Annotated in this window: 51 protein-coding genes and 1 tRNA gene (1 of these 52 running past the window's edge); 8 read left to right on the top strand and 44 right to left on the bottom strand. The window is 45.0% G+C overall.

The window, feature by feature from the left end; all coding sequences use genetic code 11:
• Positions 1–511, top strand: partial view of a M10 family metallopeptidase C-terminal domain-containing protein gene (locus ACQ4M5_RS01705; RefSeq protein ID WP_430673876.1) — the end only. It extends 1,067 nt beyond the left edge of the window; only the last 511 of its 1,578 coding nucleotides appear in the window; its start codon lies off the left edge, out of view; it ends in the stop codon at positions 509–511.
• Between the two features lie 191 nt (positions 512–702).
• Here the strand turns inward: ACQ4M5_RS01705 and ACQ4M5_RS01700 are convergent, their stop codons facing one another.
• The 6 genes from ACQ4M5_RS01700 to ACQ4M5_RS01675 form a co-directional block, all read right to left on the bottom strand.
• Positions 703–1,134 carry a hypothetical protein gene (locus ACQ4M5_RS01700; protein ID WP_430673875.1) on the bottom strand — a complete coding sequence of 144 codons (432 nt, stop codon included), beginning with the start codon at positions 1,132–1,134 and terminating at the stop codon, positions 703–705.
• A 511-nt stretch (positions 1,135–1,645) separates the two neighbouring features.
• A complete protein-coding gene (locus tag ACQ4M5_RS01695; RefSeq protein ID WP_430673874.1) occupies positions 1,646–3,301 on the bottom strand; it encodes a 2Fe-2S iron-sulfur cluster-binding protein in 1,656 nt (551 codons plus the stop codon).
• 523 nt (positions 3,302–3,824) lie between these two features.
• Positions 3,825–5,618, bottom strand: a complete 1,794-nt coding sequence (locus ACQ4M5_RS01690) for a hypothetical protein (RefSeq protein ID WP_430673873.1) — start codon at positions 5,616–5,618, stop codon at positions 3,825–3,827.
• Positions 5,599–7,557 carry a protein kinase domain-containing protein gene (locus ACQ4M5_RS01685; protein WP_430673872.1) on the bottom strand — a complete coding sequence of 653 codons (1,959 nt, stop codon included), beginning with the start codon at positions 7,555–7,557 and terminating at the stop codon, positions 5,599–5,601. The genes ACQ4M5_RS01690 and ACQ4M5_RS01685 overlap by 20 nt, the downstream gene beginning before the upstream one ends.
• 510 nt (positions 7,558–8,067) lie before the next feature.
• Positions 8,068–9,015 (bottom strand): CHRD domain-containing protein, encoded by a 948-nt coding sequence (locus ACQ4M5_RS01680; RefSeq protein WP_430673871.1) that lies wholly within the window; start codon positions 9,013–9,015, stop codon positions 8,068–8,070.
• A gap of 56 nt (positions 9,016–9,071) precedes the next feature.
• On the bottom strand, positions 9,072–10,091 hold the full coding sequence (locus ACQ4M5_RS01675; RefSeq protein ID WP_430673870.1) for a hypothetical protein: 1,020 nt from the start codon (positions 10,089–10,091) through the stop codon (positions 9,072–9,074).
• A 905-nt stretch (positions 10,092–10,996) separates the two neighbouring features.
• On the opposite strand from ACQ4M5_RS01675, the gene ACQ4M5_RS01670 reads away from it, so the two are divergent.
• Positions 10,997–13,042 carry a type IV secretory system conjugative DNA transfer family protein gene (locus ACQ4M5_RS01670; protein ID WP_430673869.1) on the top strand — a complete coding sequence of 682 codons (2,046 nt, stop codon included), beginning with the start codon at positions 10,997–10,999 and terminating at the stop codon, positions 13,040–13,042.
• Positions 13,043–13,049: 7 nt separating this feature from the next.
• Here the strand turns inward: ACQ4M5_RS01670 and ACQ4M5_RS01665 are convergent, their stop codons facing one another.
• The 25 genes from ACQ4M5_RS01665 to ACQ4M5_RS01545 all read right to left on the bottom strand — a co-directional run bounded on the left by ACQ4M5_RS01665 (position 13,050) and on the right by ACQ4M5_RS01545 (position 34,983).
• Positions 13,050–14,423, bottom strand: a complete 1,374-nt coding sequence (locus ACQ4M5_RS01665) for a hypothetical protein (RefSeq protein WP_430673868.1) — start codon at positions 14,421–14,423, stop codon at positions 13,050–13,052.
• A 79-nt stretch (positions 14,424–14,502) separates the two neighbouring features.
• Entirely contained in the window at positions 14,503–14,799 is a 297-nt protein-coding gene (locus ACQ4M5_RS01660; protein ID WP_430673867.1) for a hypothetical protein, read from the bottom strand.
• 169 nt (positions 14,800–14,968) lie between these two features.
• On the bottom strand, positions 14,969–15,685 hold the full coding sequence (locus tag ACQ4M5_RS01655) for a hypothetical protein (protein WP_430673866.1): 717 nt from the start codon (positions 15,683–15,685) through the stop codon (positions 14,969–14,971).
• A 160-nt stretch (positions 15,686–15,845) separates the two neighbouring features.
• Positions 15,846–16,217, bottom strand: a complete 372-nt coding sequence (locus tag ACQ4M5_RS01650) for a hypothetical protein (RefSeq protein ID WP_430673865.1) — start codon at positions 16,215–16,217, stop codon at positions 15,846–15,848.
• A gap of 231 nt (positions 16,218–16,448) precedes the next feature.
• Positions 16,449–16,769 carry a hypothetical protein gene (locus tag ACQ4M5_RS01645; protein WP_430673864.1) on the bottom strand — a complete coding sequence of 107 codons (321 nt, stop codon included), beginning with the start codon at positions 16,767–16,769 and terminating at the stop codon, positions 16,449–16,451.
• A 192-nt stretch (positions 16,770–16,961) separates the two neighbouring features.
• Entirely contained in the window at positions 16,962–18,674 is a 1,713-nt protein-coding gene (locus tag ACQ4M5_RS01640; RefSeq protein WP_430673863.1) for an ammonium transporter, read from the bottom strand.
• A gap of 86 nt (positions 18,675–18,760) precedes the next feature.
• Positions 18,761–18,961 (bottom strand): hypothetical protein, encoded by a 201-nt coding sequence (locus ACQ4M5_RS01635; RefSeq protein ID WP_430673862.1) that lies wholly within the window; start codon positions 18,959–18,961, stop codon positions 18,761–18,763.
• Positions 18,962–19,037: 76 nt separating this feature from the next.
• Complete coding sequence (locus ACQ4M5_RS01630) at positions 19,038–19,313, bottom strand: DUF4278 domain-containing protein (protein ID WP_430673861.1); 276 nt, start codon at positions 19,311–19,313, stop codon at positions 19,038–19,040.
• A gap of 750 nt (positions 19,314–20,063) precedes the next feature.
• Complete coding sequence (locus ACQ4M5_RS01625; protein WP_430673860.1) at positions 20,064–20,378, bottom strand: hypothetical protein; 315 nt, start codon at positions 20,376–20,378, stop codon at positions 20,064–20,066.
• A 380-nt stretch (positions 20,379–20,758) separates the two neighbouring features.
• Complete coding sequence (locus ACQ4M5_RS01620) at positions 20,759–23,041, bottom strand: glycosyltransferase family 4 protein (RefSeq protein WP_430673859.1); 2,283 nt, start codon at positions 23,039–23,041, stop codon at positions 20,759–20,761.
• Positions 23,042–23,047: 6 nt separating this feature from the next.
• Positions 23,048–23,914 (bottom strand): hypothetical protein, encoded by an 867-nt coding sequence (locus tag ACQ4M5_RS01615; RefSeq protein ID WP_430673858.1) that lies wholly within the window; start codon positions 23,912–23,914, stop codon positions 23,048–23,050.
• A gap of 58 nt (positions 23,915–23,972) precedes the next feature.
• Positions 23,973–24,167, bottom strand: a complete 195-nt coding sequence (locus ACQ4M5_RS01610) for a hypothetical protein (RefSeq protein ID WP_430673857.1) — start codon at positions 24,165–24,167, stop codon at positions 23,973–23,975.
• Positions 24,168–24,314: 147 nt separating this feature from the next.
• On the bottom strand, positions 24,315–25,238 hold the full coding sequence (locus tag ACQ4M5_RS01605) for a hypothetical protein (RefSeq protein WP_430673856.1): 924 nt from the start codon (positions 25,236–25,238) through the stop codon (positions 24,315–24,317).
• A gap of 270 nt (positions 25,239–25,508) precedes the next feature.
• Positions 25,509–25,859: a hypothetical protein gene (locus tag ACQ4M5_RS01600; RefSeq protein ID WP_430673855.1), complete on the bottom strand. Its 351-nt coding sequence runs from the start codon at positions 25,857–25,859 to the stop codon at positions 25,509–25,511.
• 85 nt (positions 25,860–25,944) lie between these two features.
• On the bottom strand, positions 25,945–26,796 hold the full coding sequence (locus ACQ4M5_RS01595) for a hypothetical protein (RefSeq protein WP_430673854.1): 852 nt from the start codon (positions 26,794–26,796) through the stop codon (positions 25,945–25,947).
• A 170-nt stretch (positions 26,797–26,966) separates the two neighbouring features.
• Positions 26,967–27,638, bottom strand: a complete 672-nt coding sequence (locus ACQ4M5_RS01590; RefSeq protein ID WP_430673853.1) for a ThiF family adenylyltransferase — start codon at positions 27,636–27,638, stop codon at positions 26,967–26,969.
• A complete protein-coding gene (locus ACQ4M5_RS01585; RefSeq protein ID WP_430673852.1) occupies positions 27,635–28,204 on the bottom strand; it encodes a hypothetical protein in 570 nt (189 codons plus the stop codon). Before ACQ4M5_RS01585 ends, ACQ4M5_RS01590 begins: the two co-directional genes overlap by 4 nt.
• Before the next feature lie 67 nt (positions 28,205–28,271).
• A complete protein-coding gene (locus ACQ4M5_RS01580) occupies positions 28,272–29,057 on the bottom strand; it encodes a VWA domain-containing protein (RefSeq protein WP_430673851.1) in 786 nt (261 codons plus the stop codon).
• Between the two features lie 64 nt (positions 29,058–29,121).
• The gene (locus ACQ4M5_RS01575) at positions 29,122–30,552 is read right to left on the bottom strand and encodes a hypothetical protein (RefSeq protein ID WP_430673850.1); all 1,431 of its coding nucleotides are present in this window, start codon (positions 30,550–30,552) and stop codon (positions 29,122–29,124) included.
• 99 nt (positions 30,553–30,651) lie between these two features.
• Positions 30,652–31,182, bottom strand: coding sequence for a hypothetical protein (locus ACQ4M5_RS01570; protein ID WP_430673849.1), 531 nt, complete (start codon positions 31,180–31,182; stop codon positions 30,652–30,654).
• Between the two features lie 662 nt (positions 31,183–31,844).
• Positions 31,845–31,919: transfer RNA gene (locus tag ACQ4M5_RS01565), tRNA-Arg, on the bottom strand.
• A 34-nt stretch (positions 31,920–31,953) separates the two neighbouring features.
• Positions 31,954–32,157, bottom strand: coding sequence for a hypothetical protein (locus ACQ4M5_RS01560; protein WP_430673848.1), 204 nt, complete (start codon positions 32,155–32,157; stop codon positions 31,954–31,956).
• A 168-nt stretch (positions 32,158–32,325) separates the two neighbouring features.
• A complete protein-coding gene (locus tag ACQ4M5_RS01555) occupies positions 32,326–32,856 on the bottom strand; it encodes a hypothetical protein (protein ID WP_430673847.1) in 531 nt (176 codons plus the stop codon).
• Between the two features lie 5 nt (positions 32,857–32,861).
• On the bottom strand, positions 32,862–33,941 hold the full coding sequence (locus ACQ4M5_RS01550) for a DnaJ C-terminal domain-containing protein (RefSeq protein WP_430673846.1): 1,080 nt from the start codon (positions 33,939–33,941) through the stop codon (positions 32,862–32,864).
• Positions 33,942–34,368: 427 nt separating this feature from the next.
• On the bottom strand, positions 34,369–34,983 hold the full coding sequence (locus tag ACQ4M5_RS01545; protein WP_430673845.1) for a DUF1517 domain-containing protein: 615 nt from the start codon (positions 34,981–34,983) through the stop codon (positions 34,369–34,371).
• Positions 34,984–35,056: 73 nt separating this feature from the next.
• Here ACQ4M5_RS01545 and ACQ4M5_RS01540 point away from each other — a divergent pair, with 73 nt between their 5' ends.
• The gene (locus tag ACQ4M5_RS01540; RefSeq protein ID WP_430673844.1) at positions 35,057–35,404 is read left to right on the top strand and encodes a hypothetical protein; all 348 of its coding nucleotides are present in this window, start codon (positions 35,057–35,059) and stop codon (positions 35,402–35,404) included.
• A gap of 4 nt (positions 35,405–35,408) precedes the next feature.
• Here ACQ4M5_RS01540 and ACQ4M5_RS01535 read toward each other — a convergent pair whose 3' ends face one another.
• The 4 genes from ACQ4M5_RS01535 to ACQ4M5_RS01520 all read right to left on the bottom strand — a co-directional run bounded on the left by ACQ4M5_RS01535 (position 35,409) and on the right by ACQ4M5_RS01520 (position 38,336).
• Positions 35,409–35,540 carry a hypothetical protein gene (locus tag ACQ4M5_RS01535; RefSeq protein WP_430673843.1) on the bottom strand — a complete coding sequence of 44 codons (132 nt, stop codon included), beginning with the start codon at positions 35,538–35,540 and terminating at the stop codon, positions 35,409–35,411.
• A 91-nt stretch (positions 35,541–35,631) separates the two neighbouring features.
• Entirely contained in the window at positions 35,632–36,777 is a 1,146-nt protein-coding gene (dnaN, locus tag ACQ4M5_RS01530) for a DNA polymerase III subunit beta (RefSeq protein ID WP_430673842.1), read from the bottom strand.
• Positions 36,778–36,836: 59 nt separating this feature from the next.
• On the bottom strand, positions 36,837–37,352 hold the full coding sequence (locus ACQ4M5_RS01525) for a hypothetical protein (RefSeq protein ID WP_430673841.1): 516 nt from the start codon (positions 37,350–37,352) through the stop codon (positions 36,837–36,839).
• Positions 37,353–38,336 carry a hypothetical protein gene (locus ACQ4M5_RS01520; RefSeq protein WP_430673840.1) on the bottom strand — a complete coding sequence of 328 codons (984 nt, stop codon included), beginning with the start codon at positions 38,334–38,336 and terminating at the stop codon, positions 37,353–37,355. It lies immediately after the preceding gene.
• 1,041 nt (positions 38,337–39,377) lie between these two features.
• Between ACQ4M5_RS01520 and ACQ4M5_RS01515 the strand changes: the two genes are divergently transcribed.
• Positions 39,378–39,611: a response regulator transcription factor gene (locus ACQ4M5_RS01515; protein ID WP_430673839.1), complete on the top strand. Its 234-nt coding sequence runs from the start codon at positions 39,378–39,380 to the stop codon at positions 39,609–39,611.
• A gap of 375 nt (positions 39,612–39,986) precedes the next feature.
• Here ACQ4M5_RS01515 and ACQ4M5_RS01510 read toward each other — a convergent pair whose 3' ends face one another.
• The 8 genes from ACQ4M5_RS01510 to ACQ4M5_RS01475 all read right to left on the bottom strand — a co-directional run bounded on the left by ACQ4M5_RS01510 (position 39,987) and on the right by ACQ4M5_RS01475 (position 50,681).
• Complete coding sequence (locus ACQ4M5_RS01510) at positions 39,987–40,373, bottom strand: hypothetical protein (protein ID WP_430673838.1); 387 nt, start codon at positions 40,371–40,373, stop codon at positions 39,987–39,989.
• Between the two features lie 4 nt (positions 40,374–40,377).
• Positions 40,378–40,917, bottom strand: coding sequence for a DnaJ domain-containing protein (locus ACQ4M5_RS01505; protein ID WP_430673837.1), 540 nt, complete (start codon positions 40,915–40,917; stop codon positions 40,378–40,380).
• Positions 40,907–43,219, bottom strand: coding sequence for a hypothetical protein (locus tag ACQ4M5_RS01500; RefSeq protein ID WP_430673836.1), 2,313 nt, complete (start codon positions 43,217–43,219; stop codon positions 40,907–40,909). The genes ACQ4M5_RS01505 and ACQ4M5_RS01500 overlap by 11 nt, the downstream gene beginning before the upstream one ends.
• 40 nt (positions 43,220–43,259) lie before the next feature.
• Positions 43,260–44,135, bottom strand: coding sequence for a hypothetical protein (locus ACQ4M5_RS01495; RefSeq protein ID WP_430673835.1), 876 nt, complete (start codon positions 44,133–44,135; stop codon positions 43,260–43,262).
• A 314-nt stretch (positions 44,136–44,449) separates the two neighbouring features.
• The gene (locus tag ACQ4M5_RS01490) at positions 44,450–44,899 is read right to left on the bottom strand and encodes a hypothetical protein (protein ID WP_430673834.1); all 450 of its coding nucleotides are present in this window, start codon (positions 44,897–44,899) and stop codon (positions 44,450–44,452) included.
• A gap of 233 nt (positions 44,900–45,132) precedes the next feature.
• Complete coding sequence (locus tag ACQ4M5_RS01485; protein WP_430673833.1) at positions 45,133–45,861, bottom strand: hypothetical protein; 729 nt, start codon at positions 45,859–45,861, stop codon at positions 45,133–45,135.
• A 27-nt stretch (positions 45,862–45,888) separates the two neighbouring features.
• Positions 45,889–47,940 (bottom strand): caspase family protein, encoded by a 2,052-nt coding sequence (locus ACQ4M5_RS01480; protein WP_430673832.1) that lies wholly within the window; start codon positions 47,938–47,940, stop codon positions 45,889–45,891.
• The gene (locus ACQ4M5_RS01475; RefSeq protein WP_430673831.1) at positions 47,937–50,681 is read right to left on the bottom strand and encodes a CHAT domain-containing tetratricopeptide repeat protein; all 2,745 of its coding nucleotides are present in this window, start codon (positions 50,679–50,681) and stop codon (positions 47,937–47,939) included. The genes ACQ4M5_RS01480 and ACQ4M5_RS01475 overlap by 4 nt, the downstream gene beginning before the upstream one ends.
• A 187-nt stretch (positions 50,682–50,868) precedes the next feature.
• On the opposite strand from ACQ4M5_RS01475, the gene ACQ4M5_RS01470 reads away from it, so the two are divergent.
• The 4 genes from ACQ4M5_RS01470 to ACQ4M5_RS01455 are packed head-to-tail and all read left to right on the top strand — an operon-like array spanning position 50,869 to position 56,572.
• Positions 50,869–52,179, top strand: a complete 1,311-nt coding sequence (locus ACQ4M5_RS01470; protein ID WP_430673830.1) for a hypothetical protein — start codon at positions 50,869–50,871, stop codon at positions 52,177–52,179.
• Positions 52,180–52,197: 18 nt separating this feature from the next.
• Positions 52,198–53,283 (top strand): DUF1822 family protein, encoded by a 1,086-nt coding sequence (locus ACQ4M5_RS01465; RefSeq protein ID WP_430673829.1) that lies wholly within the window; start codon positions 52,198–52,200, stop codon positions 53,281–53,283.
• Positions 53,284–53,287: 4 nt separating this feature from the next.
• On the top strand, positions 53,288–55,540 hold the full coding sequence (locus ACQ4M5_RS01460) for a CHASE2 domain-containing protein (protein WP_430673828.1): 2,253 nt from the start codon (positions 53,288–53,290) through the stop codon (positions 55,538–55,540).
• Positions 55,541–55,555: 15 nt separating this feature from the next.
• Positions 55,556–56,572, top strand: coding sequence for an NAD(P)-dependent alcohol dehydrogenase (locus tag ACQ4M5_RS01455; protein ID WP_430673826.1), 1,017 nt, complete (start codon positions 55,556–55,558; stop codon positions 56,570–56,572).
• A gap of 104 nt (positions 56,573–56,676) precedes the next feature.
• Here ACQ4M5_RS01455 and ACQ4M5_RS01450 read toward each other — a convergent pair whose 3' ends face one another.
• A complete protein-coding gene (locus ACQ4M5_RS01450) occupies positions 56,677–57,522 on the bottom strand; it encodes an META domain-containing protein (protein ID WP_430673825.1) in 846 nt (281 codons plus the stop codon).
• Positions 57,523–57,671 lie beyond the last annotated feature (149 nt).

The raw sequence follows: 57,671 nt of genomic DNA, 5'->3' as shown, positions 1-57,671 counted from the left end.
CTTATCCGGTCTTGGGTCTGATATTGCTTTACTGGGTGTTGGTGGTGCTGGCGATGACTTCTTGATTGGTGGCAATGCAGCCGACATTTTTCAAGGCGACGCAGGTAACGATACTGTGGTTGCGGGTGCAGGCGCGGACAAGTTTATGTTCGATACAGGTGCTGTGTTTGACACGACTCAATTAGGGGTTGATACCCTGGCAGATTTTCGTTCTGGAGAAGATAAAATTGTTCTTGATAAAGGCACCTTTGCTGCGCTCCAAAGCAATACTGGTGAAGGGTTCTCGGCTGGAAACGAATTTGGTGTTGTTGCCTCAGATGATGCAGCAGCCATTAGCGAATCGTTGATTGTTTATAGCCAAGGGTCAGGTAAACTGTTCTATAATTCCAATGGCGTTGAAGGCGGTTTGGGTCGGGGTGCTGAGTTTGCAACTTTGCAGGGTGCGCCTGCATTGACAGCCGCTGACTTTATGATTGAGCACGCGCAAACAACTCCTGCTGCTATGGCATAAGTCCAACTGCTAAAGTCATAGCCATTTAAAAATAATTGGAAACCTGATGGGGTAAATACTATTTACCCCATTTTCTGTACTATTGTGCTTTTATGAACTCATTTTTTCAAAGACTTTTGTTTGATCGTTTCCGATCAAGCGATGCAATGAGAGCGTGTTAGGCACTTTCGCTAGAATAAGAGTCTAACACGCTAGATTTGTTCGAGTACTCCATAAGACAAAGAGCTAAATCGAACAGGAAGCTTGAACCGTGCGGCTAGTTCCTCAAAGCCCAAATCGACTACCTGTAAATCTTCTTCGTTCATACTGTAGATTGAGTTTGGGTCATCGAGTGCATCGATGATTTGCTGCAGTTGATCCGGATCGCGAGGATCGAGCGGAATGCGCTGGCTCGCTTTTGTATCCACTCTAAAGCTCACCTGAGAACGCTCAAATTCAATCGGCGTTCCGTCTGGAGTTAGTGGAGTTAGCAATAAACAAAGTTTGCCGTTTCGATCGCACAGGCTTAAATCGAAAGCTTGATTACCAAACTGCTTTGCCGTTTCGTAGGAACTGAATCCTGGAATATAAACGGTAACGTCAAACTCGTTGATGTACCAAGTGATGAATGATTGATAGGTCATATTCGATTGCTCGCTCTAGACGTGTCTGGAGATTTCCAATGGCTTTTGTTGATCTGTCGCCGGATAGAGTACTACGCTTGCTTTACGCTCAAAACAACATCCCTTAAAGTCCGTGTCCCTGTTTCTAACAGAGTAGGCAACTTCATCGAAAGTTATTCAGCAGCTACCAAACTGCATTTTTTGGTAATCGTTAAAATCAATTTATTACTGTAATTTCAAGATTATCACTTCATCAGTTTGTTGATTTATCAGATTAGAATTAGATTATTCTGCAATTCAAGTGTACACATCAGAGATCGCTAAAGCAGTTGTGGGATTCATAAAAAAGTAACGTGCGAATCATCTCGCGCGTTACTTTTTCAATAAAAGAGTATGGAATTGACAAAATGCGATCGCTAATTCTGTCATCTGTCACTTAGTTTGTGATGAAATGAATTCTGCTGACGCGAAAGGCTTATTCGAAAAATGTTGAGTCTTGGCGTTAACACTAAGTCAGCAGCAAGTTCTAAGCCTAAGCTTCAACAACAACGCCGGTTTTTGGGTACGCAACACAGGCTAAAGCATATCCTTTGCTTTTTTCTTCATCTTTTAGAGCATCGGGTTTGCGGTCATAGTGAACTTCGCCTTGAATTCTAACTTTGCAAGCTCCACAGGCTCCTGCGCGGCAGGCATGACTGATATTGACTCCGACTTCTTCTGCTAAATCCAGCAGCGTTGCGTCTGGATCAAACTCTGCTGTTTTTTCTGACTTACTGAATTTGATTTCTTGAGGAGTCGGAGGCGTTGTTTGAGCTGGAGGGGTATGGGTCGTGGTGGGTGAGCTGGCTTTTTGTGCCGTTCCGTTTTGAGTGGGTTCTGGTTTTAGGGCAGCAGGGGAAGCTTCTACGAGTTTCGGACTGGCTTGTTTAGAAGGCGTTTCGACGGAGTCTGACGTAGAGATTTTCAGTTTTCGTTTGCCTTTGCTGCCAAAGCTTTCTTGCTTGTACTTTTCAAGTGGAAATCCCAATTCTTGGACAGCTTGCTTGATGCTGTCCATAAACTCATCGGGTCCGCAGCAAAAAATAAACCGTTCGTGTAGATCGGGCACTGTAAGCTGTAGCATTTCTTTGGTGATCCGACCGGTTAATCCTTGCCAGCTTTGTCCTCGTTTAGGGCGTGTGAGCGTTGTGATAACTTGTAATTGCTGCCCTGCACTGTCATTGCTGCTCATCTGACTGCTCATCAATTCAAGTTCTTCTCGAAAGATGATATGACGTGAGTCTTTGGCAGATTGAAGCAGCACAATATCGGTCTCAGTTGAAGTGTTGTACACCCATCGTGCCATTGACATTAACGGCGTGATGCCGCTTCCAGCGCCAATGAATAGCATTTTCGGCGGCAACGCAGGTAGACAAGTAAAGTTACCCATCGCACCACCGACAATTTTGATTGTGTCTCCTTCTTTAAGATGATCATTGAGCCAGTTAGAGACTAATCCCGGTGGTAGCGACGGGTCTTCTGCAGGTGCGGGGACGCGCTTAATAGTGATCGCCAGCGTATAAGGATTGTGCGGACTTGACGAAATCGAATACGGTCTTCGAATGGATTTGCCGTCGATTTCGACTTCTATGGTTGCAAACTGTCCGGGTAGGTAGTCAAAATACAAAAATGTAGTCGCTGCGAATAGAAACGTTTTAGTGTCTGGTGTTTCTTCAATGATTCTAAAGCAGCGTACTGTGATGTCGTTATCTGCCCAATACTGTTGCTTGTTAACATTTTCTCGGTCTTTTGGCTGTTGAAGCAAACTTCCTGCTGGAATGATTTCCTCGATTTTCAAGGCTGTATCACCCAGGTAAATGGTGTCTCCTTCTTGAACCAACTGCAGTTGATTGAAGGGCAACTCTTTCCCGTTAATGATTGATCCCCATCGGCTGCCAATATCGCTGAAGTAAAAGGCTCCATCAATTAGCTTGATTTTTGCGTGTTCTCGGCTCACTTTAGGATCGTCTAGCGCAAGATAACAATCGGTAGATCGACCAATTAGCCATTCCGTTTGGTTATTTTCCTGCTGTCCGATGATAACTTGTCCGGACTTTTCGTTAGTCACATTAAGAAAGCGAAGTTTGAGAATGCCGCTGGTAACGGGTTGAGTTACTCCAGGCTGAGTTCGAACTGGTGTACTAATCATCACGATTTTGATCCTTTGGATAGTAGTGTTAAGGCAGGAATCACCAGAGATCAACAAAAGTGCTATTAACCTGGAATTACCAGATTTGATCCAAGAGTGCGATTCTGTAATATGCAGAGTGTGTTTGAACCTTGTCGTTTTCTGGTTCCTCGCCGTCTGGATTTCTGCAGTAGTTTTCTGGTTTTTACCCACAACATTTTCTGTGGGATATTTCCTTGGTAGGCAATTGAGTTATTTGAAATTACCTTTACTAATCGCTGAGATTTTGAAGCTTCCTTGGAAGTACTGTCCTCTAGGATTTCATTTTCCCATTGATACTGAATTGAGAGGATTGGAACCACGTCGTTTGAATTGGCTGGTTTATAAGCGTTCAAAATGTCGATCGTGGTGACAATTTTTGAACTTCTAGCAAGATCCCTCGACGCTAGAAATTGCCTCATGCTATAAGCATGAGCAGTCTGGCTTCTAAATTAGCGCAGCAGATCCAACAACAAGCAAAACGTCAATCATCAGAAAATTAAACTCAATCTTTGCCCTTGTTAATCGGAATTTCAGAGGTTCGCCGGTTTTGAAGTGATCCAACTTGAGTGCGGTTGTTTCGGCTTTTCAAGATTGGAATTGTCATTGTGGCGGCATCCCGACTGACCGGACGCGCCAACGTCAAATCACTAGTTTGGATGGTGGCGGTTTTTGGAACTAGAAGTTCCGGTTGATTTTGAGCAATTTTCTGAAGTGTGGCGAAGTGGTCTTCGTCTTTCAGGTTGAGTTTTTCTCGAAGACCGGTACAAAACGTGGTGTCGCTTGGATCAAGAACACCTTGTTCTAGTAGATCTTGCACAATTCCGGCATAAGCATTAACGCGCGTCTCTTTTGAAAAGGCGGTGAGCGCATTGACCAGGGTGTAGACTTCTGTTGCAGACAAGTCATCGATTTCACGCCCTTTAAGCGCGCTTACCGGAGGATTTAGCTTCCGGAGTTGCTTTCGCAAACTTGCAGCAACCTTCTCTCGTTCATACTCATCGTGTTTTCTACTAACGGTGCGGTAAAACCAAATTGCACCAACTAAAACCACGAGTGCATTGAAGCCGAGTATCATTGGTTCGGGTAGGCGATTGAGCGATGGACGTGCTCCATAAGAGAAAAAGACCCAAAATGAAGCTAACGTGAAAATGGTGAACATCGTGTGCTGCGCTTGTTCTGCTGACACCGGTTTTCCGTTCATCGTAGATGCGATTCTGCGATAAAGTTTCTCTAGAATCAATCCCAACAGAAAGGTTGCTGCGGTAAAGATTCCGTAAGTCATGAAAACCGCAATAAACTTAGGAATCGGGATCGTAACTCCATGAATATAAAATCCTGGGTCAAACAGTCGGCTGGTCAACGTTTCTTCGTGTGTCCAAGCTCCGGTGAAGTAGTAATCCCAGTTGCCTGAATACAGAAAATAGTAGAAATAAAAGGAAATGACCATGCCGATGTATCCATACTGAACCAGTCGTCGACCTGGTTTTTTGAGTTCAGACCAATAAGTTTGCTCAGAGTCGATGTCTATACACGGCGCTTTGCACTGAACGCAGGCGCTGCGTTCATCGCCAGTTTCAGGATCAATCAGTCGACACATCGATTGAGTGATGGTAGGCTTAGAGAACGTGTGAGCTTCGCTGCCCAGTAGCGAACGTGGACCAGTATAGACCATTTGAACAGGTGCCATCGGGCAAAAGTATTGGCACCAGCTTTTTCCAGCATACAGATATCCAACAATAATTGCACAAGCGATCGTCCCAATCAAAAACCACCCTAACGCATAGCGGTCTCCGTTCACAAATAGAATTCGTGCGCCTAGTCCAAGGGTGAACAATCCCCACTGGAAATACAGATGATTGCGTCCGAGCCAGGAATCCTCTTTAATCTTGACCACCTCATAGCTAGATTCACCGGTTAAGGGGTCGCGAACCTTTTTTCGCCGCTGAATACCTAACGCTCTCGGGATTTGTGAGAAAAACGAGAGTGGGCAAATTCGCCGCCATAGTTCGTGCCCGAATGTCATTAGGATAAGAATCCCGGCAGGTACAATCATAGCCCACCACATTAACACGCTAAGACTAAACGGCTGCTCGGGAATGCAAAGATCTCGAATTTTGACGCAAAGATCAGGATTGGTATAAACATTTGGGTCTAAAGCAAACGGACTATTGCTTCCTGGCTGAGTAAAGCGAGGAGTGATCGGGTCGTAGAATAGCGAAACGATAAGCAGTAGCCATCCTAGAGCTAATCCCCATCGTACTCGATGCATGATTTTTTCAGAAATTTTGTACATCATGGGTTTTATTTTCTGCGGGATTTATCTTCCAGATTTTGATTTCTTGGTTAACAGCATTAGCAAGGTATTGAGCTTTATCGCTAACAGCTGTTTTTCCTTGTACAGTTGTGAGGGTTTCTATCAGTCGTCCTGATTGAGGATCCCATAATCGAACATTCCCGTTTTCGTGTAGCGTGAGCAGATGCTCTCCGCTCCATCGAACATTTGTTACACCAGCAGATTCACGAGGAAATATACTTACAATCTTGTTGGCATTGATATCCCAGGCAATGGCACGATCTCTGCCAAAACTGTAAAGAATTCTTCCATCCCTGCTAATTTGCATCGTGTCTACGAGTTCAGAATGTCCTGAAAACACGCGTTTTAGGCTTCCGGTATTTGCATCCCAGACCTTCATGCGATTATTTGTGGTCGCACCGATGATGAGCTGGTTTGGAGCAAAGAACATGCAGTTGATATTTGCCTCAGTTCCTGCACTGTTGAGCATCCGGTTTTCTAGGGTGCGAACCATTTTTCCAGAACCGACATCCCAAAGCTGCATCTGATGATTTTGAGTACTAGTTGCAATGGTGCGACTATCCGGGCTGAAAGCAACGGCTTCGATTGCAGCTTCTTTCAGAGTGAAAGAACGAGCAGCCTGTCCGGTTGCAAGGTTCCAAATCGTTACTTCTCGACTATTGCTTGTGCCAAACAGCCATTGTCCGTTTGGACTAACGGCAAGTTTCGTCAGTCGATCTGGAGCATCCTTGATTCGAGCTGTTGTTTTGCCGGTTTGAATGTTGATTACTGTTATAGTGTTAGCATCATCGACGGTAATCAGGTATCTATCGGAAGACATTAACATCTTTGTGATTGAATCGCGTGTAGCGATTGTCTTCACTAATTCAATCTGCATTTTCTGCTTAGCTTGCAATGTGTCGAGCTGGTTTACGACTGTTTCTTTTACGGCGTAGAATGGACTCTCTGGTTTACTTAAAGCAATTGCAGCGCCGACTATAACCGTCATTGATAACGCGGTTAGTGGCACCCACGGAAATCGACGATTTGAAGGGGATGTTTGCTGTCTTAAATCAGATGAGTCGACTAGAGATTCGGGTGTTTTGCCAACGGGAGCTGTTGTAGATTGAGACAGATTGAGTGCAGCTAGGGCTTCGCTTGCGGATTGATAGCGTTCCTTTACGTTTGAGCGAGTTAACCGAGTAAGAACCTCTCTAAGGTGATTCGGAGTTCCTTTTCCTTTGAGATAGAACTGCCAATCAATTTCGTTTGACATCGGGTCTTTGCGGAGCTGCTGCGGGTGGATTCCGGTCATTAATTGAATCGTGGTGATGCCAAGGGCGTAGAGATCGCTTGCAAACGCAGGCTCCCCCGCTCGCTGTTCTTGAGGAACATAGCCGGGTGTACCAAACGTCAAATCTTTAAACGGTGGCTCTTTCGGATGTACGGCAGCGCCAAAATCAATGACAGCAAATGCCTTGTCGCTTTCGCGCTGAATTAAGTTGCTGGGCTTGATGTCTTGGTGAATGATATTTTTCTGGTGGATGAAGTCCAGTGTAGATAAAACATCTCGTAATAGCGCGATCGCTTCTTTTGGTTTTAGCTGCTTTCCTTCTAGAACGTAGGACTCAAGATTTTTCCCTTCGATGAACTCTTCGATTAGACAGGGATGATCCTCATCTTTGATATGTGCTAAAAGCCCCGGAATTCTGTCGTGAGTGCGTCCTAGCATATATAGAAAGTTTGCTTCTTTCTCAAACAGGGTTCGGGCATCTTCAAGAGTTAATGTGTTATGTCCCTGAAAACACAGTTGTTTGAGGATGCATTGAGGATTACCTGGTAGATGTTTGTCAAGTACTAGGTACGTTTTGCTAAATCCACCAGATCCAAGTTGTTTTACAATTAGATAGCGCTCGATGAGCAGCTCTCCTTGTCCAATCATTTTTATAACCAAGCTTAAAGGGATAATCGGGCAGCCAACTTTTGTAACAGCATCAGCAAGGAGGGTGCTTGACTTTGTTTGACTAATGAAGTGTTTCTACGTCCTAAACGAGAGAAATTCTGCGTTTAGTGCAGCTGGCTTACAATTTGATAAAAGGTTCAAGCCACAGGTGCAGTCTTTAAACTGAGTCTTACTTAATAAACTAGAATGAATTCCAAATCTGTCACTCTGCCTTTAGTGACTTTTCTAGGCAGCGTTTTGCTCCTTCTACAGATGGATTTTGCGCGGTAGAAGCTAGAGAACAAGTGAAATGCAGACTGACGATGCTATCGATTTACCGATGTAGTGATAATATGAGAATCTGAAAACCTGCAGAAAAAACCCTGGCATCCCACCAGGAGTTTTGACTGTGCTTCATGGAAAAACTAGCGTCTGGGTTAACCCAGGGGATGCGCTAACAGTCTTCGGTTCACCCGAAGACTGCGTAACTCGATTGCTGAATCGGCGAATCTAAGCAAATTCAACGACGTTTTGGTTGAAGTTAATTCGGTTTTCGCCCGTGGGGAATCCAGCTTGACCATCACCATCGACATCCACATTGGTATGAACGTTCGTGTAAAGGTTTCCGGCAAGAAGAGCGGCTTGCTCTTCAGGGCTGAGCTGAAATTCACCGTTGATTGTGGCTGATTTCCCGTCTTCGCTCACTTCATTTTCAAAAAATCGAACGACGGTCGCATCTGCGAAGTCACCCCGTTCATCTCCGCTCGGCGAAAAGTGTAAGTGTGTGCCGCTGATTGTATTTCCTTCTCCGTCTTCAGGAACCTGCAAAAAGCCATTTACTAGAGCTTCTGGGTCGCTTCCATTGAGAATTTCAGCGTTGGAGTCAATCACGTCTTCACCTTGCGAGAATAAGGGTGCTCCATCTAGCCCGGTTGCTTCTCCTTCCACTTTAAAGTTACCCTCAGCATCCAGCGAAAGATCCAGGGTGGTTACGCTATCTGAGCTTGTGGCAAACGGAAATTCTTCACCACTCACTGCTGTATTGAATTCGAAGCTGTCTTCTCCAGGGAAAATAAAGTCATCTCCTTCACCGCCGATCAGCTGATCTGAACCAACCGTTCCGTTGTGCTGTGTGTAATCACTCGACATTTGAAACACTTTTTCTTCAGCTGGGGCGTGATCATGAGACGCATCCCCGCTTTCACCACTGTGTTGATGGGAATCACCTGCCTCTTCAGTAGAGTGGGTTTCTACGGTTCCATCGGCATGAGTATGGGTAAAACTTCCGTCTCCGTTGTCGATGCTTTCTAGGGCAGTAGACACGGTTTGTTCTTGAATTGAAGAACCCGTTGCTTCAGACCGGGAAGAATTCTCTTGACTCGATGACTCGATGATTGCTCCAGACGAGTCCTGTTGATGGTCTTGAGACGAGTTATTGTTGTGATCGAATTCTGCCATGTGTTGTGTTACTCCTTATGAAATGGCTTAATTGTGGGATAAAAAGGAACTGGGCTTTACGCAGTGAGTGAGGCAAGTTGTTCATCGCTAACAGTGACGAAGTTATCAGAAGACAACTCTCCAGCATCTGTAAACGTGAGCGACGCAAGGATGTTGTTGGTGCTTTTATCAATGACCAGCGCATTGTTATCTGAGTCCAACGGCTGATCAAGTCCACCGTTGTCTGGGTTGCTGCCTTGACCAAATGAAACATCTTCGACATTGATTCCATCTAAGCCGAACTGATCGGCAGCGGGATCGAAGTCAAAGATCCGGTTGGTCGTGTCTTTGCCGAGAACAACGAGATCTTCACCGCTGCCGGTTGTGATCGTGTTAAACGCACCGTCGCTATTGGCTAAAAAGATGTCTGACCCGCCAGCCCCGATCACAACATTATTGCCGCCGCCCCCATCTAAAACATCTCCGTTTTCACCCAGACGTTGTTCGAGTTCTACACCCTCAACTTGGTCTGGATCCAGTTCTTGACTGTTTACAAGCGTTGCTGGATCGATCTGAATTGATGCAGGGTCTGGGTTAGCCTGCTCTTGTGCACCATTATCTGACGCTTCCTCTGTACTGTTGTCTGACTGCTCTTCGGTAGCATCTTTTGCTAAATCAGAGAGTTCATTGTTGTCAGGCGAAGAGGAGCTTTCAGAGGAATTGGAATCTTCTGAATTGTTAGAACTTTCGATTGCGAAGTCATCTGCTTTACCGTCGTCTTCTGACTTTATTTCTGATTCATCTGACGGGTTTAACCCAGAGGAATCCGAACGGTTGCTGTGTTGTTCAGCATTCAGGTTGTTTTCGACTTTAGCCTGGAATGATTCCTCTGTAAAACTTGAATGATTTTCATCAGTAGAAGTTTGTTCAACGGATTCTAGGCTGGCATCGAGCGCCTTTGTCAAGTCATCTTCTCGAATTGAAGAGCCGCTTGCGCCGTAAAAACCTGATTCTTCTTTGAAGCCGCTAATTGAAGAATCAGCTGTTCCTTCAGTATGTTGCTGATTCTCCATTCCGGCTTCAGGGTCGAACGCCATGATATCTTCTCCTTGTAGAGATGAGTGGAATGTGCTGTTAGAAATAACTGTCAAAGGTATGTAACCCAGTAAATTTATGGGTGTGGAGAAACATCATTGACAGATAACTGGAAACCTGAATGAGAAATGAGGGTCTGAGACTGTTCGCAACTGTCCGGTAAGTTTTCTCAGTAGTAATTCCTACCTCAGAGGCAGGCGCGTTCAGAAAACTCATTTCCCAGTAACTTCAGGTTAAAGAAGCGGGCAGTTTTCTAGCCTCTAACAAAAGGGGTAAATCAAGCTTCGATTCTGATTTGTTGGCACTTCTATTGATAGACTCGGGTTTGATTTGATCTAAGGTTGATGTTCATTCGGCGATGCATAAAAAAAAGCCTTTTCAGGCTTAAAGGTTAGATCTTCAGGATAGGTACGCTTGTACTTAAGAGATTGGAACCAGCTACAAGTCTTGTCACAATTAATTCTGAAGGGTTAAAGTTTGCGTTGCTTCAGTTCATGGCGACGCTGGTGCCCATTATTATCATTGTCTTTGCTCTCCATTTTGATGCTCGTGGCATGGCGTGATTGAACCGCGATCGCATTTATTTTCGCTAAAGACGATTGAATTTGCTTAACAGTTAGCCGCTTTTGAATTTGATTGTCTACAATAGCGGGTAATGCTGTCGCGAAACTTGCCAGTTGTACTGGATGTTGCTCGATCTGCAGGTGTAATCAGATTACTGGATACTTGCAATTGAGCGGTGGCTACTCCCAGCTATCGTTCTGCTCCACAGTTGCAGGTAGAACGGGGAATGATTAGAGTCGCTCAAATTCGAACGGCTGTAGAAGCGTTTGTCTAATACTGCTGACCGAAAAGAACTTTTTGGTCAGATGAGGCAAGCCAGTTGCTATTTCATCAAATTATCCTCATGAAGCAGAACACTTCTATTGTTTCTGTTCCTTCTTCGCCTGTGTTGGCAGAAATCACAGTTGGAAAGGACATTCTTGATTCTCTTAAGGAATACAACACGCCTACGGGCTATGCCATGGTTGCGGTGTTGTTGTTCCTGCTGGTGCTCTCGAATTTGTTGGGCACGGGTAAAGGTAAAACAACGACGGGACGGTTAGCGAAGCGGGCTGAAAAAATGTCTGCGGTGTCCGAAGCAATGCAGCAAGTCAAACTGCTGAAGGACTTGCAGGATTATAACCGACGTGAAGATCAACTCAAAACCACAGCCGAAGCGACTGGAACTGAAATGCCGGAGTTGCCATCTCGTCCTCGCCACAATCAAGTTACCGTGTGGTGTGGTACACCAAAATACTGGTGGTCTGGACGCTGGCGGTGGTTTGGTACAATGCTGCAGACGATGACCGGTTCGATGCCAACCACGTTTATCCCTAGTGCCCAACGAAGCATTTTGGCATTGGGCATTCCGAACTCTGGAAAAACCTACAGTGCGATCGATCGAATTGCTGAAAGCATGATGGTACAAGGAATTCCGATGCTGGTGTACGACAAGAAGGGCGACCAGATGCGACAGATGGCACCGATGGCAGCCCGCTATGGATACAAAGTGCATATCTTCGCGCCTGGTGAACCTTTTAGCGGAGTTATTAACCTGCTTGATTTCCTAAGAAGCGAAACCGATTCGGTAATGGCAGGAGAAATTGCGGCAGTTATCAATCAAGTGAATTCATCGGGCGGCAAAGGCGATCAGTTCTTTAAAGATTCCGGCGATCAGTTGGCAAAAGCCTTATTGCAGTTAGTTAAATCAGCAGAACCCAAGGCTGAAGACCTAAAGCAAAACCCTAATTTACCTAATTTCGCAGACATGGCGACTGTCTATGCCATTATGCAGCTACCGGGGTTAGTAAAGCGGCTCGACTATGCCAAAGAGCGTGGAGCGATTTCACCTTGGGTTGTGTCTTCATTTGCCCAATTCATTAGTACCAAGGATGCTGAGAAGACGATTGCTGGCATTATGGCAACGACGACGTTATTGTTTTCCTCGTTTATCAATGCTTCTTTGCTACAGTCATTTATGGGTCGATCTACAATTCCCAAGCGGATCGAGGGCAAGCAAATTATCATTTTTAAACTTGATGATGAACGGCGTTCTGTGATTGGCCCTTTGCTTGCAGCGACGATCACGATGTATGTTGTTGCTAACTTCGCGACACCTCGGCGCGATCCACTGGGAGTCCTGCTCGATGAATTACCGTCTCTGGGAAAGATTCCAAAATTGGTGACTTGGCTAAACGAGTTACGCTCGAATGGTTCTATTTTCGTGATGGGGGTACAGTCGCTAGAGCAGCTTTATGACATTTACGGTGAGAATAACGGAGCGGCGATCGCAGCAGCGGCCGCAACGCACTTTTTATTCAATACGAACAACAACAAAACGGCAAAGTCTTATTCAGAGCGATTCGGTGAGAAAGAAATTTTGGTTCGCAACAAGTCGTTCAGTCGTTCAATGGGAGGTCCGCATCCTAGTCATTCTCACAGCTGGAATGAGTCACTGCAAAAGGTTCCTTTGTTTACGGTTGATGAACTGCTGCGCTTAGATGTCGGACAATGCATCTTGACGAATCCTGGCTATAAATCTGGAGGTGAGGGAGGGGTTCCATTTAAGCTGCGGATTCCAATTCCAAAACGAGATGACACTTTTGCAAAGGAGTGTACCAGGCTTTGGGACAAAGAAGTCAAAGCTGCTCTGCAGAAAAAGGTTCAGACGATCGATGAACTTGAACTTGCTCAACAAATTCAGATGCGAATGCGGTGGGCAGATAAGCTTTTGCCGTTGCCACCCGATGAAAAAGGCAGCTCGTCGGGTGGTCGTTCTGGAGGGGGTGGTCCGGTTTCAGCGCCGAACGTTTTGGATAACTTTTTGGCTGAGGATGGAGCAACAGAGCCTGCTGAAAAGCGTCCTGCTCCTACCGTTCGTCGGTTGCATCGTTCTGCTTCTATCAAGTAGCTGTCTGCTACTGCTCAAACCCACCCCGCTGACTTTGTGGAACCGGGTGGGGTTTGCTTTTTTGTTCTGGTAGGCGGACAAGTGAGTGCTTCTCGTAGGGAGTTGGCTCAATCTCCGGATATTTTTTTGCTTCACACTGATAGACCAGTCGATTGTCTTGACTAACCGAAAGGCATCCCTCGCTAAACTTGACCTGATACGTTCGTCCATTCATCTGAAACTGTCCTTTTGCTTCGGGTCTAGATTCATGCTTCAATGCGCCGTCGAGCGCGACATGACATTGCCGAAGCAGTTTTTTCTCCCAGGTTGGGCGACTGTGAAAATCCTGTTGAGCAGGCTTTGCCAGATTTTCGGGAATAGAATTGGCTGCAAAAGTTTCGGATATAAACTCTTTAACGTGACCGGATGGCACTTCCCAAAAGTGCATTTTGATTTGGTGCCTTCCTTTCTCTCGAATTTTTTGAATTGCTTGATCGAGAGCGCTTTTGTCAGCATAAGGATGAGTACAAAATTTTTGGGGAGTGCCCTGTTGATCTAGTCGCGAGTAGGTTGCACACAGAAACGCTGTGTCTTTTGGATAAGCCTCGATACCCAGGTCTTTTTCAGAAATTTGCAGGGTAGCGGTGTCAATTTCAACGCTGGCGCGTAGTCCAGTCGTAGCCGTGAGCGTTCCGGCGATTTGTCCTTGAATCATTCCGGTTGTTGGATCCTGCTTGAAAAAATGTTTAGAGATTTTAGAATTTGTTGAACCAATGACGGTATCGCCGATTCTTGCTTCAAATGCAGCTTCATTGGGTGCACGATTAAATGTTACCTTCACCGGTTGTCCAAGCCATGTGCTGGGATCTAGATCGGTTGGAAGCTTGCTAATTTCAATTTTTTCACTTTCTCCAAGACGCAGTTCTAGCTTGGACGGCTGACTGTAAATTCGAGCCTGTCCCTCTAATCCTTCTGGAATAACTGTTTCTTCTGGCACACATCCAAGAGGAATGCCATTGACGCTGAGCATTTGTTTCCCTTGGGTTGAACTTTGAGGATCTTTATCGGTTTCAATTTTGATCTGGGCAGTTTCGCCTTTCCACTGAGGTTTATTGTGTTTAGCAAGATGATGCTGCACGCCAATAATTCCAACTTCGCGACTAGGAATGGGACTGAGTGTGTAGATTGGCGTTTTTCCGTTACTGTAACGAAAGACGCGGTCTTTTCCGAGATCGACGTTGATCGTTCCTTTTGTGGGATTTGTTTCGGTTCCGGCTTGCTGGCAATCGGGGTGTTGTCCCGATTTTATTGCGGATTCAAGCACGGTAATTGTAGCTGGGGTCAACTTGTTTTTAGCGGTTTCATCGTCTAGTTTTCCGTGAAATACAACAGTAGCTCCCATTTGAATTCGAACAGATTGAGTACTATCTAAATGGGAAGCGTCAATTTGGCGTTTAAGAAATTTAAGAAAGTCGCTTGAGTTATGTTTCATAGATCGACCAATCAATGTTGGGAAGTCGGTTGAGTAAGACTTGGTTTTCTAGTTTTGCGGCAACTAGATCAGCTCCCGCATAAAGTTGAATCAATGAAGGTTCAAAGCCAACTGGAAACCGAAGCTTCCAGCGTAAGGCTCCTCTAATTTGATCTGCAACATATACTTCTTCAAAGTAAACTTGCATCAAATCAGGCGTATAGCTATAGCGAGGTTGATTCAGTCTGGTTGCAATTTCTTTTGCTGAGATAGGGTAAGTGGACTGAAGAGCAATGAGGGCATCCATCAGAATGAAAATGATAAACAATAAGTCAATGGCGATAATTTTAGTATAGCGATCTGCCAAATTTAAAAATCTCTAGCTTGCAGGAGATTGAAGCTAGAGATTTCGGCGCTGATTTGAGTCCAGGTGGCTGAATCAACGGAATCCGTTGTTCGAATGCAAATCTGAATGATCAGAGCGGAACTTCTGGTATCGTTTCTAGATACTCAGCTACGGTCATGGTCTTGTCGGGTAAGCCACTTGTTTCTGTAGTGGATGGAGCGGGAGTGTGGCTTAGATTGTATGCTTTTTCAAACATTTCGAGCAGCCAGGTTTCAGTTGCCTGCTGTTGTTCAATGCTCCAACGATGCAGTTGAGCTTGTGGGATATCATCGAGCCGCAAAGCTAGTACTGTAAGATAAAGATGATCTGGATCGCACTGTAAGTGTTTAGTCGCTGCCCATAGCTTAACTTCATCTCGCCATCCTAAATTTGGCGATCGTACCCCCCACTCAAATAGCTTGGGATGACTACCTTTGTGCTGACCCTGATTAACATTGACTTCGATGCAAGTTTGAACGGTTTCGGATGTGAGACGTACAACCAGCGGTTGGTGCAGTTGAATGGGGTGTTGAGGATGCAGAATTTTTGGAACATTTGACAAAACTTCATCGGCTAATTGAGCAAGTTCCGGTTCTGCCTCTAGCAGAGGTTCAACCGGTAAATGCAGTTGTATTTGCCGAATCAAAAGATTGAGTTTTTGGTTCAGCGATAAGGGGAATGGAAGGAAACGATCGGATTCGATCATCGGTTGATCAAGGGGCTGCTTTTTTTGTAAATAAGCATCTGAATTGAGGTTCCAAGGACTGACGCTTGACTTGATCTGCTGGATTTGGTCGAGGGTTGTCATTTTGTTTAGAGTCATCGGCGATTGAACGCGCCAGTCGGCGCGGCAGAATGCCGATTCGTCATAGTCAACTGATATAGTGATAATCTGATATCACGATGATCGAAGATAACTAAATCTTGACATAGGCTCGGTGTCAAGATGCTCGATTGTTGCAGCCAGACTACTTTTGCGATTGATGAAAATGTTTATAAAGTCGGCGAATCGCACGAGCATATTTGCCGGTGACTTGAATTACCCAAGCCAACTGTGTGGGGTCTTGAGTCGCCTCATCAGCTGCAAGTTCAAATCTTCGGCTGTTTGGGTTGAAGTAATAGGTTGCTGCGCCTTCAACTGGCTTGTCATACCAGAAATTTACGGCTTCAACTACATCTTGCAGCGTCTCAGTGCTCAAGATTTCCGGATGAAAAACTACCTGGCAGTTTGAGACATACAGGACTCGATTGCGGACCATCAGTGTTTGACCGGGCACGATCCAGTGAGCAAAGCACTGTGTTTTTGCTGCGGCACTTTGAGAAGGAGAGGTCTCGTTCATTAAAATTAAAAGGTGATAAAAGGTTGCTCTTGAATACTGTAGTTTACCTGTGTTTTTTCAAAATGAGTACAAAATTACTCATTTTGAGGATTATTCCTGAGCTAGTAAAAAGTTAAACAATCTGAGTTGCTAAACCGATGATTCTTAGGCAAAAGTAAAAAAGTGTAAAAATTGCAAACACCTTTCAGCACTTAAACTGTTTAACTTTTCTACTGGTTAACGGTTTCTTTTTTAATGCTGTGCAGGTAGTCCCCATTTTCGAGGAGTTGGGGGAGGTGTCGGCATTTTGCTAGGCGGTAAGTCAGGCTGCATCTCGAAAAACTCTTGACGAAATTCCTCAAGAGATAAGTAATAGGCGGAGTCGAGATTTACTCGATCGACTTGAGGTTGTTGAAAAACAACCATAACGTGGTCTTCACTGTTTAAATGATTGAAGTGTCGAGAAATTAGCACAATTGTAACAATCCAATTGTGCTGAAAACGATGTTGATATTGATGATGAACGCGAATTTTAGTCCATCCGGTTTGGGGAATCGCTGAATCGTCTGCCATATTTTTTAGATACGGAGAAACTTCTGTCTCTATACCCGACTCTAAAAGGTCGGCTACAACGGAGCGTCTCTCTTAATGCAGGGAATGGCAACATCGCTTAGGGGAAATTTTAAACAAATGAAACAGCGAGCAGGAATTTCCTCTCGCTGTGGTTATCGCTGATCTGTACCGAAACTAAACCGAAGAGGAAGCCTAAATATTGGAAGAGGTATTGCTCAACGGGGTAAAGTTGCTTTCTTGAAAAGTTGCAAAGTCCGGATAGGCAGTCACTCCGGTCTCGCGCGTATCTAGCCCCTCGATTTCGACTTCCGGTGGAACTCGTAGTGGGATTACGCTGTTGAGGGCTTTAAAGAAGACAAAAGAAATGCCAAAGCCCCAAGCGACAATAGCAATACAAGCGACAAGTTGGGCAACCATCTGAGAGCCACCTCCGTAGAGCATTCCTTTGACGCTGCCAGCAACTCCATTCCAACTCCCGTTGTACACAGCAGTTCCATCGGGAAAAATTCCGGCAGCGAGTACGCCCCATAGACCACACACTCCATGAACTGAAATCGCTCCGACCGGATCATCAATGCTGAGTCGTTCGATGACTTCGACTGAAATACAAACAAGAACGCCAGAAACTGCGCCAATTACCACTCCAGCGGTTGCGTCGACGAAGCCAGAACAACCAGTGATGCCAACTAAACCCGCCAGCATTCCATTTGCGACCATGGTGGGATCAGGTCTGCCGCTGCGATACGCCATGTAAATTGCAGCGCTAACGGCTCCTCCTGCACTTGCCATCATGGTAGCAACTGCGATAATTCCTACACGGGTTAACCCTCCCCCCGAAACGCCAAGCGTGGAGCCTGCGTTAAAGCCGAACCATCCGAAACAAAGAATTAGTGCTCCTAGTAATGCCATTGGGATGTTGTGTCCGGGAATGCCATTAATGTTCCCATCAGCCGTGTATTTTCCGATTCGGGGTCCGAGGACAATCGCACCTGCTAACGCACACATTCCACCGACTGCGTGGACTACACCAGATCCGGCAAAATCAACAAACCCGTGACCGAGTCCAAAATTCACGCCGAGTTGAGCAAGCCATCCTCCGCCCCATACCCAATTTCCAAAGATAGGATAAAGTAGTGCAGAGATAAAGATTCCATAGATGCAAAAGGTTTTGAGATTCCAGCGTTCTGCCATGCTTCCTGTCGGAATGGTAGCAGTTGTATCCATAAAGACGGTCTGAAATAGAAAGACGGCATAGGTTCCTACGTCGTAGCTGCTTCCTTTCAAAAACCAGCCGTGAGTCGCGAATAGTCCAAAAGGTTTTCCAAACAGCGTCACTATGAATTCTTTTGAGGCATCTAGTCCAGGAGTTCCACCTAGCGACGCGACTGGCATTGCTCCATACATTAAAGCAAAACCAGTTAGCCAAAAGCCAAGGATACCCAGTGGGTATATAAATAAGTTCATGAACATCGTGTGCGAAGAATTCTTCGCCCGCGTCAGTCCGGTTTCGACTAACGCAAAACCCGCCTGCATGATCATGACTAAAAAGCCACAGATCAGAACCCAGCTTAAATTAATTGCAACTCTGTTTTGTCCAATTGCCTCGGCAAGTTGAACCGCGATCGGTTCATTTGTCGCTTGTGACTGAAACGCTTCGTAGGCTCTCAATTGCTCTGTGTAACTAGGTGCCGATGTATTTTCAGGTTTTGTAAGAATGATTCCAGCCCCTTGAGCCGTTTGTGCGTCGACTCCTCTTCCGGTTTGAATTCCACTTGGATCACTAGCAAAGACTTGGGGGGCGAAAATTAAAGCGCTCAATGCAATGAATGTAGAGACTATCAGTCTAAATAAAAATTTTCCTCGAACGGTGCTTCGATGCCGTTTCGTTGGCTGCGTCTCCATCATTCTTAAAACTCCTGGTGCTAAAAGTCTAGTGTTGGCGCTGTTTTTGCTGAGCGTATCTGCGCTTTTCTGGATCAATAAGTTGTGTGCTAGTGATGGTTTCGTAGTTGTTCGACCATCAGATCAATTTTGTAGGTTGAGCCAGCTCGAAAGCCTTGACGATAATGAAAGAAAACACTTAACAATAAATGTTCAAGAGAAGACAGGTTACGAGTTGTGCTGTGATTCCATCCAGTTTGGTAGAACCAAGCTCCAAAAAGACCAATGGGTTGTTCTAGATGCCATTTCATAATTTAGTTCTGGAACGGACACTTCGTGCAGTTTGCATAAGACTGCACGAAGTAATGAAATCATGGTGAGCGTGATTTAAGCAATATGTCGGGAAGATTGTTCGGGAAAAGCGTAGACCGAAGTTTCGATCGATCTGAGCGGCATCGCACGGGGATAGGCAATGCCTCGATAATGCATCTGCACCATTCTACAGGGAGTACTCGGATTCATCTCGATTTGCCGGCTAAGTTTGAGGTAAGACACCCCCCGGTAAATCAGTTCCATGGGTTTGATAGCTTCGGATTCTATAAATAATGGGTTGGGGGCATCGGATGGGCGATCGTATGAAACTCCACGATACTGCAATTTCATGAGTTAATCCTTGATGCGAAAGGGTAAGCTAGCGTACAGAAAGAGGTTCGATTACACCAGATGCATTCGAAGCACGGGTTGCAGATTCAGCAGCCGTGCGTCTACGTTCTGCGGATGTACCAGACGGGGTTCAGCATTACCGTAGACAGTCGTAATCTGCGATCGGGGAACATAGTCAATTACTAAAGCACGGTAAATAAGCTTCATGGAATCCTCTTTGAAATTGAGTTAGCTGGAAAAGCATAGAAGCGATTCTGGGGCATTCTCAAACCGTCAAAATCACCTCAAAAGCTAGCAAGTACGCGCTCGTCGACAAAAGCATTGCACATCCTTGCAAGGCTGCGCGATCAACGTTTAACTGTCAAACTTTCGCTGACGATATTGTTAGTGCTACGGCACCGAAATCTTTCATCGAAGCAAAGTGTTATCGATCAATAGTGGGGTAAAACTCTTTTACAGACCATATTCACATAGAAGTAAATTTACTTGTTTTTTTGTTAACCCGTTGAAAGTAGGCATTGAAGGCTGAAAACTACGGTGTGGTGCTGGATTTAGTCCGTTTAGATCACGCCTGCGTATCACAAAAAATAAAGTTTTTTGCCGGCAAAAAACCTACAAATAATTCGTCACCACTCCGAAGATAGATATGAGATGCGGACTCTAGCTATATAGAACTACCTTACCTGTCAAGTAAGACTTGACTTCAAGTGTTGCAAAAAAGACTGGCGTAACTGAGTGACGGGAACTCGCTTATCGCTGGTTCTGTTGTTCGAGTGCTTCTATTCTGGCTAAAAGTCCTTCAACTTGTTGGTTTAAACTCTTCATTTGGTCTTCGATCTGAGTGAGATAGTAGCCGACTCCGATCGTGCATTGAACTTTTCTGCACGTTGTAAGTACTCTTTCTTGAAAATTTTCTAGCTCTTGCTGAAATTCTTCATATCCTTGCGTTTTGTGCAACTGCGCGGATGGATTTTTAACCCAGTTCTGCTTGAGCTGTTCAACATCTTCACGAGTTTTGGCAGTCGGAGCTTCAGAGGCTGTAACAGATGGATTGGACTGGTTCATGAGGTTGGAGTTTAGCTTTGATGAGCAGTATCTGTTCTTATGAAGCTGACATCACCTGCTGAGGCGAGGTGATGTCAGTGCTAATCTGAGAATAGAGAGTCCACAGATCACACAAACAAGCCCAGCTTCTAGGCGAATATCGGGAACTTTTGCCCGAATACCGTTCCCTGTCCTTTCGGCAAGTGAGACTAAAGCAATGTACGGTTGACTGATTTAAGGACTAAGCGGTCATGAACAGAATCAAAAGTGTGTAAGACTTCAGGCGATAAGTTATGACCGCTTAAGCTGGCATTCTAAGCGAAAAAAGTCGATCCTGCAGAAAAAACGAGGTATTAAGCCTCGTTTTTACTTTAGCAAATCGGTCAAATAGTATCGAATATTTACAGCACACTCAAAACATCAAGGTACCGCTTCACCATTTGTTCCATTGAAAATTCACGGGAGGCAATTGCTTGAGCATTGCGTCCGAGATTGGCTCGAACACAGGGATTGCGAAAGATTTTGTGGATGATTACTGCCATTTCATGCGGATTGTCGCGATCGACCAAAAAGCCATTGACTCCAGGTTGAATTTGATCGAAAGCCCCACCGAAACGCGTTGCAACAACCGGGACTCCCGATGCCATCGCTTCGAGCGACGCATTCGGGCATCCACCTGGCTCCGCAATGAGCGTGAAAACCTGGAAGTGCTGCAGATATGGACGAACATCTGCGGTTGCACCGACAAGGTAAACGTTTCTACGTTTCATTGTCTTTAGTTTCTCTTGAAGCTGAATCCAGTAATCTTGTTCTTTTGGATGCACCCCACCGACAATGGTTAGGCTTGCTTCAGGCAGCCATTCGCCGAGGATTTGCATCATGTCAATAAGCCAGTCAATCCGTTTAACTGGCGTAATTCTAGAGCAAGTGCCGATCGCGAATGCTGGGTCTACACAGGGTGGCAAAGGGGATGGGAAGTGTTTTTCAAACTGGCTGCAGCTTACGCCATTGGGAATCATTTCGGTGATTACGGGACTGCAATTGGGGGGTTTGCCTCCTGTATATTTGACAATCAATCGTTGCAGGCTAGCAAAGTGGTCTTTTTGTGTCCAACTAATACGCTGTTGAAATTCGTGTGCAGATGCTAACTCCTCAAAGTACATTGATCCAGCACTCACATCAAATACCCGAATTGAACTATCTGCGAGTATTTTGGAAGCGAGTAATTTAAACTTTGGAGCAACGTTCCAAAAGCAAATCTGCGTTGCTTGAGTTGACTGAATTAACTCGATAAATTGTTCTACTCGCTGAGTAAGAGATAAAGTCTCTTCTAGCTGCCAGATAGAAACACCTGCGGTCCGAAGTCTTTGAGCATGAGTATCTGATAAACTTTCGTCGAGTACACACACTTCGCATCGATGCGTAAAATCTGGATGACTTAATAGATTTGTTAGCGATCTCTGGGCACCTGCTAAGTGTAAATTGTTGATTACAAAGAGCGTTTTGGGTGTTTTTGTCCTGTGTTCTGCAATTGGAAAGATTGAACGATTGCCTAACAGCCACCATAGAGCGGGAATGATTCGATTACTAGGAGCCAGTGGTTTTGGACGCTGCCACGGACGCGATTGAATCACCGATTCAATTTTAGTAATGTAAGCCCCGATGTTGTTTGCTGGTTGTACCAGATTGTTTAGCGTCAACGCTTCAGCCTGTCCACCTACGTCTGAAGCGAGGACCGGGCAACCGTACGCTTGCGCTTCCAAACAAGAAATACTTAATCCCTCAAAATCACTGGTATTCAGCAACAAATCAAAGGCTGCATAGAGTGGTTCAACAGGAGTGACATTTCCAGCAAAAATCACTTTTGTCTGTAAATTTTTTGCTTGAATTTGAGTGTCTAAAGCCGTTTTTTCCTGCTGCCATTTAGGGTGATTCCATCCGCCTGCGATTAGCAGTTTTACCGGATAGGTTTGACTGACTTGATCAACGATTTCCAAAGCACGTGCGTAATTTTTCTGGCTCTTCAGACTGCCAATCATTCCAATGAAAAATGTGTCTGGACTGACATCGTATCGAGCGCGAAGCCGATCTCGCCAAAGGCTAATCGATTCCGATTTGTACGGTGCGTCGATTTCGTGCCTGATGACTTTAATCGGCTTTTGGAGATTTGCAGCTTGTGCTTGTTGAGCGACAGATTCACAGCAAGCAATGACGAACGGGACATTGGAGTGATTGTAGTGATCGGGCGGGTCTTGCCAGCCGGGTTTCGAGTTGTGTAAAACCGGAATTGTTTGAACACCGAGATTCCACAACTCACGAAGATCTGCAATCCGAATTAAGTGGGTGTAGAGCTTGGAATTTGGTGAATTGAGTACCTCAGCGGCGATCGTTTTCAGCTTGTCAATTCGCTGGCTAGATTTACAGATCTGATCGAGATAAACGATCTGAATTTGTGGATTTGATGGAAGCACATAGCTAGGTGTTTGACGATGCAACAACAATAGCGTTGCTGTATAGCGTTGATCAACAGACTGAATCGATCTCAAAAGGTCATAGACAATTCGTTCTGCACCTCCGAGCATTAAACTCGGCAGCAAAATGTTGATATGGTTTCGGACAGGGAGTGGCGGTGCAGAGCGAATGGCAGGAATCACTTCTACCAAGGATTTGGTGACGAGTTGCATGATCGGTTAGTACATTGAGGAATCTTCGGTTTCGCTGCCCAGCGACGAATCAAATTCATCACTGAAGCACAGTTCATTTGCAGAAGGGTTTTCAGGTTGCTGCAGGTCTTCTGTGAATTGATTGCAATTGTCGAATGAGTCTAGATCGCTAGGTGTTTCGGGTTGAACTCCTGGGTCAGTTTCGATGTAAATTGAATCGTTTTCATAAACGGGAAAGAATTCACTTTCCAATACGAGATCATCATCAAACTCGTTTTGATTTTGGAGTCGCAAACGGTTTGATGAACGGGTAGGATGAGTACTGGGTTGAGCAGCCGTAGGTGCCGCTTTCACCTGAGGGGGTTGAGCAGGATCGCCTGTCTCTAATCCTGTATCCCTGCCAATTCGCTCCATTGTCATCATCGGTTGGCTTGCAATGACTTCACACCTGATGCCGAAACCGATCTGCGTTATCACAGATGTTAGTTGTCTCATTGTTGGTGCAGAAACCCGCAAACTGCCGTTGGTTGGTTGAAGTACTCCTCGTTCTTCGAGTCCTCCAGCGTGAATCATAAAGATTTGTCGCCCGTTGTGTTGAGCGGTTACGCCGTCACCGTGAACAGGAGTCAGCATCAGGATTCCATTGTTGCCATAACTCTCAATTCCAAAATTGCTGGGGTAGAAGTTGGTGATTTGATATTGACCGAGCGGAAAGTCTCCATAGGGACGTAGCGGATTTCGATCTCGATTGTTGTAGTGAGTAGCGGTTATTCCGTCTGCTTTTGCAGCGATCGCATAGGGTCCCATGACTCGCTGTCGATCGCTGTTCAGGGCATAAATCTTGCCCATGCGGTTTCGGTCTTGAGGAAGTTCAATCACGAATGTAATGTTCATAGTGGGGAAATAGATTGGGGTGAAGGAGCAAATATTCTATACCTGCCTTTTTATTGAATTACACCGGTTTCTGTTCTGGCTGAATGATCTCCAAAACAGAAACCCGTTTATAGCCCTGCGGATCTGAGTTGTACCGCTCTAATGAAGTTGCCAGGAAATATCCACATTCATCTTGATAAACGATCTGAGGTTTACCTGTCTCATTAGCCCATTGCTTTGCTCTACCTGCTGCTTCTGTTCTGGTAAAACTCATACGCTTCTCTGGTTCTTCAAAGGTTTCTTACACTCAAGACTTCGATTATTCTCACGTAAATAATTTCTGGGAGATTGGAAGCTCCCTTCTTCAGGTGGGGGAGGGAAATTGACTACATTGCATTTGGGTTTTTCGCAATTCCAACGATTATGCTGCGATTTGGGCTTTTAAGTGGACTATTTGAAGTCCTCGGCGCTCGACGAATCGATTGGCTTCTTCAATTCCACCGCAAAACCGACTTGTATTTAGAAGAATGCCATTGGCATAAACATTTGATCGAGCAATGAGAAGTTTAACTGGAAACAGATCGTTGTTCCAGAATACGGCATATTTCTGAGGTCGCTGGCGAAATGGAACAGGTCCGAACGATCGCCAGTGGGACATTGCCTGAATCAGATGGTCAGACTCGATGTTGTCAGGAATCCGGCGCTGTTTGGTCAAGGGAGTTGGGTCTTTTGTTTTCTCGATCAGGGCTTCCGCGCTTAAATGAGGACGATAGATGCTAAAATATGAAAGGTACTCGTGCTGACCGCTAAACAAATCAAGCTGGTCGTGATGCGGCACTTGAGCCTCTCCGATTTGTGCTCGGACATAGCGTTCAAGTTTTTCAAGCTGCTGCTTGTCGCCGCGAAACCAGCCGGAGCCGTCAACACTGGACACACCAGCGCGATGGCATTGCCACACACGATTTCCATTAACTCGACCGACATGCAGAGGTCTTTTTCCAGCCACCGCGACTAGCTCTTTTAACCTTGGATAACGCCAATTGTCTGATCCACCCACAAAAAGAACATCGGCTGTTTCTGGAATGTCATTTAGGTTAATCCCATCTTGTAAAACAAATGCCAGCGGAACTTGATATTTTCGCAATTTAGGTTCCCATTCTCGCCAGAGTTCGAGCGTTTCGATCGCATCGCGCCGCTTGTCTGGAACAGTTAGCCAGAGCGGGCTTTTAGGAAGATGTAAAATTTGGTCGCAGTGGTCGATAAATAAGTCTCGATCCCAGACTTCATCGCGTTCATCACGGATGTATTTTCCGTTATCGAGCGCGTAGGGAAGGTGAGGATACACAGTAATTCGCGATCTAGAATCGGGACTCCAAAGGTGACCTAACACAGTCACCTGATGGGCTTGAGTTCTTCCGGACCAATAGTGAACCCAAGACCCTTTGTTGTTTGCAGCAAAGACTAGCATTGTAAGGTAAAGTAGATTTGATGAGGTGATCGGGTAGCGATGTGAATTCACACAATTCATCGGAATCAGGGTCCCTACTCTCTGCATTCAGGACGGAAACGATGATTCTAGTGAAACACTGTATTTCCTGCTTAAGCAGCGTATTCCCTACTTAAGAACTCCATTCTTTTGTCCAGTCGCGCCTCTTAGCCATTTTTTCCAAAAGAGCTGCAAGTAAGAAGGGGGAATTAAATCAAAATGATACCGATCTAGCTTTGGGTATTGAGCTAGGTATTTTTGACGTTCAGTGGGTTTGTAGTATTTTCCGTCAATTCCTACGATGAAAACGTCAAAGGTACTATAATCATGAGTCAAATTTTCCCAATCTTTCTTTTTAATTGCCTCTGCTAAAGTTCGATGACGAGACACAATGCGATAGTGATCTCCACGTTGATCTTGATCTCTGTCTTCACTATAGCGAGATAAAAATTTAGCCACACAGTATCCGATTGCAATCATCTTGATGCCTCAGTAAATTTGTAAATATTGAACAAAAATCCAAGATCCCTTTAAAATGCGATCGCATTTTGTTGCTGCCGAGCTTCTAGTCATCGTTTTCGTACGAGTCACTGTATCGCTTCTCAATGACCCCGACGAGCGAGGTTAAGTCGAACTGCCGATCTCGTCCGCTAAGACAAATGCCTGAATTCATAACAGTCAAGTCCTCTTTAGAAATTGCGCTAATGTGACGCTCTCCATCGGATGTCGTCCATTCAACTCGCCAAAACTGTCCTCGATCTTCGAACTGCCTTAGTTCGCCTCCAGCGTGGGTAAGTGCGCTACGTAACCTCTGTTCGTCTCCTTGTCCAGAAAACGCTTTGGTGTGTTGCGATGCAATTTGATAGGCAATCCGATCCTCCGGAGTTAGTCCCTTTAATCGAAGATCCTCAGCGATGATTCCTTGTCTCAAACACTCATTTAACTGGTCGGGCATTATTGGATCTGCTCTAAAATCGGTGGATTCAAACCACAGGGATTTTCCAGTCCATCGCCCGATCGCGGATCTAAACTGCAATCCTTCGGTGACTAAATGAATTGCAATCGGTTTAGCTGCCCCAACGCGCTCACGCATTGCTGTTTCATTAATTGGATAAGCCAGCCAGGTTTGTCCTTTGATTGGAAAGATTAGCCGGACCCGGAGACTTTGAAATTGTTCGAGGTATTGTTCGATTTCTGGCAGTGATGCATCTTCAATCTTGCAGGCAGTTTGTTCGTTCTGGGGTTGAAAGATGCCCCAACCTTCATAGCTCGGATCAATTGGGGTAAAGGTATAGATTAAGCCAGCGATCCGAGTTGTGATCTTGCTGTTGGGAAGACAAGGAGAGATAAATCGTGTTTCCGGTAGCTTTGATTGTTGCTGATGAATAGCATGAATGAGGTTACGGAGGTCTGGCATGATTAAAGGGTTTCAAAATTAAGGAACTTCATCAAACCGTTGCACTGATTCTCAATCTGGTTGAGCTTGGGCGATGTCGCGCGTTGTAGAGAATAGGTCTGTCATGCGGTTCTCGGTTTTGAGTCTTGGAACTTAAGGGTATTCGTCCTTGCTTTTTTATGCTTTTGATTTTAGAAGGTGCTGAAGTCAGCAACTTCATCAATTACCCAGGAGCTAATTTGAAGGTCTTTGAGCGTGACGCTGTATGCTTTTTGAGCCTTGATTCCAAATGCGATCGATTGAATCATTACTTCGCTCGCGATCCCGGTTGTAACCACGATCAGATTGCGAGCGAGTGGATAATCGCATAGATCATCATGAGTTTGGCTTGGAACTTTATATGCTTCATTCCAGATAATTTCGCTGTAATCGCTTGCCATACCCACGTGCAAACAGGGAATGCCCAACGACAAGCAAGTGTCCTTGACTGCTTGTCTAGACTCAGTATTGTCAAATGTATCTACAATCAGTTGGTATCCCTGAAGCAGGTTTTTGGCATTTTGCTGTGTGACCTCTTTGGCAACCGTGTCGATCTGTATTCCAACCTCGCGGTAGAGACGACTATACAGCGCTTTGACCTTTTGCAATCCAACATCTGATTTTCCATAAGGTTGCGTTGAACGATTTTGATCTTCTACGCGATCTCTATCAATTACGGCGATTGATCTAAATCCTTGTCGAGCAAGATTTTCAGCGATGTTTGCGCCAAGTGCTCCCGCTCCGCAAACGAGAATCCGGTAAGATTGCAGCTTTTGCATCAGCGCTGGCGAACGATAGCTCGTTTCGTGGCGAAAAATAGTCATAGAAGGGATAATCCTGATTGGTGTAAGCGGTGCGTAATTCGAGCGTCCGCAATTTGAGCGAGGTTGGGTTGCCCATTCCATGCAATTGCCTCTCGCTGCTGCCAGGAATTGACTTGAACAGCGAACAAGCAGCTCTGCATCAAATCAAGGGCATCCCACTCAGTTCTGAGTGGTGTGTCGCACCAGTTGCTGCCTTGTAGTGTCAGATTATCGGGCGTGATTTTGAGTTCAGACCTTCCGCAGCGGTAGTGTAAAGAGGATGGCTCCCAGCTAACCTGAATTTCATTTGCTGGATGAATCTGTCGGGTGACAGTCTGGGGTGTATTATCACGAGAGTTAACCCAGCATTGACACATCCAAGTTCTCAGGCAAATTGATCGGGTTGCTGTGTAAACTGCACACAAGTCAAAGGCAATTTGTGGGAACTTGATTTGAGGATTATGTCGAAATTCAATTAGAGTGCCTCTAGCGTGAAGGTCTTGCGCCTCCTTTAGGATAAGGCGATATTTTTGCTCTAGAAGCGGTTTAATTTCTTCGCTCAAGCCTGTTCTGGAAAAGTGAATCATGAATTTTAGTCGAGTTGAATGACCTACTTTAGGGCATTTTTCCTTCTGCCCTAAAGTTAAGTTTGGTTCATTCTGGAAGCAAATTGCGCTTTGCCAATCTAGAAACTGATTGAGCTGCCGTCTGGCGATTGATGTTCAACTGCTCAGCAAGTTCGCCGATGTCCAATTCAGAGTGTGCGAGCAATTGAACCGCGCGACGATCGAGGTCGAGTTGGTCAAACTGGGTTTGGATTGCTTGACGAATGGCTAACATGGCGTTCTGAGCATTGCTGCGATCGCAAACACCTCCGGTGGCAACTGCAAGTCGACCGAATGCGTCTAGTGTTTCTCGGTCATCAGAAATTGCGATCGCGTGAATAACAATTTTCTGTTCCTCAGCAGCGGCTGTCACTTTGTTCAATGTTAAATTGCAGGCTTTGTGGCAGATCAGGTCATCAAAGTTAACAACCTTTTTATTTGGATATTGATATCCGTGGGGAATCGCATCTCCAATTAAGGTAATCATGCGCAGGCTGTGAGGTCGCCAGCTTAACTGGGTAATTGCCGTAAAAAGTCCGTCATACACAGCTTCAGGGGTATCTCCTCCACCCTGTGCTTCTAAACCATGAATTACACGCTGCGTTACTTGCTGATCGGATGAGAATGGGTGTATTCGTGTGACGAACGAACGATCTTGCGGTGGGTGATCGCGGTACTGTACGATTGCAATCTGCGTATCGAGCTGTTTCTCTTGACTGAGGTTCGTGACAATGTCGATCAGGTGCCGCTTTGCGACATTGAGAAGTCCTCCCATGCTGGCGGTTGTATCAATCACGAAGCCGATATCGACTTGATTAATTTGTGAAGCAGTCACAATTTGCTCCTCCTTGAATTACTTAAAAAAAGGGGAGATAGTCTCCCCTGATGTATAGAGTTTCCTACTCCCGAATCGGCAGCGGAGTTTCCAAAATTTCCAACAGCATTTCTAATCGTGAGGACTGTGTCAACATTGGGATCAGATTAGGCAGTGAAAAATAGTCGCCCGTAAATTCAAGTGTTTCAAAAGCAACGTCTGATTTTCGCAGGTTGTCTTCGAGCGTTGAGTACTTCCAGGTTCCGACTTTGACGATCACAATGTTCACGTCGCCATATTCGCTGATGTAGGTTTTGAGGCTGTCACACAGATAAGGCTTTTCGTTTTCGTTTTCGTCGGTAATGATTACAATCTGCTCAACGCGTTGCTGTTTGCGGCGGAGTGCTTCGATTCCGCAGCCGATGCTTGTTTTTCCAGCCGAGCAAATGCCTCGAAACGCGCCATCCCAGTCTTTCAAACTTGATCCCTTAGGGTTAATCGCGTATGGAATGGTATCAAAGGCATAAACAAACAGATTTGCTGTTGCGATTGTGCTAATCATTGTGGCAATCTGTTTGCCTACCTCGATTGCCTCGTCCATCGAGGACGATTTATCGATTAATAGAGCTGTTGATCTTGTAATTCGACCTTTTGCTTTGATTTGGCTTTCTGCAACTTCGCTGAGTTGATCAACTATCGCTTGCTCAACGCCTGCAACCGCAGCAGCTGTGGTTGCTTTGAATGCGGAAACGCGGCTGCTCTTTTTGGCTTGAGTCAGTTTTGCGTCTACGAGTTCTTTGATTTCTGGGTGGTCAAGCGCTCCTCGATCTTTGAGAGACTTCAAATTGTTGATTGTTTCAGCCGGACTCATGCTGTCAATCAGTGCAACAAGAACGGTGGGCGTTAGTTTGCGAATTGCACCGACTGCAACCGGGTAGGGAATCCGCTTGCTGACAATTAGCATTGCACGTGCAGAATCATCAACCGCTTTTGCAAGCATTTTCACCCAGTAGGTTGCAGAACCCTCAGGTGGATTGTTCTGAAATAGAATCGCGTTTGCGCGTTCGCTCGGTTTAATATGCAGCGATGCGTAGAGGTGTTTCATTGCCGTTCTCTGGCGCATGACTGCTCCGTCGAATTGCTGAATATTGCTTTCACGCGTCTTTAAATACTGCTTTACAGCACTCCGCGTCGAGCGAGGCAGCTTATTCAGGTGAATCTTCATAAAATCTACTACTCGCCCAACTTGATAGGGCGCAAGTTTCTGAAGTAGGATGAAGCCTGCGTCGCGATGTTCTTTTAGCGTACTGATGAGCAAGAAACTGATCATTACTTCTAAGTGATCTCTCACGTCACCGTGGGTTGAGTACCAAACAGCTAAGTGCCCGTAGAAGAGTGGATCTGCTGTAAGAATGCTAGCGTGCAAATCCTTGAGCTGTTCCAATTTGCGGTGTGGAGTCGTTAGTAAGCTGTTCAGTAGCCCAAGCCGTAAATCTTGTTCGGTGGTTGTGTTCATAAATCCTCCTGGATTTAAACAAAACACCACCGCACCTTGAATCGTTACGTTGCCACGCAAGTGAGATCGCAGCTTGCGATGAGGGCGCGGTGGTTTATTTTAAACTTGTTCTGATGCTGCCGGTCGGCAGTTTAAAATTAGCTCCGGGTTGATTCCGTTTTCCTGCTGCAGGTAACTACAAAAATCGAATAAGTCGTAGCGCAGTCTTCCAGACTCGATGTGCGATTTTGCTTCCGCAAACTGCTGTGGATGCTTTTTGTATTTGTGTTCAAAAAAGCCTCGATCGCTTGGAATCGCGCAAGATTGGACGCTAATTTGCTGAGATAAAACGACTTTGACGATCGCGCAGTTGTCAGGTTCGAGACTATGGCTTGGAGATGAATAGCCGGCGTTGTACCACTCGGTGGAATGAAGTAAAACCCAGAGTGCGTGTTCAGGACAGTTAACCAACCACAATGGATCATTTTTAGAATTTTGCAGTTCCAGGGTATGACGTTCACGAATTCCATCGCCACGATTCATCGAAATGCGATAGCTAATTACCGTTTTTGTTTGAAGATCAAGAATTCCGTACCGTTCAATCGTGTCTGTGCTGCTGTAGGAGTCTGTCAGTGAATGTAAGAGTTCCATAAGTCATCAAAAAAAAATAGTCCGTATCAGTTTAGCTTGCAATCAGATACAGCACTGGAATCGAACCAGATGGGTTTCTTCGATCGAAAATACCCAACTATCAAGCGGACTGTGTGTATGCGATACACGTTGGTACGGGCTTAAATTTAATTGGAAGGTTATCGACCCTGAAACCGAGCTGCGATCTTGTGATTTGTTTGAGAGGCTTGCAAGTTTGTCCAGCGGGTTCACGAGGTGATTTCTATCAGTGTGTACGCTGAAACAGTTTGGGCAAGCCAATATTTGAAAAAAGTGATGCCGTCTAAGTTAGTGAAGCTGCTGGTTTTGACAGTGCATGAGACTGTTGCCTTAGCCACTAGGCGAATTTGTCAATCGACAAATACAGGATTCGAACCTGTGTGTGTGTAAGCTTCAAGGGTTGGGAGACGGCATGAAACCATTAAACAGATAATAAGCGAAGAGGCCTCCGTAAAAGTTTGAAAAGCTGTTGTCTTTGACAGTTTTTATGAACTGTTGCCTAACCATTTGGCGTTTTTAGCGGTTTTGCTGCTAAAAGTAGGAGTCGAACCTACTGGGTATGTAAGCTTAACAGATGAGGTTACGGAAGCATTCGCAGCTAATCATAAGATCAGGGGACCGCGCAAGTTGAAAAAGCTGTGTTTTGGCTACACTTGAGAGATTTGATACTCTCAACCGTTCGCTTAGGAGGCGAATGCTCGACTTTGAGCTTAAGTGTGTAAGCTTTTTCGGTAGGGCGCGGTCTTTTCCATTTTAGCCGTACACCGCCTGAGGGCGCACGGTAATGTTACCGCCGCTAGAGCGATCGACGATGTAAGTTTGAAGTTTTTCTGCATCTACGTCTTCTAGAAGACTGACTACAGCTTCTTTAACTTCAGTATCGCTAGCGGGAATGGGAAGATTTGCGGAAACGGTGCGGCTTGTTCCTTCATATCGAAGATGAATTGTCGCGGTCATAAGATTGTCTCCTGAAGTTAGGTTTGAGACGTAACTTACATACTACAAGTATAGTACATTGTATTACATCGGTCGTCAAGGGGGTTTGAATCTTTTTTGCTTTCTGTTTTGAGCGTGGCGGAAGCCGCGCCTTGAACGTTTGTAATGGGTTCGATCGAGATTATGATCCTAGTGAGGCGTTACCCAGTCATGATTGAAAGATACAGAGGTCTTGATTGTATGAGCCTCTAGAACAAGTCGAAAAACTTCAGCGATCGCATCGATGATCTCCTCGTCGGCTTCGCTAGTAGAGATAGAATACTCAAACGCGTGAGCCAAACTGCAAACTTTAATGAGCCAAGCTTGTGGATTTGCTTCGGTTTCGATTGTGACTGCTGTCGTGCCTAAAGATTGCAATGTTTCAACCGTCTTGCTGATCCATGTCCATTCTGATGAAGCTGTTTTGGTGCTGGGTATGAGTAATGGTGGATGTGGATTTGAGAACCCTTGACGTATCTGGCACACCTCGATGAAAGACTTATGGGTGAGGTGTGCTAAAAGGAAATATCCTGCAACAATTCTGGGAACAACATGGCAAGCAAAGTCCCCAGAAGCATCAGATTCTAAATAATCGAGTAATCCTTCGATAACCTGAACTGTATCTGGGACAGCTTTTTTATTATTGGTTGGAATAAAGGAGAAATCAAGGGTGCTGCTCATAGGTATTAAGATCGTGGGGATGAACAATCGGGTAGATCTGCGATTGCTTGTAATAGTTTTTGTTCTTGCGGTGACAATATGTTGGGAAATTCAATCACTATTTTGATCAATAAGTCTCCTCGATTTTGAGGATTACCGTTGATTGCAACCCCTTTGCCTGGAACTGTCACAATTTTGTTTGCGGATGTACAGGACGGAATTGTAATTGTTAAAGGTCCTTCTAGGGTTTTAATTTCAATGTTTCCTCCTAGTAGAGCTTGAGTGTAATGCACTTTTGCTTTGAGATACAAATTGGCTCCGTCGCGCTGAAACTCTGGATGGGGTTCGACAAGAATAATCAATTCTAGGTCTCCTGCATTTCCACCAAATTGTCCTGAGTTTCCTTGCCCGTTCAGCCTTATCATCGTTTCGTGGCTGATTCCCGCCGGGATTTCCAGGTTTAGTGTTTGTTTTGCAGAAACGACACCATTTCCATCGCAGGTTTGACACTTTTCGGCTGGCGACCACCGTGTTCCTTTACACGCAGAGCAGGTTTCAGGATAGTTAAAACTTCCAAACGGAGTTGCTTTTTGACGAATCACTTCTCCACGCGCTTTGCAAACCGGACAATGCTGAGGCTGAGACCCTTTTCTACTGCAGATTCCTTGGCAGTCTGGACAGATACGATCGCACTTAAAGCTAATTTCCTGATGGCTTCCGAGAATTGAATTGTGGAAAGAAATCGGAACCCTTAAGCGAATGGATTTTCCCGGGCGAGGGTTGGGGTGTGGTCTTTCTTCTTCTGGCTTTCGGTGAATCCGCTGATTGAAGTTGCGGTAAATTTTATCATAGTATCCGCTGGAGAAGTTTGGTCCTGTGCTGAAGTTGCCGATATTGCGGCTATCTCCATACTGGTCGTACTGCTGCCTGGATATTGGATCAAAGAGAACTTTGTATGCCTGATTTAGTTCTCGAATCTGGTTTTCTGCGTCTGGATCTTTGTTAATGTCAGGATGATACTGCCGGACAAGTCTTCGGTAAGCCGTTTTAATTTCGTCTGCAGTTGCGTCTCTGGCAACCTCTAGAATGTTGTAGTAATCGGTCATGGTAAAGAGAATTGACGTGTTGTAGCAGTTCTCGATTCTACGGCAGTTTCAGCATAAACAACTGCTTCTGAGTATTGCAGAGACCAATTAAGAGCGTTTTTGGGAAAAAGTGTGTTAAGCCGAAAAGGAACCCTGAAGTCCCTTTTCGACAAGAATTTAAATCCAGATTGAAATTGCAAATTGAAGTAGAAAAGCGCCAACCCTCTGCTTGACCATGACGAGTGGGCTTTAGTGAGCATCGGGCTGGTCGTGCTATCCAGTACCGTGCGGCGGTAGCTGCACGGTTTACTTAGGTTTCATTCGTTCCTCCGTTATTCCATCTACTTTGCTCGATCTAAGACCATAGTCTCGAAAAGCTTCACGCTGGAAGTTGCGATGTTTTGAAGGGGGCAGTCCTTAACTAAGCTTCAACCAGGTGATAAACAGGTTAAACGATCATTAGGTCGGGGTATTTCTCAACAAATTCGTCTTGACCGAGTGCGGGTCCCACATCGGGCATAAATGAAATGCTACAGGCAGGAATTGTTTCAGAGTTAAGGCTTCTAATCCAGGTTAAAAGTCCATAGAGATCTTCTCTAGATTGAGCATTTCCACCAGGAACTTGGCTGTATTCCAATCCGACTACGAGTGTAATAATCCAAACGTGTCCTGGTTCTGACGCATCGACGTTTGAAGAATCTACTGTATTTGCGTATTGGACTTTTCCAAATTGACTGGTGTAGCTATCAGAAGTAAATTTTGCTCTTTCTTCTGCAATGATATGATTCATCGCTTGGTCTGCCTCATCGCGATAGCGATACAGCGTATAGACTTTCGCGTGTGTCCAGAATGTCTGGTTTCGCTGTAGCAGCAGTGCGATATCTTTAATGCCCTCGGCAGCTCTTACCGAGTTATCAGAATGGATATCTTCGATCAAGGTATTGACTTGCTTTTGAAATGCGGGACACTGCTCCAGTACCGCAATTTGAACAGTTGTGATGGACACTTGATCGTCTATGGACTCACTCGGCTTGTCGAGCAATTTTGGCTGTTTTGTTCTCATGATACAAATGAATTTATACAAGAGCCAGATCAGCAACCCGCTGCCGAGCAGGAGAAAACCAAGAGAGACAACTGTGAGAAACGAATTTCTTCCGGCTGTTGCATCGGTTGGCTGTACGCTTGAAACAGAGCCAGAATTTGTGCTGTATCCTGGTGTTTCTCGATCGGGAATGACAATATTGCTTCCAGGCTGGGACTCTGGTACGACAAAAACGTTATTTGTTTTTGTCTTGCTAGAATTAGATTTTGGCGTTGCTAATTCTTTCTGCGGACTGTTCTTAACATCAGATGGCTTTGTCTGTGAGGAAGGCTTAAAGGTTCCAGACTGCACACTCTTTCCTGAACGTGCTTCTGCGCTCCACGAAGTTGATAAAGCAATCAGAAGTGTGATGAGCGGTAAAGTAATGCCTCGACTAGGATAGTGTTTCATTGGGTGTAAAACAGAGTGGAGTAGAAATCTGGGCGGTTGATTGATGTTGTGAAACCATACAGCGTTTTTTCTCGATCGCTGCACGGGTTTATAATCGCTTCGAGATCTAGTGGGTTTTTATCAGTCATTGTTCTTACCTTTATTTACACATTGCGAATATTGATGTATAAACATGGCTATGGATTCTGCTTTGTTGTCTACTTTGCAGATATTCTTCCCTCAAGATCTGATCTGGACTGGCATGATCAAGCAAACGATGTTGTCTCCGGCGACCGGACTGATCGTGGTCGGACTTGTTGAAGTATTGAAGTTCATTTTCACCTCGGTTGTTTGCATGACTTTGAGTGCATCAGCAAGGTATTTGATGTTGAAGGCAATTTCCATTTCTTCACCTTCTGCTTGGACCGGTACCGTCTCTCTACAGTTTCCAACATCCTGAGCATCAACACTTAAAACGACTTCCTGAATTAATCCAGGTTCGACGGTCATCTTGATGATGTTGTTTTTCTGTTCGGCGAGAATTGCAACTCGTCCCAGTGCTCCAAGAAATAATTTGCGATCAAACACGATCGACCGAGTGAATTGTCTTGGCAAAAGTTGTTTGTAGTTAGGGTATTGACCTTCTAACAGTCGACTAGTCAAGCGGTGTTTGCCGGAGTCGAATGTAATTTGACTCTGATCTGCTTTGATTTGAATGCTTTCTTGACGATTTGCTTCTAGCAATTTGACCAATTCCGCGAGTGCTTTTGCTGGAATGGTAAGCGCTGGAAGATCTTCCTGTAACTCGGTTGCTTCGGGATTCGTGGTTGTGACGACGGCTAATCGATGACCGTCTGTGGCGGCAAATTCTAGTCCGTTGGATTGTGGACTCAAATGAATTCCGGTCAAAAGCTGCTTTGTCTCGTCCGAAGAAGCAGAAGGTAAACTTCCTTTGATTCCACGAATAAATGTCTCGCACATTAAAGTAATTTCTGGTTTATCGATCTCTGGTAATTCTGGAAATTCACTTGCTTCTAGTCCACGAATCTGATATTTGCCTGAATTGGATAGAATCTTGACAAGATGCGATGCAGAGCCATTCTGTGGTTCTTCTTGAAGTGTTACATCGTCTGCGGGGAGTTTCGAGACAATTTCTTTGAGCAGCTCGGCTGGAAGTGTGATTTTCCCACTTTTGATTACGCGTGCTGGAAAGCTACTTTCGATTCCGAGACTTAGGTCGAATGCAGTGAGTCTGACGAGTTGGGCAGATTCATCTGCATCTAGCAGGATATTTGCGAGAATTGGATGAGTGGGACGAGAGGCAACGGCTCTGATAACGAGCGCTAAACTGCCGTTTAAGTCGGCTTGGCTAGAAGTAAATTCCATGAAGTTTAAACGATAAGCGATTGAAAGAAGGGGGCGGTTGCCCCCGGATTACCGAAGAATCAATCAGAGTAGTGAGCATTAGTCGGAGGCAGCGAAGCCTCTAGCGGTTGAGCTGTTAGAAACGCACGAACTTGTGCCGGGTAGACCCAGCATTTGTAATCGCCATGTTTTTGTACAGAGGACCGGGGAATAAGATTATTTTCCAGAAGATACCTGACGGCATGAAGGTTGCATTCAAGCTTTTCTGAGTTTGATTGTTCAATCATTTTCCAAAATTTCCGCCAATCTTGCGGTTGTACGAGAAAGTATCCGATTGCTTGTTTTAGGGTTTGGGGCAGATATTTTTGAGACCACCTTCCTGCGGAAAAAGTTGGACAAGTATCCGTTAAGGCTTGAAGAAACGCAGTTTGATTGAAGTTAACGGCTAAGGGTTGTTGTTTGAACTGACACCAATGAAAGAATTGACGTAATCTTTCTCGATAGTGCCCAAGCGCCTCAGGCACAAATGCTGCACCGCCGACACTAATTGCTGCGGCATCAAAAACGATCTGGGCAATTTCTCTGCTGGGCAACATCTATCCTTGTTCTTGGAGTGTACATAGACCATCAAGCGTTTTAGCACTGTCAAAATCAAAGTCTTGATCGTCTTGATTGTCCCAAATCGCTGTTTCCAGTTTTTGATAGACCCAATCTGCGATATTTTCACTGGCTAGTTTCACGCTTGCTAAAACAGTCAAAACCAAACAATTGCCTTTCAGTATTAGTGAGGCTAAATATTCGTGCCATAGATCGGGAAATTGCTGCGCGATTTCGCTTAAGACTTGAATTTCTCCACTGCCGCTTTCTGCCATTAGCGTTGCTACTAGCTCAAAGATTGATTTGAAGCAGTCCAGTGTCACTTCGTCCTGAAATTTGTAGTCTGGACTCTTTTGCAACAAGTAAAGTGTGCTTTCGAGAAGTGTAGCAGTGGTTTGAAGTAAGCGGTTGATGATCTCTGTCGGGTTCTGATACGCTTGCCATTCTTCATTATCTTGGCGAGCGACAAAGGTTTGAATTAATTTTTCTTGAAGAAATGCAAGATGAATCCAGTCTGGGCTACTAGGACTCATCGCTTCAAGAAACTGTCTGTGCCGCTTAAGCAGTGCCAGTCCCAACAAAGCATGTTCAAAGCCCTGTTGGGCACCTTGATGGTATGCCATTGGCGCATAAAATGAAGCAATGGCGGCATGAGCACTTAATTCAAAAGGCTGGACGATTGCAGCAAATCGAGATTCCAGCATAGCGATTAGCTTTAGATTAAATGCGTTTCTCGAAATGTAGGCAAAATCCCAAAATAGCACTCCGTACGCAAGGCTTCCGATCGGACTAATTTCTGTTTTAAACCGATATCTTTGCTCAATCTCGTGAAACTGCAGCGGATTTCCGCCTTGACTAGCCGCATCGAACAGGGGTTTAGCGGCTTGTTCTAGCCGGTCCAAAGCAAGTCCAACGCTGTAGAAGTCCATTCCTGACAGCATCGTTTGAGCGTTTGGATTTTCGTTGGTGTTATATCGGTTCATCTGCAAGGTTTTTATGAGAGTGGAGAACTACCTCCAGAATTTCTGGTCGATGATTTGTAGTGCTCGAAACCAAGCTTCCAGAGCTTGGCAGGCGTGAGGTAGCTTAGGGTTTTTATCAAAATAATGACGCGCTTTCTGCCAATCAATGCTTTTGTGGTCGTGATGCGAGATTGAGCTTGAACCGCGCAGAATGGTCGATTTCACTTCTGAATGTAGGTAAATCCACAACTGTTGCTGTGGGTCAAACTGTCAACTCGATTGCTCTTGCCATTATACCGTCGTCGTTCTTCAATCTGATCGTGATGTTCGTGTCCACAACCACCAGCGTCACAAATTTTCAGCAATTTCTGTTGATTTTGCTGAGTGCATCCTAACAAAACAGATCTGATTTCTTGTTTGGCTTGGCTACGTCTTTCAATTCTTGTGAATCCATAGGAGTTACTGTAAGAATTAGAAGATTGATTCGGTTGATTCAGAAATTAGATGTGACCTTTGTTTGACTAAAGACAGCTCTTGTTGATGATTCCTCCACCACTGATGGAAATCTAGTGATCCTGCTTCGGGTCGTTTTTCTGTAACGCTGAGTTTTCGGGACTGCTCGAAGACTTCTTCTGGGACAACGGCTCTTAGGTGCTCATTAACCTCATTAAAGTCGATCATAGCAAGACTATTCCAGGGAAGCATGACGTGAAATCGCCCTTGTTGGGTAAGAATGGAAAAGTTGAGAAAGATATCCATGATTCACTAATAAAGAATGACGAGCTAATCAGTGCGGTAGCACTCATGTATGAAAAGTGTACGGCTGAATTTAGCGATCGCGTGTTCACTTTGATGGGTTTGTTATAGTGAGCAGATTCTCGATAAGTAGGAGATTCTTGATCTAACACAATGATTGGAGTCGCTGGCGTGTTTCTTAAGCCTGATTGTTGATTGCCGAAATCAAGTCATAGGATATACAGTAAATGAACGTAAACGTTTAGTTTTGCTTGGTTGACTATCCGGTCCTAAGTGAATTCAGATCGTTATTTAAGTAACTGTTTTATGTTGTCAGCGACCTCCCCTGTTCTTAGTCCTGTTCCCTCACCTGTCCTTTCCAGTCGTGAGCTGGAAGTCCTACACTTGTTGGTCGAGGGGTTGAGCAACACCGAAATTGCCGAAGTTTTGCATCTTTCGCCGTTTACAGTGAAAGGGTACATTGCCAGTATTTTCTTTAAGCTCGGTGTTGATGGGCGTGTAAGAGCGGCGGTTAAAGCTGTACGAGCTGGCTTGGTGTAACTAGTGCACTGATGCGTGTACGGTTCCAAATCGTATGCGGTGCGGCTTTTAAATTCGGTGCAGGTTAGATCAGCGGAAGTAGTTGTTCTGTCCGCTTGACTTGGCTTATATCTAGCTTGAGCGATCGACTAGAAATGCCTAGATCTGTCGCAGATATCTTGTTCTTTGAAAAACGCCAAAGTTGGCATTTTTCAAAGAACCAAACTCAACACTCTGTTGCAGGGGTGTATTTCATCAGTTTCTTTATGACATCGCCACTTCGCCCAGTTAAAACCGCGCTGAAGTTCAGACTATAAAGCAAGTGGGGGAGGAATGGCGTGGAACGCCACGCTTCGCAAAAGGAACGTCAGTTTATTGATATTTGGAGCGGTGTTGCTACATCGAGACAAGAACTTGCGGCTGTGCATCGTAAAGTCCTGGAACGACTAACCAGAACCACATCCGACACTTAAATAATCGTAGTGGCAGGAGTTCTTCTGGAAAATCTTGATTGTGGTGACCCTGCCAATGACCCAGATGGGATAAGTTTTGTTTAACACAAGATGGGCAGAGATCACCTGGATTCCCTTTATCGATCGTGTAGGTAGGATCATTGTCATCTAGGATGACTAACTCAGGGAATTGTCCTTCTTCTGAATATGGACAAGGATTGCCCTCTAATTCACCGGGGATAATGCCTGAGCAGATCAAGCTATCAGGATAAACTCTGTTGTCGGGAGATAGAAAGAGAGCTTTCGGTTGTTGGTCGTGTGGGCTACCCATAAGGCTAAAAAGTAAGTTCTGTTTGACAATTGGCTTTTCGCTGTTCTAGCTCTTCACTTAGCAAGGTGTAGGCAGCCCGGATTACTAGAAACTGCTTACTATTACCGGTTTGGGCATTGTCTGGATGAGTTTTGCGAGCTAAAGTCCGATAGGATGTCTTTAGCTCGTGTTCAGTGAAATCTAGTGTTAAATCTAACAGCGCGATCGCTGCTGGAAGCGTTGTTTCAGCATTGTGATGCGGGTCAAGGATCGGAAATAGTTTGGCTTGCTGAAAACGAACATCTGCTCTTCGATGACTCACCCAGGCAGGAAGCGTTTCAACTGGATAAAGGCAAAAAATGCCGTAGGTGACGGTATTGATTGCTTTGAGGTGGTGTAACTCGACTTGATCAACATCGATGATGATTGCTAAGTAATGGATTCCTTTTTCGCTGAGGATAAAGGGTTTCCAGCGATTTGAGTCTTGTTGATAAACAACCTTGGCTTGTTCGATTTCGAATCGAGCAAGTACCAAAGCCGATGAAGAATTCTGGCTAGAGTTCATGCTTTTCCGAAGAAATCAATGTAAGTTGCGTTTGGTGCAGGTTTGCCCATTCGCGTGCAAATCCTTCTTTTCGTTTTTCAATTGCAAGTAGCGGAGCAACAACCAGTAAATCTTGAGATGTGCAGTTGATTTGCTTTTCTCTACCTTTCTTGTCGATCACCGGCTTTCCCTTTCTAACCGCCACTTCGGTCCATTCTTGGTACTCGATCCAGCCTCTTTTAATTCCATGACTCTCTTTGATTTCTGCATTCATCTGATGGCAGACTTGAGGAAATTTGGCTACCATTTCTGCCCACGTGCCTCGGTGCAAAATTTTATTATTGCGGTAGATCTTGTTGCCTGTAATTCGCTGGTAACGGTAGATAGCCCAGGGGAGTGCTTTTTGTCGAGCCTGCAAATTTTCAAGCGCGGCAGTATTTCCAATTGCTTCCATCATGCAGGAAATTCGTTCTCGTCCGGCAAAGATGGTTTGTTTTTCGTTTGCGATGTTAGCATTGAGTTCAACTAGCATTGCATAGCCACACTCGTGGGGCAGCAGTTGATATTTTGGAATAATTTCGCTTTTATCGCCGCAAATTTGAGAAAATGGGCAGATCGAGCAAGCAGACCGCCAGGGTTGCTCTTTCATGTATTCTGCTAACGATTGAACTAACTCCGAGCGTCCGACACCTGATTGATAGAGTCCATAGAGATTGATGCGATAAACGTCTGGTCTTTTCGGCGTTTTTCGCTCCTTTTGTTTTTCACTGATACTGAATTCAGCATCTTCAACTCTCCGCTTCTCATCAAAATTGTAGTTAATAAGAACATAACTGTAGGGCGGAAGTGGTATAGCCATTGTTTCGTCTTCTGCATTATACAGCAGTGGAACTCTATTTCTGCACTCTGGCACTTTGACTTTGCGATATTCCAAAGGGGCTGTTGCAATGCTCCAATGGAGTAAGTCTTCTTCTGAGGGCGAAGCGAGCGCTAAATCTGTTGCATCTTGTAATTCTTCAATCGCAAGCGTATTGATCGATGCCGACAACGCTTGAGGATCGACAGAGGTATTGCTGGGCAGCGAAATTGTTTCTTGTTGTTCTAAAGCAACGGTATCAGCGCACTGATTGCATATAATATTTTTGTGCTTGATCGCGCAGCGCCCTTTGCCTTTACCGGTGGCGACGGCAGGAATTGCGCCTCCTTGTAGCATATCGACTCCCAGTCCATATCCACTTGCTACTTCATCTTCGATCGCCCAGATTGCTCCTTCTTGTTTACTAACATTCGAGCAGAACCGCTTGTTAGACGCTCGTTGTGGAATGCCGCCACCGTCGAGCATGAGTTGACCGAGTCCATATCCAGACGATTGCATCAGGTCCGATTGAGCCTGCTCACCGAGTAAGACTTTGGCTTTAGCTGAACAGTCTCGTCGTTCTTTTCTAACTTGAGGAATGGTGCCCCCGATCATGTAATACTCGCCGATGCCCATGCCATTGACCATTGGCTGAATGATCTCAGTTTGAATTTGTGACAAGTCGCTCTGTTTATCTTCAACTTTGGAGCATTGTTCGTGAGCAACGAAGTGAGCATTTTCTAGTCCGTGTCCATTGCGCGATCCGCCTGCTTGGTAGAAGTACTGACACTGTTCGTCTAACAAGGCAATAAATGGATCGCTGAGTGGCTCTAGCTTATCTTGCTTAATCTGTTTGATTGCTTCGTTTTGAGCTTCAATCACCGGATGATTGAGCGGAAGTGGACAGACATAATGCCGATGATTGCGATACTCGCTGCAAGGTTCACGATTTTCGCTAAATACGAGTTCTGGATTTTCGTATTCCCACTCTAAATAGGGATCTGGTTTGCCGACGAAGTTTTCCGGGCGGTAGTTCAAATCCCAGGTTGCTGCTGGGTTCCAAAGGGGGTGAAGTGGGCTGTAGAGCTTGTTGATATCGTAAGGAATAAACTCGCTCATCGGAGATAGTGGTGGAGTTGCCCAACTATAGAGCCAGATTTTGCGGGGTCTTCGGGTATCAGATAGAATTAAGTAGCGATCGTGAACGCTACTTCCGCCTTTCGTCATTTGGAGGTAGCGCCCTCCATGTTTTGCTAATACCGGAAGCCCGAAGACTTCTCGCATCCATGCTAAATAGCTAAATTCCGCCTGTGTCATCGATGACAGCCACGCGGTTCTTCGCAAAAATTCTTCCAGAGAAATGTTCCGAGATTCTGGGTTTGCTAACAGATTAAGCCAGTAAAACAGGCTATCGCAACCCAGTCCATCCATAAAGAAAATGGGATGATGTGGTTCAAAGTACAACATGAGGAAAAGGTAAAAGGATAAAACACGCTGCTCAACTCACTCAGTTGCTAGAGTTCTGGTCGTCTTCATCAAGAAAAGAGGTGTCAGAATCGTCTGCTAAATCGTTGAGGTCGTCTGGTTCTTGAGTTTCATCAAACAGGCTTTCTAGAGTCTCTGGGTTCTCTTTCTCAGGCTTTATAATAGGCTGTGTGCGGTAGTAGTCTTGAGCATCGCTGAGAATTTTTTCGAGCGGCTGATGCATCGCCTTCATTTGCTCAACTGTAATTTGTTGAGACTGAGCTTTATATTCGTAGCTGTGCAGAACCAGCCATTGGTGTTCTAGGTTGATCGTGGCTCCTAGACAAACTCGCGGCTTGGAAAGCCTGGGAATTGCAATAGACTTCTCGTCTGGTTTGATTTGAATAAAGGTGATAGACAGATTGGATTCAAACTCTGATTCTGGTGTCTGTTCTACGACAAACTGTGCATCAATCTGTCTAAATTTGTTGCTGAGATTGGAGATTCCAAAACAAGCGAGCAAGTTGAATTCCTGCGCTTCTGAAAGGTGCAGTTTTTGAGTTGCAGTTGTACTAAGGGCGATCTGGCTGGGTTTAAGCGCAATGAGTTGCTTTGGATGATCGCTCCACCCGCAGCAATCTTGAACGAAGCGCGGTCCCTTGTTCAAGATTAGTTTAGCTTTTTGATCTGCTTTTTGTCCCAATTCTGCAGCTGCAGAAAGCAGAAAGTCCTCGGAAACAAGGTCTCTCAAACCCGATTCTTTTAAAGTTCTTTCTACTTGAAGAGCACGGCGGGCATAAAGAGCAGCACTCAGATGCGGAAAAAGATGCTTTGTTGCTTTGAGGGCACGGTTTGTTTCCGTTTCAAGCGTTGCTGGGTCAATTTGGTCGAGGTATTGTGTCAATAAAATGGTGAACATCTGTTTCGAGAACGTGTTGAGCAAATGAGATCGACCAATTTCATGGAAGTCGCGCTGAATCTCAGAAGGAGTTTGCATAACAGAGATAGGAGGATTAAAAACTAGAAGTAGGACAAACGAGAGTCAGCTATTGAGTTTATCGACTGAGAGGATAGGCTACCATTAGAGTCCCGACTTCTAGATCGAGTGAAAACTGAGGTGAATCAGCCGTTGAATTGTGATGAGCCGAGAGAAGCTGGCTGAGTGAACCTTGATGAGGAAAATAAGTGGGCAAATGCTCTTGAAGCAGGACGTGGTCGTCAGGAGCAAGGAAATCAATTAGTTGTCCGCTCGTCGTCGATGCTAATTCTTGTTCCAGTGAATGAGACAGCGCAATTTTTTCCAGTTCCATCCCCTTCGGAAGTCATCAACCAGATTCCTACGTTGGGTTCGTGAAATAGAATTCTTCCGTATTTTGCTTCAAATTCTGCCCGTTTCACCAGCGAGTCTAGCAAGCGCATCATGGCTGGGTCTGGAGGAAGTTTGAGTGGGTCGGGTGCGGGTCTAGTGGGTTCAGAAGGACGGGTGCTTTCGCCAGAAGGATACCCTGGAATCGGAGCGCATCCTACCCAACCTGCATTACCACCCCCAGTTGGGTAGAATCCTGGAGGGCAGCCTCCTTCAGCCTGTGCTGGTAAGTGGGAAATCATTGCACTGGTGACAACGATCGGTAAAGCGGACAAAGCGAGTTTTGTAGATAGAGAAGAAATTTTGGCGAAATTCATAGATACCTAGTGGAAATGCAAGAAACTCAGTTGTGAATAGAAGCAACTTTGGCTTAGGTCACTTTGTATCGGTTTAAGTTTCAAGTCTAGGGAGGTTATGCAATCTCAAAAATTAGCTCTACAGTAAATTCAGACGATCGAGGAATTGCGATGAAGTTTGCTTTCAGAACAATCAATGGCAGCTTCGGCTTGATGGTGCTGCTTGTCATTGGCACAAGTCCTGTAGTGGTTAATCAAGGGTTACCGTGAAAAATAGTCAATGCAGTTTGATTTAGCCCCAAGGTGTCTGGATTCGTTGGAGATGCTGAAGTTACATTCTTTGTGGATTGCAATTTTTGAGTCAATGTCCAACAGCCGTTTTGGTGCTGAAAAATGTAAGCACTTGGATTTCCGTAGGTTTGGATGATCTCTTCGGATTCGGTTCCGGTGATATCTCCAGTGTATTTGTATTGTGCTTTGATGTAGTTCACGCGAAATGTGTCTGCACTGGTCTGCTCGATATCAACTTTGAGTCTTGTGTAGGGGCTATCGTCTACACTCGATGGCACAAGTTGAACCCAACGAGTGTCGATTAAGTCAATGCTAAATTCATCATCTTGATGACGCAGAACTTCTAGCACCTGAGCAGGATTGTCATAGTTCCGAACCTCAATGCGATCGGCAGTATAGATCGCTCGAAGATCATTGCCTTGTTCATCTTTTCCTAAAACAAACTTCTCGAAAAAGAGCTTGTATTCAGACCGATCGCAGAAAGCAGGTAGATTCGGGCGTTGTGCCGTTTGAGCTTCAGAGGTCGGCTGATTAGATTGAGGAACAGTTGCAGTTTTGGGAATGGGTGCAGCGCTAGATTGTGCTGTAACTGAGGAAGGAGTGTTGACACTACAAGCTTGAATCAGTCCAATGAGAGCGATCGATATTAATTTGTAAGAATTCATGATTGTGAGTTTAGATCGAGCGGTCATCGTTTTTAGGGTTTGGTTCTTAATAGGTTATGCAGCAATAATTTGGAATGCTAGAGAAAGGGTCGCAACATCTTCAGTGCTAATCTTGTAAGCAGAATGATCGGATTGACGATCGAGATCAGAGAGAAGATTCTCGATCGCATCAATTCCACGCTGAGTTGCGATCGCGATCGGCATTCGATCGGATTCCTCGGTGAGTGTTCTGAGTTGTTTATAAGTTCTCGTGAGGGGATTACGGCTTGCAACAATTAACGCTTCACCTCGCCCAATTGAAGGGGGCGCAATTCTGAATGTTTCACCTTGATCGGGATCAGGAACGAATCGAGTTGCTTTTGCAGAGACTTCGCCGCTTAAATCGCCGCTAATATAGTCGTTCGGAAAAACGATCGAAAAACGACCACTCGGACTGATCAAGGCAATGAGTAGATAAAGCGGTGAACGATCGTGATTTTTAATCTGAAATTGGCAGGGCGTTTTAAGTGGGATCGGCTGATTACGAATGTTTGAAGTTCGAGCAGTACTGGCTTGAGCAATGATCTGATTTGGTTGATCTTGGCGATGTAGCAAAACTTCAATATTTAGCTGAGAAGCAGTCGGATTGAGGGTTTGACGAATGAGATGAGCCGCGAAAAGTCCCTGAAATCTTGGGGTGAGACGTGCGATCGCATCTAAAAGCGATTCTTCTGCTTGCCCGAATGAATCAGGCAGCATTTCCAAACTTGGTGAGAAAAGTGCAATGCTGTTCAAAGGTGCTGACAGCGATCGAGAAGTCACGCGGCTGAGAATATAGTGAACGAATTGAGGATAAAAACCGTTTTGAGCCAGAATGAATTCGATGCGATCGCTCTCGATCTTCGGGGCTTGACCAGCAAGAGATGAATCTAAACCAATCCGGAGTTTGATTGTTCTTGGAATGACTCGCGAAGATTCTTTCAGCAATGTTCCTGATCGAAGTTTGCTAGAACTTTTTGCGATCGCGGTTAGTCCTTTTCGCTCAACGATCGTGACTGTTTCTGTTCCCTCTAACGTTGAGAATGTTGATCCCGTTCCAAACGATTCCAATGTTCTCTTATCTAATCCTCCTAACCAAAGAATGGCTTGATCTTGCCGAATCGATTGCACCACAGCTTGAGCCGATCGATGAATCGGAGGCGTGAAGTAGATTGGCTTTGTAATGAGTTCGGGTCTAACATCAAAAACAGGTTCTTGAAAGCCTGTAGCGGTGAACAGCGATCGTTTAATCATTGCTTCGGCATCCGTTAAACTTTCCGCTGACTCCCAAAGATGTTGAGTGAGGAAATAAGTAAATAAGCCTGAAGAAACATCAGCGAAATCATTTTCTTTTGCAAGTTGGTTCGCTGTAGCTGCCGCAAGAATCACACCTCTTGCGCCTTGCTTTCTGCGATCGCGTAATTGTTCAGGCGTTAATTCTAGCTTTCGCATCCAATCTTTCTGATAGTTAATCTCTGCTTCGCTCGGTTGATAGAGCATATTGTTTGCATCGGCTCGAACTCTTTCACTGCCGCGAGTTCCACCACCTGAGTAACAACAATCAAAAACAGCGGTCACATTGTCGGTTTTCAGGGCTGACATCAATAGGAATAAGGTCTTGCCCATGATGTCATTTACACTTCGATCAGGATTAAGATGATTTGAATCAGCAGGAACGAAAGCAGTATTCGTTTGATCTGAGGTGATTGCTTCAGAATCGAACACTCGTGAGCCATGTCCTGAGAAGTGAAAGACAACAATATCATCTGAGTTCGCTTGTTGAATCAGATGCGTCTCGAAGGTTTGTAGAATGTTGCTTCGAGACGCATCTTGATTGAGCAAAATTTTGATGTCTGAGGGTTTGAAGCCAAAGCGATGAATCAAAAGCTCGCGTTGGAGTTCGACATCAGTTTGACAGCCGTTTAATGGGGAAAGAGCGCGGTCGCGAGTTTCCAAATAATGATTGATGCCCACTAATAATGCAAGTTTGCGCGGACCCGATCGGGCGAATACCCGACGATACTGTTCTGCTTGAGCCAGATAAACCGCACTCAAAGCTGTCGTTTGAAGAAAATACCGACGTTTCATCGTGCTTCTCCAATCAGTGTGAAGGCTGCCCAATCTTTCGGGTTCGGATGTGTTTTCAGCGTGGTTAACATTGCTTGTCTGAGAGCTTGAGCTTTATCAGGATTGCGTTTTAATTGCTGATAGAATTCCTGCATCAGTTCTGCGGTAGGAGCATCAGGAACAGCCCAGAGCGAAACAATCACGCTCGGAACTCCTGCGGCAATAAACGATCGAGATAATCCGACAACGCCATCGCCCGTCACTCGTCCACGTCCAGTATCACAAGCACTTAAGACCACTAAATCCGCGTTTAACTTCAGTTGTGCAACTTCTTCAGCCGTTAAGATGCCATTATCTTTTTCAGATGGAGCAAGCGCCAACCAGCTTTTGAAACCATTACGATCGGAAAACGATCCATGTGTTGCGAAATGAATGATTCTGGCATCAGAGATTTGCTGAAGGATTGTTTCTTTTGTTCCTGCTTTACCTGTGATTGCTTGTGTGTTGAATAAAGGCGCGATCGCTCTAGCTTCCTGTTCTGCATTCGGTAGATTCGTTAGCCGTTTCGCTTGTGGAGAATTTGGATCGATCGGCATCAATGGATTACCGATAATCAGCGCATTATTTCCTCTTGGACGGGAACGGAGCGCACGAGTTTTATCTAGCAGTTGAATCGAAGAAGCAGTCCGAATCGTATGTTGCTCGATTAAGAATTGACCGTTTGCAGCTTTGAGAGCAGGAAAAGGAACGAGAAAGAGTGTTCCATCCGGGATAAAAACAATGTGCTGATTTGGATCAGTCGGAAGTAGAGAGGCAATCGGTTCGATTAATAATCGATGCAGCGTTCTAAAATTAGCATCTCGCTCAGACTGGGCACAGGGATTCTTTTGGGCTGTGTCTTCCACAATCAACCAATCAGATTGGGCACTCCGAACCCCGATCGAGTAACGACCATTCCCAATTAACTGTGTGATCGAAGCACATTGTTTGGGTAAAACATCTGTTAACTTTACTTGTCGAAAGTCGATCGCTCCAGTGGATTGAATAACCCAGATGTAGAGTTCTTGCTTGCGTTCATTGAGCGAGTATTCAACCAGTGTGGCATTCTCAGATTTCGCAATTTGTCGAAGCTGATTGATATCCGGTGCTGCTTGAGACGGTGAAACAGTCGGTTGTAACTGTTGACTTAATCGTTCTACTAAAGCTTTGGTTCGCCCCCATTCTGAAATCGTCAGTGCTGCCTCATATTTTTTCTGTGCAATCATCACCTCTTGTAAGATGCGATAGCTCACTGCTTGAGTTTCAAAGAATGAGATTTTATTCGCTTCGGAGAGTCGATCGAGCCGGATCGATTCAAACACTGCGATCGCGCTTTTCAGGGATTGTTCTGCTGAAGCAAATTGATCTGTCTCGAAATAAGTTGCACCCAGATTGTACAAGGCTCGTGCTTCCCCATCTCTATCTTTGACCGCCCGATAGATCGGTAATGCTTGATTGTAGAAGCGAATTGCATCTTCGTAGCGCCGCAAGGATTGATAAGCATTTCCTTGATTCAACAGAACTTGAGCCTCTCCATTCCGGTTTTTGGCGGCTCGGTAAAGGGGTAAAGCCTCCGTATAAGCTTGAATTGCATCCTCATAGCGCGAAATCATCGCATAAGCAATTCCGCGATTCATCAATGCTAATCCTTCCCCGTCGCGGCTTCTGATAGCTCGGTAGATTGAGAGGGCTTGTGTATGTGCCTGAATTGAATCAGAATACCGAGAGAGCGCACCATAGATAATTCCTAAGTTACTCAGTGCTTCTGCTTCCCCTTGAGCGTTTTTAATCGATCGGAAAATCGATAAAGCTTCGGTGTAAGCGGCGATCGCTTCATCATTGCGATCGAGCAAATCGTAAACGACTCCCCGATTCATCAAAACGGCTGCTTCCCCGTTTTGGTCTTTGATTGCTCTCAAGATCGGTAAAGCTTGATCGAATGCGGTTAGGGCTTCCTCGAAGCGGGAAAGAAATCGATAAGTATCTCCAAGGCTGGAGAGTGCGGAGGCTTCACCACGACGATTTTTGAGTTCTCGAAAGATGGGTAAGGCTTGATTGAAAGCTGCGATCGCATCGTCGTAACGAGAGATGGAACCATAGACAATGCCTCGATTCATGAGTGCGGCAGCGATGCTATTTTGGTCATTTGCAGCTTGGAAAATTATTAAAGCAGCATCGAAACCCGCGATTGCGTCCTCGTTGCGGGAAAGGTAAGCATACGTGATGCTGCGATTCATCAGGATTCTTGCTTCACGATTACGATCGTTCATTTCACGGACGATCGATAGAGCTTCATCATAAGACCGCAGGGCATCTTCGTGGCGAGATAACGCAGAGTAGGCACTGCCGCGATTCATTAAAACAACACTTGCATCCTTGCGCCGCTGGAGTTGCTGGAAAATCGAGAGTGCTTGATCAAACGCACGAATTCCTTCATCGTAACGAGATAGGAGCGTGTAAGAGCGTCCTTGATCATTCAGAAGGTTTGCTTCTTCTTGTCGATCGCCAATTTCCCGATAGATTTTTAGGGCTGCTTCCCAAGATGCGATCGCGGCTTCGTGCTGCTCAGCTTTATAGTACTGATGACCTTTTTTTGATAAGCGATCTGCTTCTGATTTGCGATCGATTTGTTGTGTTTGAGCAATGGTTTGAGCCAGCACTAAGGGCGCATTTGTGCCCATAAAGAGCGTTGCGATCGCTAAAAGATTGAGAGAGCGGTGCATTATCGGTTCGTCCTCGATCGTCCGGAGTTCATCTTAGAAGAAAATTTATTCACGGTATCTTATTTTTTATTCTTCTCGCTGAATTTACGGAATTCGGAAAATTTGCCGAGAATCCCTTCGATATGTCATAACTTCTTCGGGGAAAGATAAAACCATTTTTCTCTGGCTAGCAGGAATCGAGGTGGCGATGAGTGAGATAGGGAAGTACTGGACTTTAGTTCGGATTAAACCAGCAGGGGGATACCAAGCGGAAAAATGCGAGATCGCACATCACTACATCGAGCAAAACTATGCTGAAGTCACAGAATCAAATCAATTACAGCAATTGCTCGTTCGCGACTACCAAGCGGGTTCAACTGAGGCAGAATTGTGTCTTCGCTGCTTTATTTCTCACTGCACCTTAGAAGAAGCAAGCTCGATCGCCCGTCAATTCGGAGACTATTATCAATTCAATCAGTTTGATGTTCTTTGCTATGTTCTCGATGATGATGGAACGCTAAATCGTCAATATCATCCGTTATCTCAAAAGATTCTAAATAGCTACAATCCAGCGATCGCATCTCTCAACACCTGGGCAACTCGATTGGTGAGACAGCACTCAGAACTCAATCAGTTTCTAAAACAGCAAGGACTCTACTTAAAAAGCGATTGGGCAATTCTCAACAGTACGACGACCAAGCGTTTAGGGCAAATATTAAGAGATCGATTTTACTGGTCGGCTAATGCAATTCAAACTGCAATGCTTTATTTACAAAGCTATCATGCGGTTTATTTAAGCGATCGTATTTCTGAAGGTAGCCAAGGACGGTGTAAAGAACCAACACCCGAACAATTAAAGCGAATCGCGGATCAGTTGCAAACAAAGCTGAATCAACCGATTTCTTCAACTCAAGTTCTAAAACAATTACTTGCGATCGCGCAATGTCTCCGCCAGCATCGTCTCAATCGCTACGAGACAGAATCGATCGACGAAAAACCCATTCAAGCAGAACAGCTTACAGTCTCTAAAAATGAATCAGATCCAGCAGAAGAATTTTTGTATTACTATCGCGCTCAATTCATTCAATGCCTGAATGCGGCTCTAGAGGCTGTGATTCGCGATTATACGAGCCGTTTGAAAGATCAAAAAGCGAATCAATTTCGGGTTGCACTTCATTTGCTTTACTGCCAGCGGATCACGATGACGCAAATCGCGGAACAACTCGATCTCAAGCGCCAAGACAATGTTGCGCGATTATTGAAACTAAAAACGTTACGGGCTGATGTGGGGTTGCATATCCTGACCCAACTGAAACACGATATCTCAGCGATCGCGCAAAATTTCACCGACCCGGAACGGTTAAGCCGATTTGCCGAGTCGATCGATGAAGCGTTGCGCGATCAAGTCGATGCTCTATTAGAGAAGGATGCTCAACAATCCAAAACCCCAAAAGCCTATCAAAAAGATAATTTGTTCGCTGAACAGCTTTGTGCTTTGCTCAGTCGCAACTTACATTGATTCAATCTTCAAAGCATCATGACAACTCCGTTAAACGCTGCCTCTACCTTAATTGACCTCGATCCAGATCGAGTGAATCGTGCGATCGCATTCACTCAAACGCTCCCAAATCCACTCACTCAATGGCAATCCTATCTTGCTTTACTTGCCCTTGAGGGTTTTACTCAATGGATGCACGATCGCTCAACCCCAATCGAGTTCAATCGCTCTCAAGCCCGATTAATTGAACCTTCAGGCTTTGGTATTCCTGCTGCGATTAATTCTGTGTATGCGAATCAATTCCATCTTGGATTGATTGTTGCCGATGACGTGGAAGAGACGATCGAGTTCCCGATCGCATTGCTGCAAAATCCTGCTCACTTCTATGTTGTTATCAGTGTTGATGAAGAATCGAATCAGATTTCATTCCATTCGTTTTTACGCGGCGATCGACTCACGTTAGATTCAGACAGCGATGAGACTTGTCTGATTCCAGTTTCTTTGTGTGAAACCAATGTAGAACAATTGCTGTGGTATGTTGCAGGTTTAGAACTCAGCGCAATTCCATTACCTACAACTCGTACAGCAATTTCTTCCCAATGGTTGATTCAACCGCTTGTGAATGCGGCTCGATGGGCGCAAACTCAGATTGATGAATGGTCTTGGACATTGTTCTCGCTTGAGTTAGTCCCGGCAATGAGATCTCACGCTGATGCGTTTAGTGCAGACGTAACTTCTGTGTTTACGCAAATCGAACGCTCTGGCATTCACATTCCATCCACTGCACAATCTGCTTATCGATCGATCACACTCGATCGTCATACCTTTCGGCTTTATGTTACGACTTGGGCAATGGAGGAAACCTCAGAGCCAGAGTGGTCTTTACTGGTGATTTTAGAATCGATCGATGCTGGAACATTACCTGTAGGAACCCAATTGATTGTTCAAGAAGGCAATACGGTGTTAATTGAAGAATCAGCCAAGGTAGAATCGTCCTATTTGATTGCTCAAATCATTGGAAACTGGAATGAGAAATTTACTTTAACGCTCAGAAGCATCGATCCTGAAAATCATACTCTGACAGATTCCCTGAGCTTATCCCCGATCGTCTTTCAACCTTACTAATGCCATGTTATTAAAGATTTGGCGCGTCGAGCAAACCTGTTTATTTGAGCTAGTCTGGAATGAATCACAGACTTTGAGCGCAAAGTTGATCTATCCAGAAACACTCACCACACTTTATCAAACTTGGCAAAGTACTTATCTTCAGTTTTACCGTTCAACCTTACGCGCTCGTCTTGGATTAGTCCTCAACATTCAACAACCCGAAATCGATTGGCGGACTCGACTGGTTCAAGCTGAAGCCGCTTTTTTAGCTGAATTTCACTACTGGTTGAACAGTGCAGAGCTACTAGAAATTCGTCGCGAAATTACTAAAACCTCAATCCTTTATCTTCGCTGTGACTCTCCCGAAGTCGTTAAACTTCCTTGGGAATCTTGGCAAATTGGCTCAGAATTCGGCTCTAGTCAACCGATTCAGATTATTCGGACTTCACTCGCACTGTGTGCCGAACAAGCAAAACCAATCGATCGCGCTAAAAATCGCATTTTAGTAATTTTGGGCGATGAATCCGGTCTGAATTTTGAAGCGGAACGGGCTGCTTTACAACAGTTAAATCATCGTGCTGAAATTCATCTCATTGGATGGCAACCAGAGGTTAGAACTCCTGAATTACTGCAACAAATTCGGAATGCGATCGCTGATCTAAAAGGTTGGGATATTCTCTTTTTTGCTGGACATAGCAACGAATCTACGCTGACAGGCGGCGAATTAGGTATTGCTCCAAACACTTCGATTCTGATTAGCGAAATTGCTCCACAGCTAAAAATTGCCCAAGAGCGCGGATTACAGTTTGCTATTTTTAATTCTTGTAATGGTCTAAGTATTGCTGAATCACTCATTAATTTAGGTTTAAATCAAGTCGTCGTGATGCGTGAACCGATTCGCGATGATGTTGCAAAAGACTTTTTACTTCACTTTTTAAGATATCTATCAAATCACCAGAACGCCCAAGAAGCAACGCTTTCCGCTTGTCAGTTTCTCAAGTTAGAGAAGAACTTAACTTATCCTTCAGCTTATCTGATTCCCTCACTTTTTTCTCATCCTCAAGCGAAACCATTTCAATTCGCAACCTCGACTTGGAAAACCCGTCTAAAACCGTGGAAGCCGCAATGTTTAGAAGCGATCGCTGTCAGTATTTTCGCTTCTCTGAGTGTTTTGCTTCCAGTTCAAAGTGCGCTGATTGATCAACGCCAATTCGTGCAAGCGATCTATCGCCAAATTACAAATCAAAGCATTCAACCCCAATCTTCTCCAGTGTTGCTCGTTCAAATCAATGAAGAATCGCTTCAGAAAGACAAAGTAACGATGGTTGAACAGAATCTCGATCGACAATATTTGGCAAAAGTTATCGATCGCGTCACACAATCAGAAAGCTCAGTGATTGGCATCAATTATCTTCTGTTTCGACATCAACCGACAGGCGATCGCGCTCTAGAAACATCACTCTCAACAGCCATCCAATCCGGTAAACAATTTGTGTTTGCAGCTACTCCAGATTTGCAGTCTAAACAATCCTGGATTACAGCGCTACCGGACTTCAAGCAGTTCGGTAGCAGCGGAGATATGGATTTACTCGGTGATCCTGCTTTCTATGCCAGAGTGATTGGTGATACTTTAACTCAAAGCGAAGTGTTACCATTCGCTTATGAAGTGGTTCGATCGTGCAATCCGCAAGCACTCGATCGACGAGATCCACGTCTATACTTTCAGCCAATCACTCAATTCTCTGCACTCTTCGGGCAAACCTGGTTACATCCCTTGATCGACTACTCAATCCCGCCCAGTCAAGTCTACGAAGCGATCCCAAGCTGGAAACTTTTACGGGATCAAGACACCACTCAGCGCACAAATGCGATCTCGCTTATTGTTCCGGACGGTCAAATTGATGCAGGAGTCACACCTGGAGAAGACTACTTTATCAGCCCACTTGCTTTCAAATTCTGGCAACCCACCGCGAGCGCAAAAACGTCAAGCGGAACGATTCATGCTTACTTAGTACATAGTTTATTAAATCGTCGGATGTTGCTACCCATCCCGGATCTATGGATCGTGATCATTGCTGCGATCGCAGGAAAAGCAACAATTATTTTACTCACTCAGCGCCCACACCAACAAAAATGGTTTTTTATTGTTCCAGTTGGCTATAGTTTAGCAAGTTTACAGTTCTATATTTCCTACTCAGTCCTACTTCCATTTTTACTTCCTGCACTCACGTACCTTGCATTTCTTCTCACCACCAAGCCTCAATCTAATGATTAAGCGAATCAAAAAACCATGAAAACAACCAGTACTACAGAACAATCACCGCTTAAAATGAAAGCGATCGTACAAACCGAGTATGGTTCTCCTGATGTATTGAAATTGGCAGAAGTTGATCGACCTGCTCTATCTGATAGCGGTGTACTTGTGCGCGTTCGTGCGACTGCTGTTCATGCGGGCGACTGGCATTTAATGCGGGGAGAACCGTTCTTCGTTCGCCTCATCTATGGAGGAGTGCGATCGCCGAAAATCAAAATCCTGGGCACTGATATGGCAGGAGAAGTCGAAGCGGTTGGTAAAGCAGTGACGCAATTTAAGCCAGGAGATCAGATCTTTGGAGATTTATCAGAAGTAGGATTTGGTGCATTTGCTGAATATGTTTGTGTTCCCGAAGCTGCATTAGTCTTGAAACCGACTAATTTGACATTCGAGGAAGCTGCAACGATTCCTGTTTCTGCGCTGACTGCTTTACAGGGATTGCGAGATATTGGACAAATTCAAGCGGGACAGAAGGTATTAGTCAAAGGTGCTTCTGGTGGAGTGGGATCATTTGCAGTACAGATTGCTAAAGCATTTGGGGCGGAAGTAACAGGAGTATGCAGTCCTAGTAAAGCGAAGATGGTGCAGGAAATTGGTGCAGACCATGTTCTAGATTATCCGCAGGCGAAAGCTGGTTTGAAGAAGCAGTACGATTTGCTCTTTGATGTTGCTGCATACGGTTCGGTTTTTGACGATTTGCCGCTATTGAAACCTAAAGGTCACTATGTTTGCGTCGGCGGCTCGATCGCTCGATTGTTTCAGGTGATGTTGTTTGGATTTGGGATTTCAAAAATCAGCGATCGTCGAGTCAAGAGTTTAGCTCAAAAGCCAACTCAAGCTGATCTAATTGTGTTGAAAGAGTTGATCGAAGCTGGAAAGATTCGTCCTTATGTCGATCGCTGTTACTCGCTCAGTGAAATTCCAACAGCAATTCGTGCGATCGAGCAGCGGCAGGTACAGGGAAAAATTGCAATTAGTGTTACTGATTGCTAGTGTGCTAGATTGTGAAATTACGATCAGCATTGAATCTTTGTGTTTCCGAGAGTATGTGGATCGCGTTTATGCCTGCACACTCTCGGACTTTAGCGATCGCTGTTCTATTTCTGTCGAGCGAAAATCATCACCCCTGACTCAGTTCTATTTGCAAAAAACAAGCGTAATTCACCATTGCTGCTAAATTCATACCGCTGAGTATTTGCAAGATGGGATTGATAGTTCTGTTCAAGCCGCATTTGTGGAGTAGCACATCCCTTTTTCGTGGTAGCAATGGCTCCAATCTTCAATTGATTAGAGGATTCTTGGTAAGCTGCATTGTACTGATTACAGCCCGAAAACCCCCTTGCTGAATCGGCTGTAAATTGAAGGGTGACTGGAGGTTGATTTCTAACAGGAATCGTTGCACGAGTTGTGATTGAGCGAAGCTGCCAGCTTGTGTTTTGTAGCTTCGACTGAACGGGGGCGAATACTAAAACGCCTCCCCCTTGTGCCGTTAAATAGTTTAGTGTCAGTCGATTTTTAGCTGAACGAATCGAGAGTCGAGGCGATTTTAGAATCGTCCTAAACTCATTTTCTCGCACACCAACTTCCACAGTACACGCCATCATCGTGGAAATGAAATCTCCAGTGACTCGTAGTTGACCGTTTTGCACCTGGTAATCTGCGGCATAAGAATTGCATCCAGATGAACCTCCAACCCTTCTGCCATCAAATCGAATCGTAATGAGATTCTTGGGCAGAAGTGAAATACGATCGCGGTTTGATTGTCGCCATTCGGAAAGCTGCCAAGTAATCCCTTCAAAGGGAACCGATTGCCCGATCGGATTAATTGGCTGAGGCGTTGCAGGCGTTGGAAAAGACTGAGCCGCAACTCCGTAAAAGGTGCTAATTGTAATGCCACCTGCTAATGCAAAAGCAATATTTTTGATGCTAAATCTTTGGAACATAACCCTAAATGGAGAAACACTACAGTAACAATCTTGAAGTTGATCCACTAGAAAGCGGTGGGTGTTACGAAATTAGATACCAATGTTTTTTACGACTAACGTAGGTTCGTTCTACCAAGTAAGCTCTTTCGGTTTAGGGTTGGGTGCGA

Source organism: Leptolyngbya sp. AN10 (assembly GCF_050565645.1).
In the GTDB taxonomy this organism is placed as follows: Bacteria; Cyanobacteriota; Cyanobacteriia; order Leptolyngbyales; family Leptolyngbyaceae; genus Leptolyngbya.
The sequence above is the reverse complement of the archived record's forward strand: the minus strand, read 5'-3'. Positions and strand labels throughout refer to the sequence as shown.

Excerpts from the sequence above, each read along its gene's own strand:
- ACQ4M5_RS01700 (WP_430673875.1), bottom strand. The coding sequence starts at position 1,134 with ATGACCTATCAATCATTCATCACTTGGTACATCAACGAGTTTGACGTT.
- ACQ4M5_RS01695 (WP_430673874.1), bottom strand. The coding sequence starts at position 3,301 with ATGATTAGTACACCAGTTCGAACTCAGCCTGGAGTAACTCAACCCGTT.
- ACQ4M5_RS01690 (WP_430673873.1), bottom strand. The coding sequence starts at position 5,618 with ATGATGTACAAAATTTCTGAAAAAATCATGCATCGAGTACGATGGGGA.
- ACQ4M5_RS01685 (WP_430673872.1), bottom strand. The coding sequence starts at position 7,557 with ATGATTGGACAAGGAGAGCTGCTCATCGAGCGCTATCTAATTGTAAAA.
- ACQ4M5_RS01680 (WP_430673871.1), bottom strand. The coding sequence starts at position 9,015 with ATGGCAGAATTCGATCACAACAATAACTCGTCTCAAGACCATCAACAG.
- ACQ4M5_RS01675 (WP_430673870.1), bottom strand. The coding sequence starts at position 10,091 with ATGGCGTTCGACCCTGAAGCCGGAATGGAGAATCAGCAACATACTGAA.
- ACQ4M5_RS01670 (WP_430673869.1), top strand. The coding sequence starts at position 10,997 with ATGAAGCAGAACACTTCTATTGTTTCTGTTCCTTCTTCGCCTGTGTTG.
- ACQ4M5_RS01665 (WP_430673868.1), bottom strand. The coding sequence starts at position 14,423 with ATGGGAGCTACTGTTGTATTTCACGGAAAACTAGACGATGAAACCGCT.
- ACQ4M5_RS01660 (WP_430673867.1), bottom strand. The coding sequence starts at position 14,799 with ATGGATGCCCTCATTGCTCTTCAGTCCACTTACCCTATCTCAGCAAAA.
- ACQ4M5_RS01655 (WP_430673866.1), bottom strand. The coding sequence starts at position 15,685 with ATGACAACCCTCGACCAAATCCAGCAGATCAAGTCAAGCGTCAGTCCT.
- ACQ4M5_RS01650 (WP_430673865.1), bottom strand. The coding sequence starts at position 16,217 with ATGAACGAGACCTCTCCTTCTCAAAGTGCCGCAGCAAAAACACAGTGC.
- ACQ4M5_RS01645 (WP_430673864.1), bottom strand. The coding sequence starts at position 16,769 with ATGGCAGACGATTCAGCGATTCCCCAAACCGGATGGACTAAAATTCGC.
- ACQ4M5_RS01640 (WP_430673863.1), bottom strand. The coding sequence starts at position 18,674 with ATGATGGAGACGCAGCCAACGAAACGGCATCGAAGCACCGTTCGAGGA.
- ACQ4M5_RS01635 (WP_430673862.1), bottom strand. The coding sequence starts at position 18,961 with ATGAAATGGCATCTAGAACAACCCATTGGTCTTTTTGGAGCTTGGTTC.
- ACQ4M5_RS01630 (WP_430673861.1), bottom strand. The coding sequence starts at position 19,313 with ATGAAATTGCAGTATCGTGGAGTTTCATACGATCGCCCATCCGATGCC.
- ACQ4M5_RS01625 (WP_430673860.1), bottom strand. The coding sequence starts at position 20,378 with ATGAACCAGTCCAATCCATCTGTTACAGCCTCTGAAGCTCCGACTGCC.
- ACQ4M5_RS01620 (WP_430673859.1), bottom strand. The coding sequence starts at position 23,041 with ATGCAACTCGTCACCAAATCCTTGGTAGAAGTGATTCCTGCCATTCGC.
- ACQ4M5_RS01615 (WP_430673858.1), bottom strand. The coding sequence starts at position 23,914 with ATGAACATTACATTCGTGATTGAACTTCCTCAAGACCGAAACCGCATG.
- ACQ4M5_RS01610 (WP_430673857.1), bottom strand. The coding sequence starts at position 24,167 with ATGAGTTTTACCAGAACAGAAGCAGCAGGTAGAGCAAAGCAATGGGCT.
- ACQ4M5_RS01600 (WP_430673855.1), bottom strand. The coding sequence starts at position 25,859 with ATGATTGCAATCGGATACTGTGTGGCTAAATTTTTATCTCGCTATAGT.
- ACQ4M5_RS01595 (WP_430673854.1), bottom strand. The coding sequence starts at position 26,796 with ATGCCAGACCTCCGTAACCTCATTCATGCTATTCATCAGCAACAATCA.
- ACQ4M5_RS01590 (WP_430673853.1), bottom strand. The coding sequence starts at position 27,638 with ATGACTATTTTTCGCCACGAAACGAGCTATCGTTCGCCAGCGCTGATG.
- ACQ4M5_RS01585 (WP_430673852.1), bottom strand. The coding sequence starts at position 28,204 with ATGATTCACTTTTCCAGAACAGGCTTGAGCGAAGAAATTAAACCGCTT.
- ACQ4M5_RS01575 (WP_430673850.1), bottom strand. The coding sequence starts at position 30,552 with ATGAACACAACCACCGAACAAGATTTACGGCTTGGGCTACTGAACAGC.
- ACQ4M5_RS01570 (WP_430673849.1), bottom strand. The coding sequence starts at position 31,182 with ATGGAACTCTTACATTCACTGACAGACTCCTACAGCAGCACAGACACG.
- ACQ4M5_RS01560 (WP_430673848.1), bottom strand. The coding sequence starts at position 32,157 with ATGACCGCGACAATTCATCTTCGATATGAAGGAACAAGCCGCACCGTT.
- ACQ4M5_RS01555 (WP_430673847.1), bottom strand. The coding sequence starts at position 32,856 with ATGAGCAGCACCCTTGATTTCTCCTTTATTCCAACCAATAATAAAAAA.
- ACQ4M5_RS01550 (WP_430673846.1), bottom strand. The coding sequence starts at position 33,941 with ATGACCGATTACTACAACATTCTAGAGGTTGCCAGAGACGCAACTGCA.
- ACQ4M5_RS01545 (WP_430673845.1), bottom strand. The coding sequence starts at position 34,983 with ATGAGAACAAAACAGCCAAAATTGCTCGACAAGCCGAGTGAGTCCATA.
- ACQ4M5_RS01535 (WP_430673843.1), bottom strand. The coding sequence starts at position 35,540 with ATGACTGATAAAAACCCACTAGATCTCGAAGCGATTATAAACCCGTGC.
- dnaN (WP_430673842.1), bottom strand. The coding sequence starts at position 36,777 with ATGGAATTTACTTCTAGCCAAGCCGACTTAAACGGCAGTTTAGCGCTC.
- ACQ4M5_RS01525 (WP_430673841.1), bottom strand. The coding sequence starts at position 37,352 with ATGTTGCCCAGCAGAGAAATTGCCCAGATCGTTTTTGATGCCGCAGCA.
- ACQ4M5_RS01520 (WP_430673840.1), bottom strand. The coding sequence starts at position 38,336 with ATGAACCGATATAACACCAACGAAAATCCAAACGCTCAAACGATGCTG.
- ACQ4M5_RS01515 (WP_430673839.1), top strand. The coding sequence starts at position 39,378 with ATGTTGTCAGCGACCTCCCCTGTTCTTAGTCCTGTTCCCTCACCTGTC.
- ACQ4M5_RS01510 (WP_430673838.1), bottom strand. The coding sequence starts at position 40,373 with ATGGGTAGCCCACACGACCAACAACCGAAAGCTCTCTTTCTATCTCCC.
- ACQ4M5_RS01505 (WP_430673837.1), bottom strand. The coding sequence starts at position 40,917 with ATGAACTCTAGCCAGAATTCTTCATCGGCTTTGGTACTTGCTCGATTC.
- ACQ4M5_RS01500 (WP_430673836.1), bottom strand. The coding sequence starts at position 43,219 with ATGTTGTACTTTGAACCACATCATCCCATTTTCTTTATGGATGGACTG.
- ACQ4M5_RS01495 (WP_430673835.1), bottom strand. The coding sequence starts at position 44,135 with ATGTTCACCATTTTATTGACACAATACCTCGACCAAATTGACCCAGCA.
- ACQ4M5_RS01490 (WP_430673834.1), bottom strand. The coding sequence starts at position 44,899 with ATGAATTTCGCCAAAATTTCTTCTCTATCTACAAAACTCGCTTTGTCC.
- ACQ4M5_RS01485 (WP_430673833.1), bottom strand. The coding sequence starts at position 45,861 with ATGACCGCTCGATCTAAACTCACAATCATGAATTCTTACAAATTAATA.
- ACQ4M5_RS01480 (WP_430673832.1), bottom strand. The coding sequence starts at position 47,940 with ATGAAACGTCGGTATTTTCTTCAAACGACAGCTTTGAGTGCGGTTTAT.
- ACQ4M5_RS01475 (WP_430673831.1), bottom strand. The coding sequence starts at position 50,681 with ATGCACCGCTCTCTCAATCTTTTAGCGATCGCAACGCTCTTTATGGGC.
- ACQ4M5_RS01470 (WP_430673830.1), top strand. The coding sequence starts at position 50,869 with ATGAGTGAGATAGGGAAGTACTGGACTTTAGTTCGGATTAAACCAGCA.
- ACQ4M5_RS01465 (WP_430673829.1), top strand. The coding sequence starts at position 52,198 with ATGACAACTCCGTTAAACGCTGCCTCTACCTTAATTGACCTCGATCCA.
- ACQ4M5_RS01460 (WP_430673828.1), top strand. The coding sequence starts at position 53,288 with ATGTTATTAAAGATTTGGCGCGTCGAGCAAACCTGTTTATTTGAGCTA.
- ACQ4M5_RS01455 (WP_430673826.1), top strand. The coding sequence starts at position 55,556 with ATGAAAACAACCAGTACTACAGAACAATCACCGCTTAAAATGAAAGCG.
- ACQ4M5_RS01450 (WP_430673825.1), bottom strand. The coding sequence starts at position 57,522 with ATGTTCCAAAGATTTAGCATCAAAAATATTGCTTTTGCATTAGCAGGT.